This window comes from Methanobacterium sp., assembly GCA_012838205.1.
In the GTDB taxonomy this organism is placed as follows: domain Archaea; phylum Methanobacteriota; class Methanobacteria; order Methanobacteriales; family Methanobacteriaceae; genus Methanobacterium.
Genome location: DUPR01000062.1, coordinates 1 through 57,671 on the forward strand (window position 1 = coordinate 1; position 57,671 = coordinate 57,671).

A 57,671-nucleotide genomic window follows, 5' to 3' on the forward strand; every position below is an offset into this window, starting at 1 on the left:
CTATCCGTACATTACTCCAGCTTCTTTTCGTATTTCATCGTCGCGTTCCATGCCTATTATTTTATCAACAGCATCTAGGAAGTCATTCATATTCACAACGGGTCTTTCTTCCCTTATTGCGAACATACCCGCTTCTGTACAGATTGCTTTTAGATCAGCTCCGGAAGCACCTTCACTTAGGCTGGAAACAAGATCGATGTCGAAATCTTCATCAAGAGTCATATTTTTGGTGTGGATCTTGAGAATCTCTTTTCTACCATCTTCATTAGGAATTGATACTTCGATAAATCGGTCGAATCGTCCAGGTCGCAGTAATGCCGGATCCAAGATATCCGGCCGGTTGGTGGCGGCCACTATTCCCACATTTCCTCTTCCTTCAAACCCATCCATTTCTGCTAATAATTGCATGAGTGTTCTTTGAACTTCACGGTCACCGCTGGTAGAACTTTTCAGCCTCTTGGCGGCAATGGCGTCGATCTCATCGATGAAAATTATACTGGGGGCTTTTTCTTTAGCTAATTCGAAAACTCCTCGAACAAGTCTGGCTCCCTCTCCAATATATTTTTTAACGAATTCAGAGGCTACAATCTTAATAAATGTAGCATTTGTTTCGTGGGCCACTGCTTTGGCCAGTAAGGTTTTACCGGTACCAGGAGGTCCGTAAAGAAGAACTCCCTTTGGTGGTTCGATACCTATATCTGTGAATAAATCTGGTTTTTTAAGTGGGAGCTCGACAGTCTCTTTAATCTCCACTATTTGTTCTTCGAGTCCGCCTATTTGCGCGTAACTTACATCTGGTTTCTCTTCAACTTCCATACCAGTTACAAGGGGGTCCTTTTCGGATGGTAAAACACTGACTATGCTGAATGTCTGCTGGTTTAGAGCCACTCTAGCTCCAGGTTCCAGTGAATTTTCGTCTAAGAAACGGGAATAACCAATTACAAAGTGGGGTCCGGTACTGCTTTTCACCACTACCTTGCCTTCATCTAAAACTTCAGTTACAGTAGCAATTACTAGTGGTGGTGATCTGAACCTTTCAATTTCCCCCCGGAGGGATTTAACTTCACGGTCCAATCTCATCTTCTCATTTTCAATTAGAAGTTTGTCTTTTTCCAGTTTTCTGACCTTCCACATTAAATTCCTTTTGGTTTTGGCATTATCCTCTTTAAGGATTTTAATCTCCTTTTTAAGGTCTTCTATTTTTTTTAAGATATTTTGTGATGTTTTTTCCATCTTCCAAGTTCACTCCTCATAGATTTGTGGAGAAAAATAATATCCGCTTTTTTTGATATTATTTGTTGCATTTATTGTCTTTAATAATATTTAAGTATTGAGGTGTCTAAGTATATACCAACTAAAACTAAAGGGATCAGCATGAGATGCGAGATATGCGGAAAAAAGGTTATTGGAAAACCAGTAAGAACAAAAATTGAAAATTCTATCATGTCAACATGTAATGAATGTTCTAAATTCGGCACAATACAACGAGAACCTCCAAAACCCAATCGAGGCCCAGCTAGCCGGGTTTCTGCGGGCCGAAGACGAACATTCAGATCTCAGGAGCCAACCCACGAAGTTATTGAAGACTATCATAAGGTCATCAGGGATGCTCGGGAAAAAAAAGGTTGGTCCAGGGAAGATCTGGGTGAACATATATACGAAAAAGTTTCGGTTATCAACCGTCTGGAATCAGGAAAAATGGTTCCAGATCTGAAACTAGCAAGGAAGCTCGAAAAAAGTTTAAAGATTACCCTACTGGAAAAAACAGAAGAAGCACAACTCGACGAATCAAATTCTTTAAATAGGCGAAAAGCCACAATTGGTGATATTGTACGGATAAAAAAGGTTAAATAAATCCTATCCTTGGTTTTTTTAAAATAGGGACTTAATTAAATGTTAAGTTATTTTTTTACTATTTTTTAGCAGAGTAATATCCCTTTAGTGATGGTAAATTACTATAAATTTTTTTTAGCTCTCCCCACTGGGGATATTCTTTACTAATAACCATTAAGTGTGCAGGGGGATGTATATTCCTTATTTGGAGAATACTGTGGGTTGTATCCTCTTTAACTGAAACAAGAACAGCATTTTTTGATTTAGATCTCAACTTATCCTTGATGATTTCTTGTGCAAATTCATCGGCTATTCCAGAATCCATAATTCTTGGTTTACCAGTTATCTTAAGTTTTGCGTGCCTTTCGATGTCTGCCAAGCTGTTAAGAATTTTTGCCTGGCTTTCAGCACGAATTAATATTAATGCCATGAGATTGATTACCGCCTGTTTTTATTGAATGAACTAAATAGCGTGCTCCGGAATAATACCAAAATTATTAGTATTAATCCAATAGCAGTTTGAATACTTCCAATAATATCCAATATTGATGAACTAATCGGCAAATTCCATGAAGGAGATGATCGATGGTTAGGGAGTGGGTTGAAATAAATTCCAACTGAACGGGTGCTTTCAACTATGTTTATATCCTTAGGTTCAATGTAATTAACACCAAGGAGATAACTGTTGTCTATAGCTTTGTTAATATCGCTTGCTATTGTGGCAGCATTATATCCTTTTTGCTTAACAGAGTATTGAACAATTTCTTTTGTAGTTCCACTGACGCCTGCATTGTCAGTCCCGTATATGTAAACGTTGGTACTGTTCTTGGTGACAGTAATACTACTTGCCAAGAGATCATATGCGTAAATAGTTTTTAAGGCGGTTCCATCGTAAGGACAAGTATGATAGTTTTCTCCTGAGGGGAATGAAACACTCCAGCCGCATTCAGGGCATGCTTTAGAATATGGCTCGTCCATGGGGTAACCAGTTGTGTTTAATTTTGAAGGTGTAAACATATCACCAGTTGTTAATGATGATACTAAGTTATTTCCTCCTCCTCCATATTTTTCCCCGGCATTTTTGGCTACCATTTCAAAAGATGCTCCCAAAATCTCAGTAGCAGGGTATCCGTCTCGAATCATTTTACCAATCATTATAGCAGTATCCCTTCGCACAGTTGCGGCTGATCCGTATAATGGGTTTCCATGCGTGTTACGCAAGTGTATTATTGCTCCTTTTTTACCAGGAGGTAGCGAAGCTAATCCTCCTGATGCAGGAGTGGCAGTTATAGTGCCATCATCATCAACAGTCACCACGTATACATCGAATGATCCTCCCACAGCTGCGCCGATAGTGGGGCCTCCGCACATAATTCTGATTCCTGGGAAATTACTAGCGGCACTGGCGGCATTTGAGGCGCTCTCACCATTGTTAAGTCTTTTGATTGTTTCAACAATGGCACCTAGTCGGGGGGTTTGGTTACCTTCACCACCGGAAAGAACAGTAAAGTGATGTTCTTTGGACATAATGAATGTGGATTGAAACATGTTTTCTGCAAATGACATGCTACCTCCTGCGGCTCCATTAGGATCTTTCCCTGTAGGGTCAGTTATGATGATTATGTTACAAGTGGCTGCTGAGGTGTTAACCACCAGTATCAGTACCAGTAGAAGCAACCCAATCTTGGGTAAATGTTTTTTTATCATTTGCATCACCAATTCATGTTTATCTATTTGGTTTCACTTCAACTGTAGAAAAGTCTTCTATAACGTTAACGGTTAATATGCCTGTTTCTTTGTTCAATTTAACATCAACAGCTTTAATAGGCATTACACTAGTTCCGGGAATAGTTGAAAGCTTAGCTGCCTCACGTGCGTTGTTCAGTGCTTCATTCATAGGAACGTTTCTTTTGGTAGTAACGAGGGTGTCCCCCTGAATGTAACTACCGGTTCTGAAACCGACATTGTTAATGTTGACCCTTATGGAGTCGGTGGGAACGACGTCGTTTCCTTTAATTATTACACCAGCTATTGGTATTCCATGTTCTGTTTCAGTAGATGAAGCATATGACATGTAAGACATCAGTCTGCCTGATGTTATAAGAATGAAAGCCAGCATTAGAATGATCAGGGTATCTCTTCTTACTTTAATGAACATTTCTCTCACCAAATTTTTATAGCTTTTATAATCAATTTAAATCTGCTAATAATTTAATCTTATCTTTAAATTTGACTGCAGCTTCACCAATACATATCACTGCATCCGAATCACATTCTAATCCTTTTTTAACTCCTTCGATTACTTGTTCTTCAGTGGCGCCTAATGTTCCGTTGCGAAATTTGTCCGGTGCTTTATCAGTTAGTTTGATCTTTCCTGATGAAATATATTTTCCTGCTGCTTGCCTAGAGTCATAGGAGGCAGGTATTATAAAATCAGCATTATATATTGCTTTTTCCATAATATCCAAATTCCCGGTAGTTCCAGATTCTGAAGAGATACTTATAACCACTGTTAATTTTTTATAGGTCTTATTCAGCTCTCTTAACACGGTTTCAACACCTGATGGGTTGTGTGCGTAATCAACGATTAAATCAACCTTTTTGCCACGATGAATATATTCAAGACGTCCTGGAACACCTTTAAAATTTTTAAGATATTTTTTAATATCTTGTAGTGGTATTTTCAATAGTTCATGTGCTGTGGCAATTGCTCCCAGGGCATTATAAACATTATGAAGTCCTTTTATGCCCATTTCCATTTCAATCACTTCATTAGGGGTTTGAAGTAAGAATGTATTTCCTTTGATATTTTTGGCCAAGTAATCCGGGGTGGGTCGTTTCAAACCACACTGACACTCATAGTACCCTACTCCTGAGAGTGTTTCACTTATTTTAATTTCCTTTTTGCACCAACAAAGTTTTTTACTTTCTTCTTGAGGGTCATGGTCCACTCCAAAAGTCACGACTCTACCATCATACTTTAATTCTGTGAAGAGTCCCCAGATAGTCGGATCATCACTATTAACCACTAACATTTTTCTTTGAAGCTCTTCTAAGAGTTCACCTTTTATACAAGCGTAATGCAAGAAATTGTGATCATCATTCAAATGGTCTGGGTTTATGTTGGTTATAACACCACAAGAAGGATGACATCTTTGGAGAGTGAATTTCAAGTCACCTTTTTTTCCTTCAGTGCCTGTTTCCAGCACTGCAACATCTCCACTGAGTCTGCACTGTAATGGGGGAATGTAGTCAACATTACCTTGCAATGAGTTGAATCCATGTTCGGTGGGCTTCAAACCAGCCATATAACAGAAATGTTTCAGAAGGGTGGTTGTAGTTGTTTTGCCATTGGTTCCACTAATGCAGATAACTGGTTTGTCTGGTTTGATTTTTTCTAGGAGATCGTCTACTCCCATTAGCTGAGCATCACTATCAATTATCTTCTGAAACAATTTTGAAGTTTTTGACAAGCTTGGAGGGGGAAGTATGTAATTGGAAGAAGTAAAAAACGATTCAGGGTGTGCTGATAGATATATAGGGGTGTCGTATCCTTCAAGAGTGTAAAGAAAGGGACAGTTATCCGAATCTTGGAGATCAGTGCATATTACATTGAAGTTGTGATCCATAAGAACCCTGGCTGCCAAATTTCCCACCACTCCACAAATTCCGATTACACCATAAGTTTCGGGTTTTTTAGGAATTCTTTCCATTTGCAGTGAATTCTTTTTCATTTGGGCGCTCATTTTATTTGACACCGTTTTTTTTTAAATTAAGTTATTCTTGAAACAGTACTGATAGGGTATAAACTATTTTTAAAGTTCCTGAATCTAATTATGAATTATTAAACGTTATAAATAATTTTTTCTGAAGTTCAAAGATTTTTTTCAACTGATTGTTTAGGATTAGTAGGATAATAATATTTGGTCTTTAGTTTTTTTTAGAATCAATAATCATTTATGCATGTCACAAGATTCGATTTTATATAGTATAATTGATATGGTAATCACAGTAAGTTTTCAAAGTTTAATCTCTCAAGTAGGCATGCCGGATGAAACACATACATTATAACATAGTTATTGGAATGAACAAATTTAAAAAATACCACTTGAAAAATAATATTACTATTTGTGATTAAATCATAAGTCATGCTTGTTTATGGAATCTGATGATTTATAAAGTAGGGTTATTGTTCATTATGAATTATATGCCCTTATTATATGAATTTGATTTGTTTTAAAACATCTAAAGCAGGATCCATGCCTTGTGCACCGATTAATAATATGGTATCATCATTTTTGGCCATTTTCAAAACATTTTGCAGTGCTTTGGTTAGTGTGTTATAATGGGAGTATTTGATCCCTTCCTTTTGAAGTTCCTCTATAAAAATTTTTTTTTCAGACGGTTTTACTCGGTTGGCATTATCCACCACATCTTCGCTACTGGTTAAAATTAAGTTATAATCAATCTTTTTGATTGAATTAGCAACAGCTTGGGCATTTAACTTATTCAGTGAGCTTCCTCTAGATCCTCTAATAGCACATACAATATGAAATTTTCCTGAAACCAGTTCTGTTGTACTTTTTATAGTAGCTGCAATACCTTCTGGATTATGGGCAAAATCATCAATAATGAGCGGGTTATGATTAAGTACAGTGAATCTACGTTTTAATGGTTGATAAGATTCAACAGCTCTTTTAATTATATTCAAATTAATTTTTAATGCAATACTTGTACTAACTGCTGCCAAAGTGTTTTGGATGAAATGAGAGCTTTTAAATGGGAGATCATTTAGGGGGATGATTAGTTTTTCTTTATAGAAAATCCCATTTTTTCTAAATTCAACACTTGTTCCGGACCCATAGAATCTTACCTCGGCATTTGGAACAAGATTTTCCATTTTGCGTATTAATGGATCGTCATGATTCAAAATTACTTGTTTGCCCTGAAATCCTCTAAGAGAACTTGAAATCTCTTTGGAAACATCTTCAATGGTGTTTACCAAGCCAACATGATCTAGTGCCACGTTAGTTAGCACAACTATGTGGGGTTTAATGGCGCTAGTCATAAGGAAGGCATGATCAGCCATATTCCGATCCTCCCACCCTTGAACTTCGGAAACTTCCAAAACCAGGGCGTCCAATTCTCCCTGAAATTCAGCTATTTGCTTGGCTACCATGGGATCAATTAGTGTGTTAAACTCTGATTCAGAATCAGTGTTTGTATGGGCAGTGTATCCTGCTTCTAGGAGGATTTTATGGATCATATGGGTAGTAGTTGATTTTCCATTTGTACCGGTTACCACAATTCTCAATGTGTTTGGAGCAAAATTTTCAATGGCCCAATCAATAGCAAAAGCATTCACTAACTCAATTTTTTCAGCTAAAATTAGGGGTAAACCGAGTTTTCTAGCAAGTTCAACAGAATTTCCACGGGCATCTTGGGTCACTAAACATGAGGCACCTTTATCAGATGCCATTTGCACACCAATCTCATCAATCCAGTGTCTTACCACGACATCGCCTTTTCCTGCATCTTTAAGAATGTTAAAAATTCCAGTAATGATTCTGTCATCACCAATCAATTTTCCTTTAGATTTGTGGGCCAGATAGGAGGTGTTAAGATGTTTCATTATGGTTTTTCCTGGATTATTAGAATACAAATTGGTAAATTAAGATGGCTAACAAACAAATTACTAGAGTGATTGACCAGTAAAGGGCAACTATTTTTTTCTCAGAAAGTCCATTGTAATGTAAAGTATGATGTAATGGTTCAACTGGTAGTTTTATTAAATTAACCCGGTGCATAAGACTAACCACTACTGAAAAAATGGGGATAGAAAGAGCAATTACTGCAAAGTAAATTATGTCTCCCAAAAAACCTGCAGTTATATATCCTGCACCTAAAGCGAAAGCACCCGTGTCTCCCATAATTATACTTGCAGGGTAACGATTAAATACTAAAAAACCGAGTGAAACTGCGGTTAACATTGTAAAGGGGAGGGTTGCATTAAAGTTTCCGTTGATCATTGAAAAAACCGCACACGAAGCAGATGCAATGGTTAATATTCCAGCTGCCAATCCATCCATCCCGTCAATAAGATTCACTGAATTGATAGAACCTATCACTCCAAATATGATCACTGGAATAATTAAAATTCCCGCTTCAAATCCTAAAACATTAGTACTAACTCCTGCTGTGAATACAAGGAATATTCCAAGTACAATCTGAGCTATAATTTTGTCTCGTTCTTTTACTTCACTTTTAATAGGGGTTTCACCAATTATATTAATTTTTCCTTGTTTCAATAATTCTGGTAAATCACTTTTAGCCTTTTCAGTTGCCACTCTAGCTTCTTCCCCTGGTTTCAGAGTTAAACGTCCAATAGATACATGTTCTGAGCTAATGTTACGTGCTACTTTCTGCACTTCTTTGATCTTTAATCCTAACAAATCATCTAGTAAACCCACAAGGCCTGAGCTTAACATAATCAGTACGGTTAGTAACAAGTTTTTTTGGTTGCAATATACTGAAGCAGCCAGTGCTGCTCCCAGTAGAATAGCCAGACCACCCATGGTGGGAGTGCCTGCTTTATGTTTATGTTCAGTTACAATGGGGCTGTCAGTTATATCGGCATCTAGCAATATTTTTCGAACAAAGTATGTGAATAAAATTGTTGCTAAAAAAGTTATAATGAATGCTAAAATCAGATTATTTGTGTTAATCAATTTACCACCTAATAATAAACATTTTGACCTAATAAAACACTTGGGTTAATATAAATAATTAATTCTATAATTTAAATGACCTAGTTCGCTTATTCTTATGTATAATTAGCATAATATTTATAAATTTTACATGGCTTTTTTTTATATATTAGAAGTTTTTATGTGTTTTTCATTAAATTACGTACTTTTATTTTTTCAGATAACTTGTTAAGTGATTGTCCTCTAATTATTTTTATTAATCATGTTTAGTTTTAATTTCTGATTTTTCCCAGATCCAAATTGAGTTGGGCAGCTATTTTATGAGCGTTTTTTTCATTTTTTCCCCTAATGGTTATTCTCTGGTGATTGTCAGGTCCGTGGATAATCCAACTATTATCTCCGTGAAATTCTCGAAAACGGTAATTATTTTTGTCACTGACATAATCACCTACTGGTATTTCAAGTGCATAATATTTTTTTATTCTTTTTGAAACGTTTTTAACATTCCATGATCCAGTGGCCATATCCACCATTTCATGTAATGGATTAATATCCGAAGCAGCGGCTGTCAAATAACGGGTGCCACTAATTCTAGTGTTTATCTCTAACACATAAGTATTTTTGTCATATTTATCAAATATCAAATCCAAATCTGCGGTTCCTTCAATATTCAGGAGATTAGCAATCTTTAAAGCAATGTTTCGAATTTTTTGACTGTAATAATCGATTTTTGATTCTGCAATGGTATTATCAATCTGAAAAGGGGCTTTTTTCAATTTTTTTAGTGGATGAATGCAGTCAAGGGTTGTTTTCCCTTTAGAAACAGGAACCAGGGGCAATGAATTATTTTTCCAGCGTAATATTTCTATTGATATTTCAATGCCGTCTATAAAACGTTCGACAAGAGCAGTATCATATTCTTCCAAATAACAACACAAATCTTCTAGGGATAAGGCTATTTTAATATTTTTACCACCTTGTCCACAAGATTGTTTAAGAACCAGCGGATATTTTTTTGTTCCCATCTTTGTGCAAGAATGTATTAGTTCGTGTTCAGGTGTTTTAATGTTATTTTTTAGGAGGAATTCTTTGGTTTTAACTTTGTCTCCTGCAATTGAAACTGCTTTCAGGGGTGATGCAACAACTGGCAAACCATAATCTGTTTCTAATTCTTCTTTAAGTAAAGCCACTTCCTTTAATGGTTCATCAATCCCGATGAGAGGCACTATTCCATCAACATCTTCTTTAATTGCAATGTCTTTTGGATGTTCCATTCCTCTAGGCACAAGGTGGTAAGAATCTGCTAAATCTAAATTTTGAGCTTGAGGATTTGATTCTGTCAAAACAGTGGTTATGCCCATTTTTTTGGTATAGACAGCAACATCGTCAAATAGACGAGCTCCTATGAATAGTAATTTCATGTTTAATCCTTTAATTTTTTAATAATGGTTTTTTTCTTAGAATAACTGATGAAGGGTAATTAGATTTATTCTCACTTTTTTTAAATAGAAAATTATTAGTAAATTTAGTCTAGGGCTTGCATTTATTATTAATGATTGTTGTATTTGATTATCCTAAATTTTTTATATACTATAATTGTGGATTTTAAAAAATTTGGAGTACATCTAACAAATAGTTCACCTTTAACTGTTTGTACACTGGGTTTATATTAAATTAATTTTAGAAACAGTCAACTAATGATTTTTAAAACTTTCCATTACTCCTATTGTAAAAGGTTTGTAAATAATTTTAAAAGCATTTCTATGCTGTTTTCAATTTCCACTGACATTTTATTCACTAAAATTGTAGTTTTTGGTTGTATTCCCACAATAATCAGTTCTGCAGGGCATGTTGATTTTAAATATTTGATTAAAAAAGAAAGAGGCATGGCATGGGTGGAAATATTGTAGTTTGCTATTTGTTTTCTGGAGATTAACTCAATTTGCCCTGGTTTTTTGTTCATGTCCACGGCATCAACTAAAATTATATGGCTGGGGCGTTCTTTTCTTATAGCTCCTGTAAAGTTTTCAGGCACAGTTTTCCCATCAAAGACTGTTATTTTTTCATTTTCAGTGAATATTTTTGCTAGTTTCTGGGCTAAAACTGTTCCTACAGCATCATCTCCTCTCATATCATTCCCAATGCCAAGTATTACTACTTTTTGATGTTCTTTAAGAAATTCTTTCAACTGATGCTTTAAGAGTATTTAATCCACCGCCCATGGTATATTTTAGGTTTACAAAAATGTTTTCATCCTTTTTCATATTTAACTGGTTGGTTGGAATTAGAAGAGGAGGGTTAAGCATGGGTGTTGTGCCACAGATAAGTTGGGGAGTTAAAAGGGTGAAAGTGGTGATTCTTATGCCGGATACTATCCCATCTTTGTTTATGGGAACATTGATCTTGTATTCAACTTTTTCTTTGATATATTTCTTAAAATCAATTTTATCATATATAAAAAGTTTACTTCTTAATTCTTTCGGCGATATGTTCCCTTCTTGATAAATGGGGTGGCTATTTTTGAGATGAACTGCTTCTAATCCATTAAACACGCCACAAGGAATAATATCTCCACTGTTTTTAAGATATTTTCGGACAGCATTTAAGACCGGAACTTGTTCTTCGTCAATAAGAGCAGTGTCTACCATTTCACAGATTATTAGGTCGGCCTTTTCATTAAAATTAATATTTTTTGCATCGTTTATTTGCAGAAAAACATTTTCAAAGGACTTAAGATTTTTTTGGGCAAATTTAGCTGTACGATGGTCTTTTTCAACTGCATACACAAAACTAGCTAAAGGGGCGGCCCATGAGCTAAAAACTCCGGAACCAGTCCCCAAATCATAGATGATACCTCTTGATTTTTCTTTTATGGCTTCATAAAATGCTGTCAGTCTTTGGGTATCAGATAGCAAGTTTTGATGATAGTACGGGATTTTCATCCTAGTATTTTGTTAAAATACGCATTTTTATTTCATCTCAGTTTGGCTACTGGCAGTGCTGGTTAATTTGACGTGTTCAACGCCTTTAAGCCTCATTATCTTTTCAGTCAGACTTCTGATGTATTTTACGTCCCCTTTAACTACTATTACTTCTAAACAGTATTTTTCTGTCATATGGACGTGCATAACTGCGTTAATGTATTCTCGGAAGTCGTGCTGGATGTCGGTAAGGTCTTCCATGACTCCAGTGTAGTGGTGGTCGTATATTACAGCAATAATTCCTATACGATCACCTTCCATTTCTTTCATCCATTGGTAACGGACAATATAATCTTTAAGTGCGTCTCTAATACCTTTAGACCTTGATTGGTATCCCCTGTCTTTTAATACTTCGTCGAATTCATTTAACAGTTTTTTTGGCAGTGACATGCTTATTCTCATCAAGTTATTCCCTCCATTTGTTCTTTAATATATTATTACAGTTTTATAGTATTTAAATGTTGCAGATAAAATTGAATATTGTTAATGAACAACAATTTTTAAACATAAAATATTAACAATTTTTGAATTAATATAAAAATCTTGATATATAAACCTTGGTATGATCTTTTTTAAGAGTTCTTATGGCGTTTTTATTAGTTTTAAAACATTTTTAGAAGTTTTTGAAAACTATTATAATCATTTATAAAATATTGATAAAAAACCGCCATTCATATCGTTTGCTTGAAAATTAAAAATATGTTTAAAACTAAAATTATACTTATGATGTGATTACATAAATAACAACAATGTACTTTAATTATGATCTTATTAAGGTGAAAAGATGAGAGTTAAAGAGGCCATGAACAATAATGTTATAACCATTACTTCAAATACTCGCCCAGCAGACGCCTTTCAAAAGATGTACAAAGAGGGAGTCAGAAGGCTTTTTGTAATGGACGAGGGGGGAGAACCTTTAGGTGTTGTTTCCTATTCGGATCTCATAGGAGTTCTTGGAACCATTAAACCGTCTGCAAAAGATGCAGTTTCCCTCCAAATAACTGACATAATGTCCAAAGAAGTAATGACTATCTCTGCTGATGATAGGATTGAAGATGCTGCTAATCTTATGTTAAGGGCCGATATTTCTGGTTTATTAGTTTTAGCAGATGATAAACCAGTTGGGGTTATCACAAAGACTGATATATGTCGAATGGTCGCAGCGGAACTATTGGTGCCTGTTTAAAACCTAAACAAGATTAGTTATCCTAAATAGATTATTTTTTTCAACTTTTATAATGACCTAAACCGAATAAAAAGTATTGTTTAGTATTTTTTAACATGTTATTTTTAAGATAAGTAATCTGCACTACTTAATTCCATGTAAAAATAAATATGATGTAGAATTATGCGGCTGCCGGGATTTGAACCCGGGTCGTAGGCTTGGAAGGCCCAAGTCCTAACCAGACTAGACTACAGCCGCGATGCGGCGTCCGGGATTTGAACCCGGGTCACTGACGTGGCAGGCCAGAGTCTTAACCAGGCTGGACTAACGCCGCATACCGTGATTTTTCTGTTCATCTTATTTATATTTTTAGGTTTGATGATTGAAATTAGTTCATTTAAAAAGAGCATTTAAAAAGAAAGGACTTATGGAACTTTTCTCCCACAAACTTTATATTATAGATATTATCAATCAATAAAAATTATGTAAAAAATGCCAAAATATTGGTTATCATTGCTTTAAATTTTATTAAAATGAATGAAAAATAGTTTTATCAAAAATTTGTACTGGTGTGGAAATGCATGTTGTAATAATGGGTGCTGGAAGAGTCGGTTTAACACTGGCTAATTATTTGGTGGTGTCTGGAAATGACGTAACTCTCATCGAGTGCAGCAAAGGGCTATGCGGCACTGCAGCAGCAGATTTAGATGCTTTGGTCATTTGTGGAAATGGTACTGATGTTAAAACCCTAGAAGAGGCTAACATCTCGGATGCTGATGTTTTTGTTGCTGCAACTGGTTGTGATGAGGCTAATTTGCTTTCATGCATCTTGGTAAAGGAATATGATGTGCCTAAGATCATTGCTAGACTTAGCAACCCTGATCATGAAGAAGCTTTTAAAAAAGTTGGGATTCATGATGTTATCAGCCCAGAACTTACAGCTGCCGGGTACCTTGAAAAACTTATAAACAGGCCTAAAATAGCTGATTTAATGGTGGTAGGCAAGGGAAATGCAGAGCTTTTGGATATAACCATCCAGAATTCAAGAGTTGTTGGGAAGTGTGTTGGTGATCTAAGTCCTACTGATGACTACATCATAGCAGCGATATATCAAAACGGTGAAATGCACATCCCCCATGATAATTGGGTTTTGGAAAAAAATGAAAAGATATCAGTTCTGGTTAAAACCAGCGCAGTTAAGAAAGTAACCTCTGTTTTTATTTGATGAACATTTTTAAACAAAAATTCAGTTTAATAAAATCATAATAACCTTAAGTAGAGTTCTCTACTATTTCATTCCAATATTTCCTATTCCAATATTTCCTAAGAAAAAGAGGAATATGCATTATATTGTATATTCTTAGATATCAAAATGAATAACTTCTTCTAGAAGCTGCATATCAAGATTATTTTCCACCAAGTCTGATAATCGTTGAATAGAAAACTTTTTTAACTCTGCAAATTCATCATGGTCATATCCTAATGTTTCAAGACCAGAAGCCTTCCTTAAATAATCAGTGAATGCTCTGCGGAAAACAAAATTATGAAAAATTCCATGGAAATAAGTACCTACAGTTAAACCTTCCTGAGCACCGTCAAAACCTGATTCAGGATAGTTCCCACAACCTTTCATAACTTTCAGAAATGGTTTTGATTTTCCCAATTGGGAAACGCCTTCGTGTAGTTCATAACCCTCCACTAATTCACCTTTAATGTCTTTAAATATTCCATTCCCAATAAGAGTGCCCTGACTCTGGTTAATGACCTTGTCAAATTCTCCAAAGCTGGTTTTCATATCCAAAATTCCCATGCCATCTATACTACCAATATTTGATTCTTTAAGGGATTTGTCAATGATCTTTTTTCCAAGCATTTGATACCCCCCACAAATTCCAATAACTGGTATTTCCTTGGCAAGTTCTTGTATTTCTTCATTAAAACCAACTTTTTCTAGGGCTGCCATGTCACTAATGCTGTTGCGAGTTCCAGGGATTATAAGCGCATCTATATTTCCAATTTCATCCCCGATTTCAATTAGTTTCACACCCACATTTTTTTCAAATTCCAAGGGGTCAATATCTGTGAAATTGGAAATACGTGGCAGCCTCATCACTCCCACCTCAATTTCACCCTTCCCACGATATTTACGTTCGGAAAGTGAAGCTGAATCTTCTTCAGGAAGTTTCAGACCAGGGTCATATGGCAAAACACCTAACACTGGCACCCCAATGATTTCTTCAATCTGTCGGATTCCAGGCATTAAAATATCAAGATTTCCCCGGAATTTGTTTATAATAACACCTTTAATTCTTTGCCTGTCTATTGATGGTAATAACTGAAAAGTGCCTGCAATTGAGGCAAATACTCCACCTTTGTCAATGTCAGCCACTAAAAGCACGTCAGCATCAGCCAAACGTGCGATCTGCATGTTGGCTAGATCCACGTCTAACATGTTTATTTCAGCAGGTGATCCGGCTCCTTCCATTACTATAATGTCATAATCTTTTTTTAGAGAGTCTAAAGATTTTTTTATGGCATTAAGCGCATTTTTCCGGAACTTATGTTGATAATCATAAAAATTCATATCCCCCTCAGGTTTCCCATGTACTATGACTTGTGAAGTGAAGTCTTCTTTAGGTTTGAGGAGAACAGGATTCATATGATGATGGGGTTCAACCCCAGCAGCTTCAGCTTGAAGCACTTGTGCTATGGCGATTTCCCTGTTTTCTTTGGTGGTGAACGAGTTGAGAGACATGTTTTGAGATTTAAAGGGAGCAACTCTAAATCCTCTTTGGGAGAATATCCTGCACAGAGCAGCTACTAATACACTTTTCCCGGCATTGGAAGCAGTTCCCTGGATCATGATACATTTTGTTTTCTCGGAAGGCACCATTTTATTCACATTTTTTTCATATTATTTTTCCTAGAGAGTAAACCATATGGAATTCATCCACAATATTAAACTAAGTTTATTTATATAGGAATTGTACAGCTAGTAATAAACATTTATTAATTAAAAACTATTGTTGATAACAAATATGTCAACACTACTCCTCACATTATTGATTTAGTAATTAATAAATTTGAGAAGCAAATGTTCATATACATGTTTTACCATAGTTATTAGAGTATATCCTATTATAAAAACCCGTTGATTTTTAATAAATCTAAAATTATGGAGGTTAAAAAAGCCTATGGCAAATAATAACCCAAATTCTGAGGTTTCCCCTAGTGAAACACCTAAAATTCACAGTTACAAAACTTCAGGAGATATTGAAGTTCCAGAAAAAATAATTGATCAGATAATTGGTCAAAAAGAAGCAGTGGAAACTGTTAAAAAAGCAGCTAAACAACGCCGTAACGTTCTTTTAATTGGAGAACCTGGTGTTGGAAAATCAATGCTGGCTAAGGGAATGGCTGAATTACTTCCCCCAGAGGAACTCCAAGACATATTAGTGTATCCCAATATGGAAGACAATCACAATCCCCTTATTGGAGTGATGCCTGCTGGAGAAGGGAAAAATGTAGTAACTAATTACAAAATTAAGGCTAAAGGGCAAGAAGAACGTAAAAACATGTTCATGATTGCCATAATCATCTTGATACTGATAATTGGTTTTATGATGAAACAATACTTGGCAGCTATCATTGCAGCAGGAATAGTCTTACTGGTTCTAATGCAAATGAAACCCCGCAGCACGGTAATGGTTCCGAAACTTCTGATTAATAATGACCGGAAGAATATGGCCCCATTTATCGATGCAACCGGTGCTCATGCTGGGGCTCTGTTAGGAGATGTGAGGCACGACCCTTACCAGTCGGGTGGGCTAGGAACTCCAGCACACGAACGAGTGGAACCAGGTATGATACACCGAGCCAACAAGGGAGTCCTTTATATTGACGAAGTTGGGTCTTTGAAGATGAAAACCCAACAAGAACTTTTAACAGCCATGCAAGAGAAGAAATACCAGATAACTGGTCAAAGTGAAACCAGTAGTGGAGCTATGGTTCGTTCTCAGGAAGTTCCTTGTGATTTTGTCTTAGTAGCTTCCGGAAACTTACACGTCCTTGAGGGAATGCACATTGCACTTCGAAGTAGGATTAGAGGTTATGGTTATGAAGTTTACATGAAAGACACCATGAAAGACACTCCCGAAAACAGGGACAAATTGGTACAATTTGTGGCTCAAGAAGTTAAAAAAGACGGCCGCATTCCTCACTTCAGCCGAAAAGCCGTTGGTGAGATCATTCACGAAGCTCAGCGCAGAGCTGGTAAAAAAGAGTCACTTACCCTTAAATTAAGGGACCTCGGTGGTTTGGTAAGAGCAGCTGGTGACATAGCAAAAGGCGAAAAAGCTGATGAAGTTACAGTTGAACATGTCTTAAGTGCTAAAAAACTCGCCAGAACCCTAGAACAACAAATAGCAGACCGTTACATAGTCCAGAAAAAACGTTATCGGGTCTTCAAATCTGAAGGTGGTGAAGTTGGAAAAGTTAATGGACTAGCTATAATTGGTGATCGTAGTGGTATTATAATGCCAATTGCAGCCGAAGCAGCACCAGCCCAGAGTAAAGATGAAGGCAAAATAATTGCAACTGGAAAACTCGGAGAAATTGCCAAAGAAGCAGTTCAGAATGTGAGTGCACTAATTAAAAAACATACTGGAACCGACATATCCAATTACGACATTCACATTCAGTTCATGCAATCATACGAAGGTGTTGAAGGAGACAGTGCCAGTGTATCTGTGGCCACTGCAGTAGTATCTGCTCTGGAAAACATACCTGTTGATCAATCTGTGGCTTTAACTGGTTCTTTGAGTATTCGAGGGGATGTACTCCCTGTAGGCGGAGTCACTGGAAAGATTGAAGCAGCAGCAGAGTCAGGACTGCGCAAAGTCTTAATACCCAAATCAAATATGGATGATGTCTTAATTGAGGATCATTACCGAAAGATGATTGAAATCGTACCGGTAGAAACTCTGAGTGATGTTCTAGAACATGCACTTGTCGGAAAGGGTAAAAAAAGCCTCTTGGATAAGATGCAGAAGATCACAGATATCGTACCAAAGGGAATACTACAAAAACCTGCAACCCATTAATTTTTTTGGGTTATTTTTATTTTTATTTAAATTTTTTCAAGATGACATTCTCACCTTTTTTTAACACACCCCCTAGGTGATTTTTCAATTTTTTAAAAAAAGAATTTAAAATGTTTAAACCATTACTTTAAAAGTCTTGAACTACTTACAATAAATAGAAAATAAGTAAATTTTGGATTTTTGATTATCTCTGCTATTTTTTAGAATTCTATTCTTAGCGTTATAATTGGATTGGGCCTGATTTTACTTACTATTTATCTATGCAAATTAGTGTATAATTCTAATTGAAAATAAGGAAGATACCATGGAAAATTTATTATTTGAAGATTTAAAATTATCCCGTGAAATGAAACATGCCATTAGAGACATGGGATTCGAAGAAGCAACACCAATTCAATCACTTGCCTTACCACATATATTAGAAGGGAAGGATGTTATTGGACAAGCACAAACAGGAACTGGAAAAACAGCTGCATTTGGCATACCTGTTTTAGAAAGACTTGACACATCTAATAGGAGTGTTCAAGCAGTTATTCTCTGCCCCACCCGAGAACTCGCCATTCAAGTAGCAGAAGAAATCAAAAAATTATCTAAGTACCAAAAAACATCAGTGTTACCAGTTTATGGCGGACAACCAATCGAAAGACAGATCAAAGCACTGAAAAGGGGAGTGCAGATAATTATTGGCACTCCTGGACGGGTAATGGATCATATTCACCGACGAACTCTCAAAATGGATCAAGTGAAGATGATAATCTTAGATGAAGCAGATGAAATGTTAGATATGGGTTTCAGAGAAGATATAGAATTTGTCCTGGAAAAAATACCAGACCAAAGGCAGATGCTTTTGTTTTCTGCAACAATGTCTCCAATAATATTGGGGTTAACTCGGAAATACCAAAACAATCCGGAAATGTTGAAAGTAACCCATCAGGAACTTACAGTTCCGGAAATACGTCAAGTATACTTCGAAGTCCGGGAACAAATGAAGTTAGATCTATTAACCCGTCTAATAGACATGCACAATCTAAAGCTTGCACTCGTGTTCTGCAATACAAAACGTAGAGTGGATCGTCTAGTAAGCCACTTACAAACTAGAGGTTATTTTGCAGATGGACTTCATGGTGATATGAGTCAGAATCAACGTGACCGGGTTATGGCTAAGTTCAGAAAGGGACAAATTGAAATTTTGGTTGCTACTGATGTTGCAGCCCGAGGAATAGATGTGGATGATGTAGAAGCAGTGTTTAATTATGATGTGCCAAACAATGAAGAATATTATGTTCATCGGATAGGTAGGACTGGCCGCGCTGGCAAAACCGGACAAGCCTTCACATTTGTGTCTGGAAAGGAAATATATCAGTTAAGGGATATTCAAAGGTATACCAAGGTCAGGATAGAACAAAAGAAAATCCCCTCCCTTCATGAAGTTGAAGAGGTAAAAAGAGATCTTTTCATGGAGCAGTTGAAAAAAGAAATGAATACTAGCGATTTACAAAAGGAAATTCATTTAGTAGAAAGATTAATGGAAGAAGACTACAGTTCATTAGAAATTGCCGCTGCTCTGCTTAAATTATACAATGGTTCTAAAGATGATGCACTGCAAATATCAGGTTCTGACTTCAAAGACACTGGTGCTCAGCCTGGAATGGTTCGATTTTTCATAAATGTAGGTAGAAAACAGAAAATAAAGGCAAAAGATATAGTAAAGGCCATAAGGGAGGTTTCAGGTCTTTCTTCCACCAGTATAGGTCGTATTGATGTTTTGGATAAGTTCTCCTTCGTTGAATTACCTGAAAAAAATGCACTGGAAATAAGTGAAGCTCTTAAAAGAAAAGGAATAAAAGGGTTAAGAGTAAATCTGGAACCTGCCCATAAAAAGATGTAAAATCCAAAAAAAATCTTTTCTTTTAGAAAATTGTGATTATCCGAGGACATATGGTAAAAAATGGGCTTTCATGTATTCACCATTCAAAATAATGTGTTTATTCAGATAATTGCGTTGGTTCATTTTTTTTATTTCGAATAATTTTATTTTTCCTTGGAGAAGTTATTCTTTCATATTTTTTTCATTATCTTGGCGATTACTTTTAGCTAAAACTCCGATTAAACCGCCAATACTTCCTGCTATCCCACTAATGACAAAGCTGATAATAGAATTTTCAACAAGTAGTATAAAATTTCCAGGGGTTGAAATTATTGCTGCTAAAAGAGATCCTAAACCTCCTGCAAGACCTCCATTAATAGCACCATCTTTAAACGTGCCTCCGGCCCAGTATGCTGCGATTAAACCACCTATTATAGGTGCGAAGATACTAATAAATGTGGCCACTGCCATATCTACTGATTTGAAAAGAAGACCAACTATTTCTAAGACAATTGTCACCACAAAACCAATAGCCACTGTAGTCCAGTTTACCATAACATTCCCCCTTTACAAAGTCATTTTTTTTAATTATGATTCCAACACTTCCACCAATAATTCCTAATATAAGGCCAATAATGGACCCTAAGGCAACTCCACCGATAATAGCAGTGAATGCTCCTAACAGAACACCACCCAAGATAGCACCGCCAAACAAGCCTGCCATCCCGCCAGTAACTGCACCATCTTTATAATCCCCACCAGCCATAAATGCTGTGATAAGACCACCAACTATTGGAGCTATAATTCCTAAAAATGGTATAAATATACCTAAAAAACCGATAATAACTGTTATTAAAATTCCAATAATAACTGGATTCCAATCTGACAATTATCTCATTTGAAAAATTTTAATCTAATATTTCTATTTTTTCCATTTTTTATAGAGTATATCAGTCATCCCTCGAAGTTTAAGAACTTTTTTTTAAGGCATCGGCAACTAAATTAGCCACTGAAACAGCACTTATTTCTGATTTAAGGGTATCAGTGCCTACAACATCATCTGCTCCGGCTGTATAAATCTTTAAAAGTGCGTCCTCAACCAACACGGGATGCACACAACTTACCATAATCCTGTTAGCACCAAGCTCTTTTAGAATATTACAAGCATTGACAATGGTTCCTCCAGTGCTGATAATATCATCAATAATAACCACATCCCTACCATCTACATCAAGATTCTTGGTCTTTGTCTGCACATTATCAGGAGATAAACGTATTTTTTCCAGATAATCAGATTCACAGTTCAATATTTTCGATATTTCGTTTGCAAAACTCATAGCACCATTATCTGGGGCTAAAATTAGTGGATTATCAATATTATCACCTATAAAATTAGCAATAGCAGGCATAGCAGACAAATTATATGCGGGGATATTAAAAAGATTACATATGCTTTCTTCATGGAGGTTGATACTGTACACTTCACTAGCTCCTGATTGTTGTATTAAATGAGATACAACCTCAGCAGAAATAGCTTCCCCATGATTAAAACTTTTTTCCTGTCTACCGTAACCAAAATAAGGTATTACGGTTCTGATTTTTTTAACACCCATTCTACGTATTGTTTTCAAGATTAAAAACAGTTCCATTAGATTTTCGTCCTGAGGATAACCTGTGGATTGTACTACCACAACTCCCTCATCAACATCACCATTTATCCTAATGTAGCGTTCTCCATCAGGAAATTTTCTAGTTTCCAGGGGACAAAGTATGTCGTCCATTTCCCTGGCAATGTTGGCTGCGAGTTTCTGGGAAGAAGATCCGCCTATTATCATAAAAATCACCATATAATTATTTAAAATGTTACTAAAGATTTCATTGGCTCAGTTACAACTTCCAAGACAATTAATGGCAGTGGAAGAAGCTGCCAGTTTTTTACTTTCACTTTTTATTATTTGTTAACTTTATTAATAAGCTTCCCATAACATAGGTTAAATACATCTCAAGAGAGGTAGCTTAATGCACGAATTATCCATGGCCCAAGCCATTGTTGACACAATAATGGAGGCTGCAGAAAAAAATAACGCTGAAGAAATTTTGGAAGTGACAATTGAAATCGGTATGCTGACTATGCTAAATTCTGAGCAATTAAAATTCCTATTAGATGTTTTGACAGAGGGCACACTCATGGAGGATGCTAAAATCATTATTGAGGATGTGCCTGTCGAGATAAATTGTCGAAAGTGTCAATACACTGGACTGGCTAATACAGATGGTTCTGATCATTATTTAGCCATAGTTTTATGTCCTAAGTGCGGGGGTCGAGATGTGGAAACCCTAACTGGTAAGGAATGTAGTGTTAAAAATATCAAAATTGAAAAGAGTGATGATGATGCATAAAATTGCAGATGTAGAAGTTCAACATGACATAATGATTGCCAACCGTAAACTGGCCCGTAAAAATCAGAGAATTTTGGATAAAGACAAAGTTTTTTCAGTTGATGTAGTGGGAGCTATAGGTTCTGGGAAAACATCCCTTATTGAAGCCTTAATCGATGCCATGAACTATAAAATTGGCGTTATTGCTGGTGATGTCATCAGCAAATACGATGCTGGAAGATTCGAAAAACATAACGTGCCAGTGGTGGGCTTAAACACAGGTAAAGAATGCCATTTAGACGCACACTTGGTAGAACATGCTTTGCATGACATGCCCTTGGAAGAAATTGATATTCTATTCATTGAAAATGTGGGCAACTTGATCTGTCCAGTGGACTTTGACTTAGGTAGCCATATGCGTATGGTGGTTATCAGTGTCACAGAGGGAGATGACACTGTGGAGAAACATCCACTGATCTTCCAAGACTCTGACTTGGTGGTCATAAATAAGGTAGACCTCGCAAGTGCAGTGGGCGCTGATTCGGATAAGATGGTAAACGATGTTAAACAAATCAATCCTGAAGTTCAAGTCATTAAAACAAGCCTTAAAACTGGATCTGGCTTTGATGAAGTCATAAAAGCCATTGATCGTTATATGCGTGATCATTAATTTTTAACTTATAATTTAATTTAAATAATCATCGAAAGAACTATTCCATAGAGCACTGATATTTATTGTGGATTAAATTGATTATTTTAAAAAAGGATAAAATTATAGTAATCCAATAAATCACTTGGTGATTAGTTGAAGATCTGGATTGACATAGTAAACGCTCCCCATGTAAGGTTTTTTAAGAGCATAATCCACTATCTAGAAAATGAGGGTGAAGAAGTTTTCATCACTGCCCGCAGATTTGGGGATGTTCATCGACTACTAGACCTATTCCAAATCAACTATCACTTGGTTGGATGGCATGGGGTGAGTCTTGAGGAGAAACTAATTCGCAGCACTCAGAGAGCTTATGAACTTTCCCAGATAATCAGCCGTGAAAAACCAGATGTGGCAGTTTCTAAGCATTCAATTGAATTACCTCGAATTTCATATGGTCTTAACATTCCCAGTGTGTATATTCTTGATAATGAACACGCTATAGCTGCAAATAAACTCACACTACCTCTCTGTGATCGCATTATTCTTCCAGAGGTTATTAAACCAGAAAGTGTTGTTAGATGCGGTGCAGAACGTGACTATTTGCTGCCTTACAATGGTACATCAGAGATTACTCATTTAGTGGATTTCAAGTACAATCCTCATATATTTGAGGATCTCAAGTTAGATCTTAAAAAGGAAAAAACTATTCTCATGCGACCCGAACCGTCTTTAGCTTCTTATCTTGATGCTGATTGCCGGACAACTGTACTGTCACCGATTGTCGAGGCTCTGGAAGACCAGGCAAATATTTTGGTGATCCCACGTTTCCGGGAACAGCAACAGATTTTCGAAGATGATGATCAGATCACATTAATCAAACCCCCTGTAGATACATTCAGTCTTATGAAGGCTTGTGACTTAGTTATTGGGGCAGGAGGTACCATGAACCGGGAAGCAGCCCTCTTAGGAACTCCAGTAATATCATGTTATCCTGGTAAGTTACTATCAGTTGACGCTTATTACATTGAAAAAGGGCTAATGAAAAGGTCAACGAATTCTGAAGAAATAATTCAGATGGCTAAAGAACTGCTTAAGGATGATCATCACGTTGAAGAACTCGTAACTGATGATTTGTTCAATATTATTATTGAAAACATCTACAGCGCTGTTAATAGGTAAAAATTTGTTTAAAAAATTTTTAATCTATAACTATATAATGGATTGGTAACGATTTATTGTATTATTATTTTCCAAATATTTATTTTATTTGATTGTCATTATGGAATTGTAGGGGAATTAATTGGAAAAAATAGTAATTTAATAATGGACTGGCCGGGATTTGAACCCGGGGCCTCCGCCATGCCAAGGCGACGCTCTACCAACCTGAGCTACCAGCCCTTTATAGCACTTATATTTTGAGGTATTTAAAGTTAATGATGGTTCAGACTGGGCCAAGTTGCATCTTTTATCAACTTAATTTGGAGATATGATCCAAATTTCACAAAGCTTTTAAAGAGGTATTCTATAAAAATATATAAAACATAGAAATGCCATTACCCCCTTTACTGAACGTATTACTTATTAATTCATCTTAAATCAAATAAAAAGTGAAAAAAAAAATAGCAAACTATTAAAATGCTTTTTATGGATTAAAATGTTCTCATAATTTAAATTTTGCATTAATAGAATCCAAATTGGAGGATCAATATAAATGGCTTTAATTGCTCAGAATCACCTGCAGTACATTATTGAAATTGCAGTAATAATCCAAATAGCGATTTTCTTTTTGTTGAATCTAGGCCCACTATCTTTAAACATTGTTCTTTTAGTGGCTATGATCATTTCTGCAGGATTTGCTTTGATGTTTGGAGTCGATGCAGTCTTTTTATTCATTCCCGGCTTCACACACTCGGAATTCACCCATCCTTACGGACCACTAGCCTTATTAGCCGTTGTAACTATTATGGCGGCTCTGCCAATAATGAAAGATTCAGGAATTAACACCAGGGGTCTAAAAATATTCATGTATGGAGTTATAGTTTTCATAACCATTGTCGGAGGATTAATGCACCGATCATTCCTTTTATTATGGTTCTTGGGACTTTTCATAGGATTTTTCATCATATCCAAGTCATTCCGCCAAAAATCTGTGTTTACAGTTAAAAGGATAGTTCTTGTGGTTGTTGCAGCCATCATAGGTTTCGGATCTTTGGAATTCCTTTCAAGGGTTTTAGATATGAGCATCTTTAGTCCTTTACTCAGGATTTCACGTATTGAAAATTTTTCAGTGCCCAGTATAAAAATGGTCATACAGAATGCAACATTAACTGGACATAAATTTGGGTCCTGTTATTGGCAGGATGCTTGCCATGGGGGTTCAGATGGATACATTTCGCTTCCAATGGCATTGGTAACATTTTTCAGTTTGCCATTTCCCCTTTTTTATGGAATATTAGTAACCAAGAAGGATGTTATTGATTATATGCTACCCGGAATATTCGGCATGGCCTTCGATTTTGGATACCTATTTTTAATCTTCTTACTGTTATGGTGTATCTTTATCATGTATTTTGGGTTTAACCTACTCCGAAAATACCGGAAAAAGAGAGAAAACGGGGAAAAAAGCTGTTTAGGGAGGGAAGCACTGCTAATAGGATCTTTAACTGCTTTTATTACTCAAGCAATCATGGGGCTATTTTTGATGAATCGTTCCATAAATGGTACAGCCCTTCTCACTTTTATTATAATAGGTGCGCTGATATTTGGTCATGTGGTTGTATTAAAAGAATAATGATATATATTGGAATGTTTGGTTGACTAAACTAAATGAGGGATATTTGTGAAAAAAGCTATTATATTATTAGGATGTCCAGAATCACCATCTCAAACACCATTAGCTGTGTATGCTACTAATAAACTGATAGGCATGGGCTATAAGGTGGATGTGGCCAGCACACCATCGGCAAAAAAACTGCTGGAAGTATCAGATCCTGAGGAACATTATATCAAAAATAAGATCGACATAGAAACTTGTCTTGATGGGCTTGAAGAGGGAGATTATGATTTACTTTTAGGATTCGTACACAAAGATGCTGCGGTTAGTTATTTTGTGACATTTTATCACATACTCAATACTAAAAGTCTAGCACTAGTTTTCCACAAGGACTCTGAAAAACTGGAGCACTATGAGAATTCAGTTATGGAAAACACAAATGCTGATATTGTCTCAGCCAGAGCTTACCATAATCCCACACCTTTAAGGGTACGGCTGGACAGAGCACTGGATAAACTCACCAAAAAAGATGATATGGGAAAAAAAATTGAGGGGGATAATTAATGTTTTGTCTTGAAACTTACCTCCGTGAGTCTGAAAACTATGAAATTCACATGACCCGATCAGGATTCAAGGATTGCGCCCTTTTTATTGAAGAAAACGCCCCGGAAGTGGTTCATGTCAAACCTGGAGAAAAAATAGTAGGGGCTCGCATTATTGGGATACCTCCAGTACCAATAGGTATAAACGAAGAAAAGGGCACCATAATGCTACCTTACACTAAACCATGCTATGGATCAGCAACTGTGGAAATACCCGTACCTCCTGAAGAAAGAGAGAAGATTAGGGCTGTAGGGATAGATTAATCAAGTCCTATTTTTTTTATTTTTTTAGTCTAAATAAATACCCGACAAAAAAAATCTCACTTTTTCTAATATTCCTTTTAGTTAAATCAGTCCCTGTCATATCCAAATTTTATAATATCTTTTGGATTTAAATTATTTTCCCAATCCCAAAAATGGGCTTCACCCTTTGAAACACGGAAGATCACTAGTTCTGGACTTTCGGCTGTGAGGCCAAATTCAGATAAGAAGGGTCGGTCAGACAAAACCTTCTTTTTAATTTCAACATCATCCAAAAATTCAATCTCACCAGAAACTCTTAACATAGTTCCAACCATTTCGTCAGGTTTAAAAAAAGCGAACTCCACATTGCCATTTTCCTGAAGTTGCCTTACCAAATCCTTCATGGTAGCTGTTTGGAAGTAAAAACCAGTTTCATCAGCGTACCACATTCCCATACCCCTCACACGGGGTTGGGTCCCGTCAACTGTAGCTAACCAAGCAACAGGATTTTCATTGGCAAATTTCACACAGTCTACAAATTCCATGAACAATCCCTCCCAAAAAATCTTTCACATATCAATATAAACCAATCTCTTAGCTAACTTATTTTATATTATTTTATTAATAAAATGAAGGTAGCCAAAAACTGCCTATCCAATTGATTTTATATATGTTGGAAAACCATATTCAGATAATTACATATTATAATATGAGCACATGAAACAGCCACAAATAAGTACTTCAAAGAGGTGTATCATGTTAACAACTGTAGTTGGAAGCTATCCATCCCCACCCCGGAAACCAGCATCATTTGGTTCAAAAATTTCATCTTTTTTAGGTAATTATGACCCGTACCAAGCTGCAGTAGAATTTGCAGTAGAGCAGCAGATATTAGCAGGAATAAACATAATTTCCACGGGACAAGTTCGAGGGGACATGATTGAAATTTTTTCCAGCCAAATAACAGGAATGGCTTGGGAAGAGGGAACTTCCAAAATAAAGGGGAAAATACTCCCCCTAAATTACTCTATTGGTTCAAATGATCTTAAAATTGCACTTAAAACTGCAAAAAACACATCCAATAATTTCAAGGCCGGTGCAAAGATCATTGATGGTAACATTCTTAAAGACGCCAACGGAGTTAAAGGAGTCATAACTGGTCCCACTACTCTTATTTTATCTTCACGTATGGAAAGTTTCTATGATCTTGACAGTAGAGATAAAGCAATCATGGACATAGCACATGCTTTAAATAAAGAGGCTAAATTTTTAGAAGGGGATGGTGCATCAGTAATACAAATTGACGAACCTTACCTTTCCACAGGAATGGCTGACATTTCCACGGCCCTGAAGGCCATCAAAATCACAGTTAATGGTCTGAAAGTCCCCTTGGCAATGCACGTGTGTGGAGATGTGACCTCAATTTTTGGAAAATTAATGAGATTTCCAGTGGATATAATTGACTGTGAATTTATGGGAATAAAGAGAAATCTTGAAGTTCTGGAAACCACAAATCTTAAAAAGATAGTTGGTTTTGGATCAGTAGATACCAAAACCGAGAAAGTAGAAAGTCCGGAGGAAATTCATGAACACCTCCGAAAAGGAGTAGAACTCATTGGAGTAGAAAACATGATTGTTGATCCAGACTGCGGAATGCGTATGCTGCCTCAGGAGGTGGCTTTTCAAAAACTTAAAAACATGACGGAGGCAGTTAAATGGCTATCCTAATCGAAGCCCCTACAATAAAAAACGGATGGGAAACTCTAGTTAAAAAAATAATTAAGGAAGGTTCTGAAATTACAGATGAAAGGGGTTCAAAAACTATTGAACTTCGCAATACTTTAGTTTCCGTGGAAAACCCACTTAAACTAGATATTCCTCCGGGTTACTTTTGGAGTGGTGAAAAACTCGAGATTTATGCAGAACAATTCTTAAGTAACGATAAGAAGGGGTTTGTCTACACCTATGGAAACCGCCTCCGGAAACATTTTCAAGACATAGACCAGATAGCAGAATCCATAAGACGCCTTGAAAATTGTCATGAATCTAGGAGGGCTACATCTGTTACATGGGATCCTCCAACCGATACCAAAGAGGAAGAAGTACCGTGCATGATATTGGTAGATTTCAAGATCAGAAATGGTGAACTTCACACCACAGGTCTCTGGCGTTCCCATGATATATATGGGGCTTGGTTCCCCAATGCTGTTGGACTAACCCGACTTTCCCAGTACGTTGCTCAGGAGGTGGGAGTGGAAGTTGGCACTCTTACCATACATTCCATAAGCGCCCATATATATGAGGTTAATTTTGAGGAAGCCCGGGGAATAAACCCTATTGAAAACTTATTTGGTATCAACAAATAAAAAAGCTTAAAAATCCCGAGGAATTAAAAGAATTTAATAGAAAACATTTGGTAATGGGTAATACAATTAGTATGATTCCTTGAATGCCAAGTTTACTCACTTTCATTGGAGATGATCAGATGGTAAGTGTCAATTTAGAAGCCAAAAAAACAATAGATTTAATGATTGAGAATGCAGAAGACCTTAATATTGCAGTTCATAAGTTGAAAAATGGGTCCACTGTTATTGATGCGGGAGTTAATGTCACTGGAAGTTTCAAAGCAGGAGAACTCTACACCAAAGTTTGTCTTGGTGGCTTGGCTGAAGTGGGAATATCCATTCCTGGAGATTTATCGGAAAGCTTTGCCCTACCATCCGTGAAGATAAAAACACACCAACCCGCAATTTCAACATTGGGATCACAGAAAGCAGGATGGTCAGTGAGTGTTGGTGACTTTTTCGCCCTTGGTTCTGGCCCTGCCAGGGCTTTAGCCCTAAAACCTGAAGAAACTTATGAAGAAATCGGTTACATGGACGAAGCTGATATAGCAATTTTAACCTTAGAGGCTGATCAGCTCCCTGGCGAAGATGTCACTGATTACATTGCCCAGGAGTGTAAAGTTCAACCAGAAAATGTCTTTGTTCTTGTAGCTCCAACATCTTCTCTGGTAGGTTCTATACAGATAGCTGGCAGAGTTGTTGAAAACGGAACCTACAAAATGTTAGAAGCACTTCACTTTGATGTTAACAAGGTTAAACATGCTGCTGGAATAGCACCCATCGCTCCTGTGGATCCAGATGGGTTAAAAGCAATGGGTAAAACTAACGATGCTGTTTTATTTGGGGGTCGGACTTATTATTACATAGAATCCGAAACTAGGGATGATATAAAATCATTAGCTGAGAAATTACCCTCTTCAGCTGCAGATGGATATGGAAAACCATTTTACGATGTATTTAAAGAAGCGAATTTTGATTTCTATCAGATAGATAAGGGTATGTTTGCACCTGCAGAGGTGGTTATCAATGATTTAACCACTGGTGAATTGTTCCGTGCAGGTTCAGTTAATGTGGAACTTTTAAAGAAATCATTTGGATTGTAGATTTAATTCCACAATCCATAAATCACTTTTTCATCAACTTTTTTTGTAAATTCTTTTGGCAAAACAATCTAATGTCTTTTTTCATTACGCTATTTTCTGGATATTGCCTCCTCCAGTGACTTGTTTATTCACTTTTGGATTGCCGGTATATTCTATGTTCCCTACCCCATTTATGATTGCATTTAGCACATTTGTAACGTTAACTATGCTGTTACTTGCACCATCAATGGTAATAGTTGCAGTTTTGCTTTCCAATTCCTTTGCCTGGTAATCTCCAGCTCCAGATATGGTGACAGTCTGTTCAGTGGCTTTTCCTGCTACAATTAGTTTTCCTGCTCCAGACATATTTACTGTTAGTTTTTTCACATTTAAACCTGCTAAATTCCCTTCTCCAGCCCCACTAAGTATAATATCAAGGGTGTTTGTTTTGAAATTGTTCGATTGTATTTTTCCTGCACCAGAAATACTAATGGAATTTAAATCTTTCACTGTTAGGTAATATGTTACATCTTTAGTGGGTGCGGGGGTGTTGGTGTCATAAGTGATGGTAAGTTTGTCACCTTCCACCTTGCTCTGGATGTGAGGCATAATATTGTCTTCGGCTTCAATACGTAAGGATTCTTGATTTCCCTGTTGCAGTACAATGTTTCCAATGCCTTCCAATGAGACTTGTTTAACTCCATTCACATTTTTTGTTTCGGTTATCACATTTCCAGATCCCCAGCCATTTATGGTACATCCAGAGACTGCTATAATAACGCAAAAAAACAATGCTAAAATCATATATTTTTTCAAATAATTCCTCCTTACTCCTTTAAAAGACCATTTGTCATATTTTACTTTTTAATTATTAATAAATTTTGTTAAAAAAGTTTTTTTCCTATTGTCAGAATCTTATAATATTAATGGTTATTTTTACAAAATATTCATATAAAACCAGAACAGACATAAATATGCAAAGATGATAAATTTATCTTTAAATTCTTCGGTGTGATAACATGAAAATTGGAATCTGCGACACTACCTTTGCCCGTTATGACATGGCCTCTGCTGCCATTGATGAGATTAAACAAAGTGTGGGCAATAACCAAATTATCAGAAGGACAGTTCCTGGAGTTAAGGACCTTCCAGTGGCTTGTAAAAAGCTTATTGAAGAGGAAGGCTGTGAAGTGGTAATGGCTCTGGGAATGCCAGGACCTGAAAAGATTGATAAAACTTGTGCCCATGAAGCATCAACTGGACTTATACAAGCACAACTATTGACCAACACTCATATACTGGAAGTTTTTGTCCATGAAGATGAGGGTGCAGATGAAAAAGACCTAAAATTCTTGGCAGATAACCGTGCAAGGGAACACGCCCAAAATTTGATAAAAATGTTCTTCAAACCAGGATCTCTGGAAAAAGAGGGAGGTATGGGGAGAAGGGAAGGACATCCAGATAAAGGACCCTTATAATCATACAACGCATTAAATATTCGTTTTAACAGATTATAATTTTTTTTTCAAAAAGTATATAGAAATTAATATTAAAGAAATTGTTTTAAGTTTTTATCTTCCCATCAATACCTTCATTTTTGTTATTTAGCCACATATTTTTGCATCAAAATATTTTTTTTTCATTGTTACTTTAGTTTAGTTTATAAAATAGGATTGTATGCTCTTAAAAAGTTTTGTTTAGATTTTTTTTGACAAATTTTCGGAAAGTTAGCAGATTTTTTTCATTTATTAGATCATTTTCGTGTTAAATACCAATGCTCATATATTATATTATATTCGGAAATTATATATGGATTGATTAATATAAAAATAAATAATAACAAATATCGGGTGGTAAAAAGATGAAAGAAGATGTATTCTACGGTAAAGGAATGGTACACGTTAGAAAGGACTATCCTGACATTTTTAAAGCTGTTGTTGAACTAAATGAAGCAGCATATTCTGGGAAGGTATTGGATTACCGGACTCAAAAGTTAATTGCTGTGGGAATAACTGCTGCAGCCTCTGATGATCGGGCAATGAAAAAGCAAATGATGAGTGCATTGAAAGAATTTGATATTACCCGGGATGAAATTGTTGATGTATTAAGAGTTGTTTTTTTAACAGCTGGTAACCCACCGTTTGTCAAGGCCATGAAGATTCTTTATGATCTTACAGAATAATTTTCCCTTTCTTCTTTTTTCAAATAGATTAGTCGCTTAATTTATTATTTAATTTACAATATGGCTTGTTTTTGATTTATTTTCGTTTTAAAAACGACATGGTCATTTTTTTCTGTTTTTCTAGTTCTTTTCTTTTAATTTCCAATTTCATACTATTTTTATAAATATCCACTTTAAACCCTAATGAAAAGAAGAAATTATATGAAAACATAATTAAAATAATAAAATTAGCAGTGAAAGAAGGTGGAAGTTCTAATGAACATGATTTATTTGGCAAAAAGGGTAAATACATTAGAAAAATGGATCAACACAGTAAGGATATGAAATGTGAACGATGTGGGACTAAAATTGTCAAAATTAATGTTTTGGGTTCATCATCGTACCTGTGCCCTGAATGCCAAAAACTATCTTAATTATTAAAATTAATTTGATAATAATGGAGGGGGAAGGTCATGGCTGAAGAAATTGATATAATAACTCTTACTAATGAAAATATAGACTCAGAACACATTTGCTGTGCCATAGGAAATGATAAAAAAAGTCAAAAAAGAGCTGCTACCAAAAAAGCTTGGTTAAAGGAAAGATTCCCAGAAGGTCACACCTTTAAAAAATTCGATCTCAGGGGAAAAGTATTCATAGAATACGTCCCTGCTGAATATGCTTGGTTCCCAATCGAAGCACCAGGATACAACTTCATACAATGCTTATGGGCATCAGGCAGGTATAAAGGTAAGGGATTCGGAAGAAGACTCTTGGAAGAATGTGAAAAAGACTCAAAAGAACATGAAAAAAATGGATTGGTAGCTGTCACAGGTAGTAAAATCCTTCCTTTCACTGTTGATAGGAGATTTTACCTTAAAAAAGGGTTTGAAGTATGTGATGAAGCTCCTCCTTACTTTATAATGATGGTAAAAAAATTTAATGAAGATGCACCCACTCCCCACTTCACAGAAAAAGCAAAAACAGCAAAAATACCTGCAAAAGAAGGATTAACGTTCTTTTACTCTGATATCTGTCCCTTTAATGCCGATTATGTGGATATAATGATGGAAACTGCTGCCAAACATGGCATCAAATCAGAAAAAATTAAGGTGGAAAGTCTCAAGCAAGCTAAGGATCTTCCAACTCCTTTTGGGATTTTCAGTGTTTTTTATAATGGAAAATTCTTAACACACGAAGTAATGGCTGAAAAAAAGTTCGATAAACTTTTAAAAACCATCAGCCAATAAATTCCCCAAAAATATTATTGCTTTTATTTTTTTTATAAGTTGAACTCATCTTAATTCTAATTAGGATATGTCAGTTGAAAATTGAATTTTTTTCTTTTAGAACAACTTTATTTCTAGCCTAACACTTAGATCATAACTACTTAGATCACATATATAGACTTGAATTAACTCAATATTATGTGGGATAACCCATTTTTTCCGGATTTATAATATCTTTAGCTTACCATTTTTCTTGTTTACATATACCATTACTGGTAATTCCCCAGAAAGATGAAAACTGAAAATATTATCTTTCAACTGGTTTTTCCCCATAAAAACGATTTTCAAGATGTAAAAAAAAATGAGATTATTGATAAAAAAATGCTTAAAATCATAAACAGCATTATAGTGAAGAAATTTAAAATTAGATTACATCATCCATAATTTTTATTTTCCCAAGAAATAAGTAAAAATTCGAAAAATCTAGTTTTAGGAGTTAATGAAAGATAAATGAAAGATAATAATTCTTCATCACCTGTTGGATCAGATGGAAAATCGTCTGGTGAGAACTTAGGAGAAAAAACAGAAGGAGTCACCCTCATAACTGGCGACCCTAAAAAAGCTATAATAAAATTATCAGGTCCACTTATTGTAGCCATGATACTGACATCTGCCTACAACTTGGTGGATGCCATTTGGGTCTCTGGATTGGGTGGAAATGCTCTGGCAGCTGTAGGATTTGTAACACCTCTTTACATGATACTAGTTGGCCTATCCAATGGCATAGGTGCAGGTGCAACCTCAGCCATCTCCCGTTGCATAGGTGCTAAAAACCAAGAAGGGGTGAACAATACTGCAATGCACACCCTGGTTATCACTATTATTATTTCATTAATTTTGACGGCTTTACTGGAGATATTCTTAAATCCGGTCATTTTAGCATTGGGAGCAGGAGAAACTATTGGTTTGGCTATTGAATATGGTAGAGTAACCTTTGCCGGTACCATACTAATGCTATTTACTGGTGCAGCCTACGGAATTCTGCGTTCAGAAGGAGATACCATGAGGACCATGCAAGCCATGATCATTTCCTCGCTTGTGAACATTGTTCTGGATCCCATACTCATTTACTTGGCAGGATGGGGAATTGCCGGAGCAGCTTGGGCCACTGTCATCTCCCAAGCACTGGTTATAATGATTATATTATACTGGTTCTTTATAAAGAAGGACACCTTTGTAAATCTATCCTGGAAATACTTCAAACCTGATTTAAACGTAATTAAATCAATCTTGGGAGTGGGATTGCCTGCCAGTGCCGAGTTTCTGGTCATGTCACTGGTCACCGCTATTCTAAATATAATATTGGTCCAAGTTGCTGGAACAGATGCCGTGGCAGTGTATTCTGCAGGATGGAGGGTGGTGATGATGGCTATAATTCCCCTAGTTGCGGTGGGAACTGCAGTGATCACTGTAAGTGGTGTGGCATATGGGGCACGAGAATATCAAAACTTGCGCATTGCCCACACATACTCTATAAAGGTAGGTTTAGCAGTAGCAACCCTTACTAGCATCATGACATTTATATTAGCACCATACATCGCCCAAATATTTGCTTATTCGCCAGAAACAAAGTACTTGGCTTTTACAATAGCTGCCTTTTTACAAGTGATGTGTGTGTTTTATGTATTTGTACCTCCAGGAATTATGTCCAGTTCAGTTTTTCAGGGAGTGGGAAAGGGAGTAACCTCCCTCATTCTCACCATGCTCAGACAACTACTATTTGTAGCCTTGTTCGCCTACATTCTTGCAATATGTTTCAATTTAGGTCAGCAAGGCGTATGGTGGGGTATAGTCACCGGTAACATTTCAGGAGGAGTTGTAGCCTTCATATGGGCGCGTTTATACATAAATAGAATTCAAAAGCTAACTTAAATAAGTGATCATAGTAAAATTCAAAACAGGTGAGGATGGAATATTATGATCAAAATGTATGAGTCATTTTACACTTACCAGAATCCAAACCTTTTTAAAGAGATATAACCAACATTGTGTTACCGCCAATCTGGCGTGTTTTGACCTACTTTTTTTTGGGATCACAGGTCCCATGGATGTGGCGAAAGCTGAACAAAAAGAGGTGTATTAATGTATAATTATATAAAAGAAGCCTGGAAAAATCCAGATGAATCATACGTAAAAGAACTAATGCAAGAAAGAGCTCCCCAATGGAGAGCAGAAAGTGTAATAAAGAGAATAAGCAGACCAACCCGACTTGACAGAGCACGTTCACTGGGTTATAAGGCAAAAAAAGGATATATCGTCGTTCGAACTCGTGTGCGTCGTGGTGGGCGGAGAAAAAGCCGATTCACTGCTGGTCGAAAGCCAAAAAGGATGGGTATTAAGAAAATAACTCCAAAAAAATCCATTCAACGCATAGCTGAAGAAAGGGTTGCCCGCAAATACCCCAACCTACAAGTTTTAAATTCTTACTGGCTTTGGGAAGATGGAAAATTCAAATTCTTCGAGGTTATCTTAGTTGACCCCAACCATCCTGCTATAAAAAACGATCCCAAAATTAACTGGATTTGTGAAAACCACCAAACCGGACGTGCATTCCGCGGTTTGACCAGTGAAGGTAAAAAAAACAGGGGTCTTAGAAATAAAGGTAAAGGAACGGAGAAAATAAGGTAATGATTCATAACCTCTCATACCGGGCCTTCGTTTATGGAACAGAAAGCGAAGATAAGGTTAAGGAGGCTATATATACTCTCATCCCCAGTGCCCAAGCTGAAAAGGAAATTACAGAAGGTTATCATAGCAATCAAGTTATTATTCTACATGGAAAGATAATACGTAAAAGAGAAATAAAAGATTTCTTGAAAAAACTTCAATCACTAAACCCTTCAACCAAGAAAAAGATTTTCAAAGAGCTTGAAAACAGGATGGATGAGAGAGGAAACCTTTTTCTTAGATTTGATAAACAACGTGCCTATCTAGGTGATTTAGTCTTGGTAGAGCATGGTGATGCTCTTCATATCAAACTTAAAATAGCTGCCTACCCTGCCCGGAAGGAAGTGGCACTTAAGGTGGCACAAAAAATATTTAAGACATAATGGCTGGTGCGGAGGATGTTCTATGATCTTCATATCCAAGGAAGCCCGAAAATGGCATTACATGCCCAAAAATTAGGATATAATGGAACAGCTCTGGTTTTAAATTTTAAGGACTATAAAGATAAATCTGCAATTATTAAAGACGTTCAGAATATTAGAAATCATTTTCAGCATGATAGTCCTTTTCAGATCAAGGTTGGTTTGGAGATACAAGCAAGAAACCCTACTGATCTTAAAAAACAAGTTCGTAAGTTTAGGGATAAAGTTGATGTGATACTGGTTCATGGAGGAGACCTTAAAATTAATAGGGCAGCCACTGAAGAACCTCGAATCGATATTTTATGCCATCCCTACCGTAATCGATACGATAGTGGCATCAACCATGTTTTGGCGGTAAAAGCTGCTGAAAATAAGGTTTCAATTGAAATAAATTTAAAATATTTCCTTTTAACTCGTCCAAATCAGCGTTATCGTGTTTTAAATCAGTTTAGGCAAATAGTAAAGTTACAACGTAAATACAAGTTTCCAGTGATAATTACCAGTGATGCAGATTCAGTTTATGATCTTCGTCATCCCCATGATATTATTGCCTTGGCATCATGTTTTGGAATGACCAATGATGAAGCTATTCGTTCTTTATCATCTGTTCCCCTTGATATTATAGATAAAAATGAAATTAGAAGGCAAATTATACTTCCAGGAGTTCGTTTAGTTAATGATGAAGGTCAGGGATCATGAAATTGAAAATTTTACCTACCCATCTTCGCCAAAAGAAGAGATACCTTGCATTTCAAGCAATTTCAGAAATCCCCCTGGAACGAGATGATGTGATATCTCTAATTTTAGGGGCCTCAGGAGATCTATACGGAGCTTATGGAACCAGTAAAATTGGATTATGGGTTGTGAAGTTTTGGAAACACCCATCATCGGAAAATAATATGGTTATTGGAATCATAAGATGTAATCGTGATGAAACAAACTCGGCTAGAGCTGTTATCTCTACAATAACTAGATTTAAAGGAAAAAGAGTTGTTTTTCAAACACTGGGAATTTCCGGAACCATCAAAGGAGCAATAACAAACTTTATTAAATTGAAGACAGCAGATGATTAAAATGTATAAATGGTTTTAAGATAATTAAGCAAATGTTTTGTTTAAATTCATTGTTTTATCAAAAAATTAAAAAGAGGTATAAGATATGCAACCGTTCCCAGCAGCAGGTTATGATAAAGGTATATCCATTTTCAGCCCAGACGGAAGGCTTTTTCAAGTTGAATATGCAAGAGAAGCTGTCAAAAGAGGTACAACTTCGTTAGGTGTTAAATCATCCGAGGGAATTGTGCTAGTGGTAGATAAAAGGCCCAGCAGCAAACTGGTAGAACCCACCTCTATTGAAAAGATATTCCAGATTGATGAACATATTGGAGCTGCCACTTCAGGATTGGTGGCTGATGCCAGAAAGTTAGTTGAACAAGCACGAATGGAATCCCAGATCAATAAGATCACCTACAACGAACCCATACCAGTGGAAATGCTAGCTAAAAAGATTTGTGACTTGAAACAGATGTACACTCAACATGGAGGGGTGCGACCTTTCGGTTCTGCCTTAATAATTGGTGGAGTAAATGATAATGGTAGCCGACTTTTCGAAACAGACCCTAGTGGTGCTTTAATTGAATATAAAGCCACTGCCATTGGTGCTGGAAGGGCGCTAGCCATGGAAGTCTTTGAAAAAAATTTCAGTGAAGATATGAAACTTTCGGAGTCCATGGAACTGGCATTGGATGCAATATACGAGGCTACTGAAGGCAAAACCACCAAAGAAAGTGTTGAAATAGCATTAATAGAGGAAAAAAATCATCAATACCGAAAACTCACCCAAGATGAAATTGACGATCATGTAGAAGAACTCCTCATCCGCAAATCCAAGGAAGGTGAGGACGAAGAGGAATAAATCATGGTATCCCTTGAAGATGCAGTTATAGCCCGTTTAGAATATTATGGGGAAAGATTTGAGATTTTAGTAGATCCAGATCTAGCATCTGACTTAAAAAGGGGAGAAGATATTCAGATTGAAGAGATACTGGCTGTTGAAGAGGTTTTTAAAGATGCTAAGAAGGGGGATAAAGCCTCGGAAGAAGCTATGATTAAGGCTTTTGAGACAACAGACCCCTTAGAAGCTGCTGCCACCATAATACGTAAAGGACAGGTGCAACTCACCGCCCAACAACGAAGGGATATGCAAGAGGATAAAAGAAGGATGATCATCGCAAAAATAGCGCGTGAAGCCATTAATCCTCAAACAAAACTTCCTCACCCTGCAAGAAGGATAGAAATAGCAATGGAAGAAGCTAAAATCAGGGTTGATCCCTTCAAAAGTGTTGATGAACAAGTAAATATCACATTAAAGGCCATCCGTCGATTAATACCAATAAAACTTGAAAAGGTAAAAGTGGCTATCCGCATCCCTGGAGAAGACACTGGGAAAGTTTATGGAATTATATCCGAATTTGGCAAAATAACAAAAGAAGAATGGCAACAAGATGGCTCATGGGTGGCAATTGTGGAAATTCCTGGTGGTATGCAGGAAAATTTCTATCAAAAACTCTCAGAGATCACCCATGGAAAGGTGGAAACCAAACTTTTATAAAAAAACTTCTTTTTTAAGCCTGTAATTAGGAGGCAAAACGTGTTACTAATAGAAGATAAACAAATTGTAGTTCCAGGTGAAATACTGGCAGAAGGGGATTTTCATTCAGGTAGAGGCACTTTTAAAGATGCAGACAAAGTCTGTTCTTCCCTAGTTGGTTTGGTTGCTGTTCGGGACAAAAAAATAAGCGTAATACCCTTACAGAGCAAATACATTCCCAAAAGAGGAGATGTGGTCATTGGTAAAATCAGTGACATCCGATTTTCCATGTGGAACTTGGACATAAACTCACCCTATTCCGGAATATTACCTGCTGCTGAAGTTTTTGGTAAGGAAAAAAGAGAACTAAACAAGGCATTTGATGTAGGGGATGTTTTATTCCTAAGAGTAGTGGATGTTGATGAAGTTAAAAAAGTAAAACTCGGTCTAAAAGGAAGAGGGCTGGGTAAATTCCGTGGCGGAATCCTAATACACATAACCCCCACCAAGGTGCCCCGACTTATAGGTAAAAAAGGGTCAATGATCAACATGATCAAAGACCAGACCAAATGTGAAGTTGTAGTTGGTCAAAATGGTGTTGTCTGGGTTAAAGGAAAACCCGAAATGGAAAGGATGGTTCAAAAAGTTATAAAAACCATCGAAGAAGAAGCACACACCTCCGGCCTTACCGATCGGATAAAAAACATGTTGTTGGAACTTCTCGGGGAAAACACAGAAAAAACTGATAAAACAAGCAAAGAAGAGGATTTTGAAGAAAAACTCATTCAATAGGGGTGATATTATTTTAACCAGTAAATTAATAGGAAACAGTAATAAAGGAAGTTTAATTACTTCTGGAACTAAAAAGAGGCCTGATGGAAGAGCATTCGATGAAATGAGGCCTTTGAAGATAGAAGCTGGTGTGCTAGAAAGGGCGGATGGCTCAGCATATTTGGAAATAGGGGATAATAAGGTTCTAGCAGCTGTTTATGGGCCAAGAGAGTTACATGTACGCCGTCTTTTAAAACCTAACATGGCTATCCTACGATGCAGATATAATATGGCACCATTTTCAGTGGAAGACCGTAAAAGACCTGGACCAGACCGAAGATCTGTGGAAATATCCAAAATCACTACTGAAGCTCTTAACCCCTCTGTTTTCCTTGAAAAATTCCCAAGATCCACCATAGACATTTTTATCGAAGTACTGCAAGCTGAAGGAGGTACCAGATGCGCTGGTATTACAGCAGCATCAGTAGCTTTGGCTGATGCTGGCATACCCATGAAAGACATGGTAGCAGCGTGTGCCGCTGGTAAATCTGACGGACAAGTCATAATGGACCTTTCAGAATGGGAAGATAAAGAAGGAGAAGCTGACCTTCCAATAGCCTTGATGCCTAGAACAGGAGATATAACATTACTACAGATGGATGGACACCTCACATCAGACGAATTCCAAGAAGCACTTGATCTAGCTATAAAAGGATGTCAGATCATCAGTGAAGAACAGAAAAATGCCATCAAGAATAGGTACGGTGATTAAAATGGTGCAGAGTATAGTTCCACAGATAATAAAAGAAAGTGTGGTTAATCTTATACAAAAAGGAGAAAGAGCAGATGGAAGAGGATTGGACCAGTACCGTGAAATAAGTCTGGAAACTGGTATAATAAAAAAAGCAGAAGGCTCGGCACGTGTAAAAATTGGCAATACTCAAATTGTAGTGGGAGCTAAACCACAGATTGGAGAACCCTTCCCAGACACTCCCAACGTCGGTGTTTTGATAACCAACTCTGAACTTCTTCCAATGGCTGCACCAAACTTTGAAGCAGGACCTCCTAATGAAACTTCAGTAGAATTAGCACGTGTCACGGACCGTTGTATAAGGGAAGGAGAAGTACTAGACTTGGAAAAATTGGTAATCATCCCCGGAAAGAAGGCATGGATGATCTTCCTAGACCTCCATATAGTGGACTATGACGGCAACCTTATAGATGCTGCAGTCCTGGGTAGTTTAGCCGCCCTATTAAATACTAAAATCCCAAGTACCACTATTGAAGGAGATGAAGTCGTAATCGATTATGAAAAGATGGTTCCAATTCCAATTAAAGAACAGCCACTCATGTGCACGTTGGCCAAGATCGGTGGAGAATTGGTAGCTGATCCCTCACTGGAAGAAGACGATGTTCTGGATGCGCGAATATCCGTAGGTTTAAGGGCAGATGGCAGCATATGTGCCATGCAAAAAGGAGGATCAGCGCCTTTAACACGTGAAGAAATATTAAAGTCCATTGAAATTGCTCAGGAAAAAACCAAAGAACTGAGAAAGTCAATTCCTAAGGCATAAGGTAAGTGAGTGTTTTTTATAAAGAAACACAACTGGTATTAGAGCGTATAATCATTCTAATTCCACCTGAACCTCGTAGAACAAGTTAACAAAATTAATAAGGTGATAATTATGGCAAGAACAAACAAAGTAGGTGTTACCGGGAGATTTGGTCCCAGATACGGTAGGAAAGCAAAGAGAACCGTGAAAACCATTGAAGAAAACATGAAAAAGAACCACACTTGCCCACAGTGTGATCGACCTGGAGTTAAAAGGGTTGCTGCAGGAATATGGAAATGCCGAAAATGTGGTGCAGTCTTCACTGGCGGAGCATACCTACCAAACACTCCCATGGGCAAAACTGCCTCAAGAAATATAAAAAGGATTGTTGGAGGTTTATAATTGTACAAATGTGCCAAATGTGATACACTTGTAGACATTAGAGGATACACAGAATCTAAATGTCCCAGTTGCCGCTACCGAATACTCTTCAAAGAAGTTCCTGAGGTTCGGCGAGTTGTTAAAGCCCGTTAGACTCGTTGTTCTGATATATTACGGATGTCAAGATATATTTGGTTTTAAATAAATCTTAAATTCCAATAAAATATTAGATTTATGTTAGTAACCACTTCCCGAAAGCCATCCCAAAGAACAAGAACATTTTGCCGCGGATTAGAACGAGTATCAAAAACACGTTGTGTTAACCGGGGAAAAATGAGTCTTCGAGATGTCTTTTTAAAATCCCGTGAATTAGGAACTAATCTGGTTGCGGTGATATCGGAAAAAAATGGAAATCCCAATGGGATGGAAATATATGAGGATGGTGTGCTATTCGCTACACTTAAACTAGCTGCAGATCTCTCCCTTCCTAAAGGAAGGATTAAAAAGGACGAAACACGTCTTCGATGTGAAGTGGATGAATTAAAAGGTCTTGCATCTAAGATATTTGAAATTCCATTGGAAAATTCCGAAGAATCAAAATGCAATTTTTTGTGGATCAAAACTCACCAAAGGAAATCAACTCCAGTGATGGAGTTCTTTGATAGGGATGGTAAGCCCACCATGCCACGCATCCACATATACGAGTGTAAATTACATGATGAAGCAGACGAAAACACTAAAACAAGTCGAAGCTCAGATTGAAATTGAATTTGACTCTAAAAAAGAAGCTGAAATTGTTTTAACTGCTATAAAACCAGAAATTAGTGATTCACCCTCAAGTAGAACCATTACTGAAGTTAAATCTATAGATAAGATTTTAAACATCGATATCAAGGCACAAGATTCTCCTTCCTTTAGAGCAGCACTTAATTCTTACTTCCGGTGGATTATGCTCTCACAGGAAGTTTTCAAATTGAGTAAATAACCATTCACATGAATTTGAATTAAAAAAAATTTACTGACATTACGATTAGAATATGAGGTGACAAATATGGAAATGCCCCAAAACATTCAACATCAACTAGCCCAGTTCCAACAAATGCAACAACAAGCACAAGCAATAACCATGCAGAAACAGAGTGTGGATTTGCAGATAAGAGAAACAGAAAAAGCCCTTGAAGAATTGGAAAAAGTAGAAGAAAATGCCGAAGTTTACAAAACTGCAGGAAATTTACTTATTAAGATGGGTAAAGTTGAACTAACTGAAGAATTGACCGAAAAACTTGAAACCCTGAAACTCCGGGAAAAAACAGTAGCCCGACAAGAAGAAAGGGTCATGTCACGTTTAAAGGAAATGCAGGAATCTTTACAGGAAGCAATGCAAATGCAGCCTGGTATGGGAAACTAAATTTGGTTCCTGTACCCTTAAATTTCCTATAGTTTATTCCTATTTCCCAAGGGTGAAGAGGTTAAAATTTTGAAGAAATTAACTGATTCTGAAATGGAGAGCCTCTCTGAAGCTGCGGCAGTAGCCGCAGAAAACCACATTTTTTCTAAGGTATCCAAGAAAGAAGTACTTGACCTAGAATTAAGAGTCGAATTCAACCAAGACAATGGTCTTGATGTTGATGTAGAAGTTGAACTCTTGCTGGATGAGCTTTGTACTGCAGAAGGAAACTTGGCTGATGAAGCAGCCCAAGTAGCTTTGGATGAAATTGATAAACAGCTCGAATAACTATCTAAATATTTTTAAACTCTCTTTTTTATCAAAACACATCATTGCCCATAATCCAATGTAAACAAGTTAATCTACGATTTTCCATGTTTTCGTTGGTAATAATCACCGAAAAAATTATGAGTGGAACATCAACTGTTTATATAATGGAAAAAAATCTCTCGAAATCACATTTTCTTATGAGTACTAACCTTAACCTCATCATCCATTTTTAAATTATTTTTATATTCTACCAGTTCAATTTTGCAACCTGGTCCAATAGTGACATTGTTTCCTCTTACGGTTTTGGCAATAGTATTTTCAAGGTATACGTTGTCTCCTTCAATTAAATTACATGATAGCTCATTTTTACCTTCTGCAATTATCATGTTTTTTATTCCTAATAAACTCAGTTTACTGTTCCTGGTTATTCTTATTTCGGATCCACCTATTTCATTTACTTCACTGGGCCAGTACAAGTTCATTTTCATCGTGTCTGCGTTGATCATTCCATCAACTATAAAACCTCCTTCTATGTTGAGAATTTCGGCATTTAAGTTGCCACCAGTCATGATACTGCCTTGTATTTCGGCTTCATCGGCACATAACTCATCACCAACTTCGATTTCACCCTGAACTTTCAATTTTCGGGAGTTTAAATAGCCATCAACAATCGTTTCACCCTTTATACTCACATAATTGGTTGTTTTCACATTACCATCCAGATTGCCTTCTCCGTAAATTTTTAGGCTATAACATTTCACATTTCCACGGATTATGCCTTCACCCATTATGCTTATTTTGTCAAATGTTCCACCGTTTGAAATTCCTGAACCGTAGATTTTTAGGTCATTTCTTTCATTATTTCTCATGATAATCCTCCTATTATCTTGAAACTTATTGGATTATACTTATGTCCTGTTAAAAGCATTTTTTTTTAATCCTCTTTCCAGTTGAATGTAGCTGCTCCTAAACCAAAGAGTACCATCCCAATAACGGCAATTATGGCCAAGTCAGTTGCTGCATCCCCACTATTTCCAGTTATCATGGAACTCCTAAGACCATCACAAAGGTAGGTTAAAGGGGATATTTTGGCAAGGTACTGCAGGAACCAAGGCATGTTTTCCACGGGTATAAAGGTTCCTGAGACAAACATCAATGGGAAAGTGATGACACCTACAGCGTTCATGGCTGATTCCTCATTTTTTACAAAATTGGCAACAAGAATTCCAAATCCTGCAAAAAGTGCAGTTCCAATGATTACTAGTAGTAAACTCACCACATTAATTTGGGGGTTTATATTAAATGCTAAAGATGCTAAAAATAGGGACACAGCCAGTGATAAAATCACCAGGACCGTCCAAGTGATAATTCTGGATGCAATCCATTCTTTACTGGTTAAAGGTGTTGTTGAAAGTTTCTTGAACACTCCAATACTACGTAACCTGGCAACAGTCCCCACAGACATATTTGCCGCAGCAGACATGATGGTAATGGCTAATATTCCTGGAAGCAGAAAGTTAAAATAATTCATACCAGATGTGACAGCTTCTTGAGAGTTCACAGTGATAACTTCAGAGGCACCTGACCTTTTCATGTTGAAACCATTGGCTACTTGTTGAATAACTGAAACAACTGCCATGGATGCTGGTTTGGACTTATCATAAAACACGTTAACCTCTGCATTGGAGCTTCCACTTGATTGTTGGATAACTTGCCCAAAATTTCCAGGTATAACTAAGTAAGTAGAGATTTTCCCCTCTTTTAACATCTTTTCCAGATCCATATTTGAACCATCTTTAAGATGTAAGGCACCGGTAGATCCCAAGGATTGGATAAAAGTATTTGATATGGTTGAACCATCGTTATCCTGATAATATAAGGTAATTGAATCAGATTGACCACCGAATATGTATCCAAATAAAAGGAAAAGCACTATTGGAAAGATGAACATCCAGAAAATATTTATCCTGTCCCTAAAGGTCTCTTTTAAACTGTATTTGATATCTGTAGTAATCTTTGACATCTATTTTCCTCCATTTGAGAGTTTATTTCCAGTTAAATTCAAAAACACATCTTCAAGAGTTGCTTTTTTAACATAAAGTTCTTCGCACGCAAGTTCATCACGATTAACAATTGATAATGCTTGGGACATATATTTCATACCATCTTCTACAGCTAATTTTATCAAAATATCATCCCCCTCAATTTCACAATGGGAAACAGCTTCAATAATTTCATTTTTAGCATTTTCGCTGCATTTTCTAATTATGAGGGTGTTACCACCTCCATGGTGGTTGATTAAGTCTTCAGGTGTTCCTTCTGCAATTATCTGCCCATTATGTAGTACGCTCACTCGGTCTGCCAGGAAATGGGCCTCATCCATGTAATGGGTTGTAAGAAAGACAGTTTTACCATTTCTTTTTAATTCTTTAATGGCTTTCCACACATCTCGTCTGGCTTTGGGGTCAAGACCAGTGGTGGGCTCATCAAGAAAAACTATTTCAGGATGGTTAACTAGTGCAATGGCGATCCCCACCCTTTGTTTCAGACCTCCGGAAAGATCTTTAAACAGTGTATCTTTTTTTTTAGTTAAACTCAACATTTCAATGAGTGTATCTATATCCACATGGGTGGGGTACATTTTAGCAAAATAATCGATGTTCTCATAGACAGTCAACCATTCAAAAGCATTAAAATCCTGTGGAAGCACACCAATCTTCTTTTTAACTTCCTTTTCTTTCTTTTTTATATCTAATCCCAGAATTTTAATGGTTCCTGTTGTCAAGTTTTTAAGACATTCCATTATTTCAACGGTTGTGGTTTTCCCTGCACCATTAGGACCTAAAAAGGCAAATATCTCTCCTTTCTTGATGTTGAAAGATATATCATTTACTGCAATAAAATCTCCATATTTTTTCAGCAATGATTTAACTTCAATCACATTGTCTGTCATCTTTTTCACCATTATCAAATTTTCTTGTGTTCTGTAACTGCAGAGTCATCATTCATTTTAAAACTGTTTTTATATTCTACTAGATCTATTCCGCATCCTGGACCCAATTCAATTGAATCTCCTCTGACAATTTTGGCCTTGGTATTTTCTAAATAAATTTCGTCTCCTTCAATGGTTTGTGTAATCAGTTCTTTCCCCCCTTCAAATGCAAAGATGATGCTTTTAAGGCTGAATAAATCATATTTTCCTTTTCTTTTAATTGTGATCTTTGATCCGCCGATTTCATCTGCTTGGGAAGAGCCATATAAGATGAGTTCTAGTTCATCGGCATTTAAAAGCCCTTCAATTTTAAAACTTCCTCCTATCTTCAAAGATTCAGCATTGCAATCCTCTTCAATACTGATACTCCCGTAAATTTCAGCATTTTCTGCGGATAAACTCCCTTTAATATCTGTAGCACCATTAATTTCCATTTTTTTTGATTCAACAGTTCCGTCAATGGAGCTATTCCCATTGATTTTCATGTGATTTGCGTTAACATTTCCTTTTAAGTTACATTGTCCATTTATTTTCAGATCTATACAATCCAGATCACCGTCTATCCTTCCACTTCCATTGATATTTACTGAATCGTATTTTCCACCATTAGCACTTCCATGACCATTTATTCTTAAATCACTCATGTTTTTCATAATAATGCCCCTTTATATTATCTTGATTTTCAATTCCTCGATTAAGTCGGTTATATTTATTTTTGCAATGATCTTTGTATCATTTTCAAAGTAGATCTCAGCCACATTAGAATGTAAACAGCAGCTTGAAATTCCCAGTTTGCGTAAAAAAAGTAACACACAGCTTTTCGCCTTAAATTTGGAATAATATTTTTCTAATATTTCCAATATCATATTTCCTTCTTCATAATTGATTTTTCCTTCTTCAAAGAGTTTATCTAAGATGTAAAGGAATAATATGGTTTCAAACTCATGCTTTTTACTATCGCCCTTTTTGTTTGCGTAAAAATCCAAGGTTGTTTTTGAAACAATGTTATGCTTAATAAGATCTTCTTTTCCCAGTGAAATTTCCATCAAATTAGGGGATAACATATTTGCTAAGTTGTCTAAGGAAATATCTCCTTTCATATTCTTTATTTTCTCTATACGATCGATTATTTTCTCCTTTGGAAAAAATGTTTCCTGGCCGGTGTAAGTAGATTTCCGGATAAACCATTCCTCAGGAATTAAATTTTTCCTTTTCCAACGATAAAGCTGGCCATAGGAAATTTGGGTTAATTCTAGTAATTCTTTTTTGGAAATCAACTCGTTTTCCATGTTTACCACCATATTTTTTATCGTAACAAAACACTGTTACGTACTTAATATTACTTATATTTAAATCTATCTATAAATGACCCGCAAAGCAAAAGTATATAAGTATATTCTTATATACTTATAATCCATGCGGAGGATAAATTCCAAATCAACATTTGAGGCTACAGATGAACTTGAAGAAGTATTAAAAGCCTTGGCCAATGTCAACCGCTTACTCCTGATCTATTCACTGGCTTCTGGTGAAGTTGAAAAGATCAGTGTAACTGAATTGTCGCAGAAAATGGGCATAACACAACCTGCAGCATCCCAGCACCTCAAAATCTTGAAAAATGCTGAAATACTCGTTGCAAAAAAAGAGGGAAACTACATTTACTATCGATTTAACAGACGCTCCATGGAAAAACACAAAAAACGAATTGATTTTTTATTTACCTGCGCACTCAGTAAATGTAAACAACTTGAAAAACAAGAAAAATAGGCTCACAGAGTTGCCTAATTTTTTATAAAAACTCTATTTTTCATCTGATAATTAAGTTTCAGAAAGATAACCATCAAAATAAAATATAATACTTGAAAACCTTCCAGAAAAAAATATATTCCTTTTTAAAAAAAATTGAACCACCCAAAGTGATAATATGGACGAAATTAAAGAAAAACAAGAATTACCAGTGTTAGTTTTACCAGACATGGTTTTATTGCACGAAACAAATATGAACCTTAAAATTACTAAAAAGATGGGGAAAGAAATACACAAACGGGTTAAAGACTATGATTACTTCGGCATAGCCGTCGCATCCAAAGAAGGAGTACCTGCCCGATTTTATGCTGAATCAGACATATACCATACAGGAACATTAATAAAAATCGAAAATGCCGCAGAAATGAGGGATTTTTACCATTTAAAAATAGAAATCATAGAAAGAGCCAAAATAGACGAACTAATAAAGGATGGTATAAATTACCGAGCCAAATACCATTTAATACCTGACATCAATGATTTAGATCAGGAAAACCAGGAAGAAATCCTTAAACACGTAGGATATTTGGTTAGTGAAATAAGTGAAAACTTCAAAGAATCCAAAGCTTATGCAGACCAAATAAAACAGATGACTGACGTCAATAAAGTAATAGCCAATGTATTCCCTTACATGCGATTATCCTTAGAAGAAAAACAAGACTTTCTGGAAACACGATCCCTTAAAAAGAAGAGTCTAAAATTCCTAGACATCCTAATTGAACAGAAAGAATCAATTCAGTTTCAGATGGAGATGGCTGCCAAACTCAATGAAGAAATGAATAAAAAACACCGTGAAAACCTCTTAAAAGAACAACTTCGAGTCATACAAGACGAACTCTCAGAATCTGAAGGTACGCGTAAAAAAGATTACCGTGAACTTATTGATGAATCTGACATGCCAGATGATGTCCGAGAAATTGCCCTGGAAGAAGTAAACAAATTGGAACGACAGGGTCCTCACAGTTCTGAAGAAAACGTCATCAGAAATTATTTGGACTTGTTAGTCGCCTTACCATGGGGTGAAAGTCAGATCAAAGATATTGACATTGAAGCTGCACGAAAAGTTCTAAACGAAGAACATTACGGTCTGGATAAGGTTAAGGACCGCATCATCCAACATTTAACAGTGATGAAACTCAAGCAAAACAAGCAGGGATCCATCCTCCTACTGGTGGGTCCTCCTGGAACCGGAAAAACCAGCTTGGGTAAGAGCATAGCTGAAGCACTAGAACGAAAATATGTAAGAATCAGCTTAGGTGGTGTTAAAGATGAATCTGAAATTAGAGGACACCGAAGAACATATGTTGGAGCATTACCTGGGCGTATAATAAATGGAATGAAACGTGCTGGTACAAAAAATCCGGTGTTCATCTTAGACGAGGTAGATAAGTTAATGGCATCATACAGTGGAGATCCAGCCAGTGCCTTACTGGAAGTACTGGACCCAGAACAAAACAACACATTCTCTGATCACTACTTGGAAGTTCCCTACGACCTATCAGATGTGTTCTTCATTGCCACAGCCAATTCCCTTAAAGGCATTCCAAGCCCACTAAAGGACCGTATGGAAATTATCCAAATCGGAAGTTACACCAGCCATGAAAAATTCCATATTGCCAAAAATCACCTCCTAGCAGAAGTTCTAGAAGACAATGGCTTGGATGAAAGTAAGATATTATTGGAAGATGACGCAATAAAAACCATAATCGAAAAATACACTCGAGAAGCAGGGGTAAGAGGACTTAAACGTCAATTGGAAACTGTTGCCAGAGTCGCCTCTGAAAAAATCGTGTTGGAAAAAGTAAGCCTTCCTTATGTGGTCAAAACTAACATGCTATATGATCTACTGGGCCATGAACTTATTCAAGTACATATTGCCGGTAAAAAGAACCCTCCAGGTGTAGTTACCGGACTAGCCTGGACACCTGTCGGTGGGGATATACTCTTCATTGAAGGGGCTTTTATGCCGGGAACAGGAAAACTCATGCTCACCGGACAATTAGGTGATGTGATGAAGGAATCTGCAAAGATTTCCCAGAGTTTAATCCGTTCACGACTGGCATTCAATTTAAAGAAAGCAGAATTTGAAAAAAAAGACCTGCACATACATGTTCCATCTGGAGCCATTCCTAAGGATGGTCCATCGGCAGGTGTGGCATTATTAACCACCATTGCATCTCTGGTAACCGGTCGTGAGGTGGATCCTAAATTGGCCATGACTGGAGAAATCTCCCTGAGAGGGGCAGTATTACCTGTAGGTGGAATTAAAGAAAAAGTACTCGCTGCCCACCGAGCAGGTATAAAAAAGGTTATATTACCTCAAGAAAACTTTAATGACTTGGATGAAGTACCAGATGATGTTAAAAAAGAAATTGAATTCATTACAGTTGAAACTGTTGAGGATGTAATTAACCAAACAATTGGCTTGGAACTTCCCAAACCCTTAATGATGGAGATGTCCCCAGACTCCCTCAGTGGAGGGGCTGGAACATAAGTCCAACTATGTAGTATAGGGTAAAACTAGAATTTTTTTATTCCCCAATACTTTATTATTTATGGGGATATTTTTTTTATTTTGAAATAAATAGTTATTCTCTTTTTTTTTAAAAAAACCATTTTCATGGTTTTATTTGTCACGAATAAAACTTTCTGTGAGCTTTTTTAACATTTTTTTCGTTTCACGATCATTATAGTATGGTTTTGTTTTTTCTTGTATGGATTGTTCTATTATCAGCATTTCGTTTAGCTTTTTTTGCAGTTCTTCATCCATGTTGGCGAATGATAAAACAGTGGACAAGTTATCAAAGTGTTCTGAGTAGACTAATTCTCCTCCGCACCGGCAACTTTCAAAATCATCAAGATGTTCTCCATCTTCTAACTGATAGTAACCCTTACATTCCCTGCAAATCACATAACCAATATTAACACTACCATTTTTGTCTAAAAAAAATTATTGTTTATTGATGACAATATTGTTATAATATTTAATTGTCAGTTCATTAATAATAAATCTTTCTTGTCAAAATCTGAATGAAATAGAAATAATCAAGAAATTTTTATATTCGCATTAAATATTACCAAAATTTATATTTTATAATAAAGATATAATACATCACTTGGGGGGTCATAATGCAAGTTAAAGGTGCTCACTATTACATTGAAAAGGGTATAGAAACTTGGTTAGATCGAAAAAACTATTTTGAGGCGATTAAACTATTTTCCCAAGCATTAGAACTTGAACCTCACAACCCTGATGCTCACCTCTTGAGAGGCGCAGTTTATGTTGATGTGGGTGACTTACAACTTGCTTTGAAGGATTACAATAAAGCTTTAAAATACAACCCTGAAAATATTGGTCTTTTTTTTGATAAAGGCACTGTCTTGTTCTATTTAGGCGAATACCCTAAGGCTATACATTCTTATGAAATATTTCTTAAAGATGAACCTCACGATGTTGATGCCTTGTATTTTAATGGCTTAGCCTACCATTTTCTGGGGAAAAATAAGACTGCTCAAAAATTAATTGATAAAGCACTGGGTTTAATTGAAAGATCTGATGATTTGTATCCCGATTTATGTAATGCGAAAGGAGAGATACTTTTTGACCTCAAAAAATACTCTAATTCCATCTCTTATTTCAATAAAGCTGTTGAATCGGATCCCACTTCTTTTATTGCTCTATATAATATAGGACGTGCATATTATGAAATGGGAAAACTTGATGAAGCCCTGAAATACATTGATGATGCTTTAATAATTGAGCCTAAAGAATGGGATCTACTCAATTATAAAGGTCTAATATTAATGGATATGGGTCGTAAGGATGAAGCAATAGATATCTTTGATAAGATAATCCAATTACATCCCATGTACTTCCCAGCATGGTACAATAAAGGGGTGACCCTGAAACAACTTAAAAGAACAAAAGAAGCTCTGGAACATTTTGAAGAAGCCATCAGATTGCTTTTAGATAAAAAACCCAATATAACCAAAGGAATGTGTTTGAAGAATTTATAGAATTGAAAACCGAGAAGAATTAATTCATAAGTGTTTGTTTAACAGAAACTTTTTTTTGAAGAATTTTTAACCACATTTTTTCTAATCATGTCTTTTTTTAACAAAAACATTAATTCAAGCTTTTTTTCAATGTGGTCACGATGATCTGAGGCCGTGCAAAGAATCGCACTGGCAATATAGTTGTTCCAATACCATTACTCACAATTAAGGTGGTGCCGTCTTCTTCTATGACTCCGGTCCTATATTTATCCCCATAAACCGAATGGGTGGTTGGTGCCCACATACCGAAAAAGGTAACTTGCCCACCATGGGTGTGTCCTGAAAAAACCAGATCAACCTTGGATTTATCCACAAGTGGAAAGTAGTCTGGGTTATGGGTTAGCAAAATAACAAAATCCTGGGATGACACCACAGAAGTGGTGTAACTTGGAAGTTGAACTCCATTGTTATAGTCTCCCACTCCACCAAGCCGGATCCTGGAACCATATTTTTTAATCCAAGTTCCCTTGTTACCAATATAGGTTATTCCATGCTGTGGAATTGCTTCAAGGGTGTTATATTGTGGGTCTTTATTCCCTAAAACAGCATAAACACCTAGAGGGGCTTTTAATTTTGACAGAGATTTAAAGGTAGGTTGCACATATTCTGAATCCCCATCTACATAATCTCCACCCAAAAGTATGAGATCTGGTTTAAGGGCATTAACCTGGTTAACCAGGCTATCAACACGATTCTGGTCGAAGGAAGTACCGGCATGAATGTCTGAAACAAAAACGATCCGTTTCCCATCAAACTCTGAGGGGATCTGATCTGATTCAATGGTTATTTCTTTGGTTTCAATCCAGTAAGGTTCGATTAACATGTAAGCAAGCAACACAGACGCGACTATAATAAGTAAACAACGTTTTTTAAGCAAATTGGCACCAACTATAAGTTTATTTTAAATTCATTGCATATAAGCTCTGTTTTCTATGAAAATTGGTTTTTAAATATAATACTGGCTTATGAACTAGAAACTTTGAATAAAATAGATTTTTCAAACATAATACATAATAATATTGATATTCAGCAAGTTATTTTTTTAACATTTCTAGATTATATATTTCAAAATTGAGGGGGTTTAAGAGTTTTAAATCAGATACTTGCAACACCTAAAACTTCACAACCTCAAGAACATAAGATAGTTGTTTATCTATCATGTTTAAAATATTAATACAAATTTTTAAGGGAGACGCAACGCCTAAGTCATTGATAAAAGAAAAAGTTAAGAAAAACCAAAATATTATACAATATACTTTGCATAAATACAATATGTAAAAGAAGAAACCAATGGAAAGATGCAGATTTATCTGGAAAAGGGATCTTGAAAAGATTTAAATCCCTTATTAGTTTTTTTTGGGGGGGGGTAGTATTTAGCTGTACTTCAACCACCTCTACAGGGAACATATTCAGTTTTCCAACTCTTCAGGTTAATGCTTCATCTTCTAAAGATATTAGTATTGTTGCAGAGTTTTGAGTAGATAGGCATTTGATGTACATGACCCATTCAAATATCGCTTACTTTCAGTTGTGGGATAAAACAACAAATTATAATTGCTGTAACTAGTAATGTAAGTGCCTCTACACGGAAAACAGATAGTAAAATTCATACTATAACAATAATATTTAAAAAGGCGATGAGTTCCTAACATCTAAGTACCAATGCACTTATGAAGGGCAGTGCGACTACTGTAGGCTTCTAAATAAACCATCTCCTTTCTAGTGTTGGACAAAATATCAAATCATATTGAAATTGATTATCACTTCAATTAGGGAGTTGAAAAGCTTGGCAAAAAGGAGATCGTACAGACCATATGCAGTTATTTTTCTTATTTTACCTTTGTTTTTAAGTTTAGGCAATGTTTCAGCAGCTCAATGGAATGTTGGAATTGGACAGGATTACAACAACATTCAAGAGGCAATATATAATGTAAATACTGCTGACGGAGATATTATAAACGTTTTCAATGGCACATACGAAGAAGATGTTGTGGTGAATAAAAACCTGATCATCAAGGCCAACAATAACGATACAGTTACATTAAAACCAGTAGATGTTGGTTTTAACATAGTAAACGACACCACAGGCAATGGTGGCGGAACAAAAATAACCGGATTTATCATCAACCTGATAAACGGCAGATTAGGTATGAACATCTCTGCAGACCATTGTATGATTGAAAATAATACCATAAATGGTGGGGAAAAAGGAATAATAACTATTGGAAACAACACGCTTATTAAAAGAAACAAAATATTTGGTGTATCAAATATCAGCATCCAGGCAGGTTATTCTTCAATTATAAACGAAGCTGGCAGCACTAAAATCATAATCCAAACTGCAAACAATACATTAGTGGACCGTAACCAGATTACCGGTGGATTAACCGGCATAGCTATTATGGGAAATAACAACATTGTCAGCAAAAACACCATATTCAACGTTTCAGACTCAGGTATAGCCCTTGTAGGGAGTTATCCTATCATTTCTGATAACAAATTATCCAATATGGTGGGTCCAGGATCAAAGATAGGAATAACAGTAGCAGCTTTAAACTTAGAGGGCACCACAGGCCTTACTATGAATAATAACATCCTCAATAACATTAGAAGTGCTGATAATAAAACCACTGGGATAGATATATATGCCATGAGCATGGACGCACAACTGGACGATATTATAGTTAAGGGAAATAAAATATCAGACATTTCTGGGTTTGGTGAAAACACTGGAATATCAGTTGTAACCCTAGCATTAAAGGGAGCCATGTCCAGTTTTAAAGTGTCAGATAACATAATCACCAATATTGTAAGTCAGGGTATAAATAGTACTTGTAAAGGCATATACTGTCTGCCAATGGGATTTGATGGAAATAACACCACTGAATCAGAAACTTTGTTAATCTCTAAAAATAAAATTACCAAACTAAAGTGTGAAGATGAAGGCGGGCAATGTCAAGGCTTATCCTACTTGCAATTAATTCAGGGAAATTCTTCTATTTCAGAAAATTACATATCTGAAATTGTAGGAAATACTATGGCAGCCGGAATTTTCGCTCTGGGAATAGACTACACCACATTCAAGTCTCAAATGACCATTAATCGAAACCAGATCACCGATATCATAGCAAACAATGCGACATCTGGAATCATGTCAGTGAACATGGGAGACATGTTCATCCTGCACAACAATATTTTCCATCTGTACAGTAATAATTCCAGGTTTATAACAACCCAACCTATTTTAAGCAACGCCACCATTATGGGGAATAATCTGGAAGGTACCGGTAAAGAAATAGGTATCTCGGTAAATGGTAATTCAACCATAAGCTACAACCGGATGGTGAACTTCCAGTATTACATTAAAAACATGGTTTTTCTTGAATTAGTTATGGAAATGTATCCATTCACAGATGAACAATTAAGGGATTACATCAAGTCTCAATATGAAGACATCACTGATGAACAGTTGGATGAAATAATAGCTGCCTTCCACAAATTGGTGGACTATATGAACAGTTTTCCAAGCTACACCACCGCACCCTACAACTGGTACGGAACTAACACCGACCCGGGAAATAGTAAATTTTCACCAAGCAACGGAACCATCAACTTCAAACCATGGCTTATTCTGAATATAAATGCTAATCCACCTACTATACAAGTTGGTCAAACTTCTAAGATCACTACCAATGTTTATAAAGATTCTATTGGTGGAGATCACAGTGCAAACGCAGTTCAGTTCTTCAGCGGGCCCTGGGTGACATTCACCACCAATCTGGGCAACATAGGGAGTAAATCAATCATAGTTAACTGGATTAACGGGTTGGCTACCGCTATTTTAAGGGGTGATGAAGGACCAGGACTAGCCAGGGTAACTGCCACAGATTATCAGACAGTCCAAACTTTTGTCACCATACTGGGAGTGCCTGTGCCACATGGTTTCATAGATCCTAACGTCATTAAAATGCAGGACACCGGGATGCCAATAACATACATATTAATGGCTTTAACACTACTTTTAGGGGGATTAGTATTGTCAACTAAGAAATAACCCCATATCCCTTTTAAAAAAAACAGAAGAAGATGAAAACATGACTGAATTGGATTATTTTAAAGAAAAGATTTGTATAGTTACCGGGGCCAATTCTGGTATCGGGTATGCGTTAAGTGAAGAACTCCTAAAAAGAGGGGCAGTTGTTTACATGGCAGGGCGCAACCCTGAAAAAATTCAAAAAGCCACTGAAAAGCTTTCCAAGTACAGTGACAGAATTCATGAAGTTATCGTGGATGTTACAATCCAAAAACAAGTGCAAAAGGCCATTGAAGATGTGGCAGAGGAAGCAGGTAGACTTGACTTTTTATTCAACAATGCAGGAGTTGGAGGAACTCTACAGTATGAAAAAGCCACTTTGGATGACTGGAAAACCATCATTGATGTAAACCTCTGGAGCGTCATTTACGGAGTCCACGCGGCCGTCCCTATCATGCTAAAACAGGGAAGTGGACATATAGTTAACACCAGCTCCGTGGCAGGAATAGTCCCCATGCCCTTCCAGGCACTATATTCCCTTACAAAATTCGGTGTTACCGGGCTCACTGAAAGTTTGAGGTATGAATATGCAGAAAAAGGTCTTCATTTTTCCACAGTCTGTCCCGCGAATATAGCAACACCTATTTTTAAAAAATCAATTGATGGCACAGTGCATGATCATGTAAAGATACCAGACGATGCAATTCCTCCAAAAATTGCTTCAAAACTGATTTTGAACAAATTAGTGGAAAAACAGGGGATTATATTCGTGCCTGAAGAACTTGAACAATTTTGGCATGGTTATGTCTTCAAAAAATTAGAAGATCACCTGTTAACAATGGCCCATGAACGTAGAGAATCATATGCGGAAAAAGGAAATTACATGTAAATGGGGTGGATTTTTTCATGTTTAAATTAGAAGATGGCTTCACCTATTTAATGCCAGCCCATTTTGGGGGAAATAAATTTGACCCAGAGGTCAAAATTACACAAAAAGCAACAACCATAGTGATAAGCTATGAAACTGAGGAAAAACTTCTTGAAAATTACATTCCTGAAGGATTTGAATTACGATCCCCTGAAGTTCAAGTCATGTTCAGCAAATTCACTGAGATCAACTGGATGCTTGGGGGAAACTACAATCTCATCGATGTTTCTGCACCTGTCAGATTCAATGGAAAAAAAGATCAACTGGAAGGAAACTACTCACTGGTGGTCTGGGAGAATAAAACTGCACCTATCCTTGGGGGGCGGGAACAAACTGGAATTCCCAAAATCTTTGCAGACATTGAAGAATTGCATATTTTAAAGCCCCATTACACCACAAACGCCAGTTATGATGGAAACAACTTTTTAAACATGTATTTCGAAGCCACAGATGAGTTGACTGGAGACGACTTAGATTATATTAAGACAATGTCATCATCTTCAAACACCATTGGATGGAGATATATTCCAAAAGTCGGTGCTCCTGGGGCTGAACTGAGTCAGTTCATACTTTAT

General features: G+C 36.5%; 64 protein-coding genes and 3 tRNA genes (1 of these 67 running past the window's edge). 40 read left to right on the top strand and 27 right to left on the bottom strand.

The features are described from left to right. Complete coding sequence (locus GXZ72_08575; protein ID HHT19598.1) at positions 1-1,233, bottom strand: proteasome-activating nucleotidase; 1,233 nt, start codon at positions 1,231-1,233, stop codon at positions 1-3. 141 nt (positions 1,234-1,374) lie between these two features. Here GXZ72_08575 and GXZ72_08580 point away from each other — a divergent pair, with 141 nt between their 5' ends. Beyond that, positions 1,375-1,854 (top strand): TIGR00270 family protein, encoded by a 480-nt coding sequence (locus tag GXZ72_08580; GenBank protein ID HHT19599.1) that lies wholly within the window; start codon positions 1,375-1,377, stop codon positions 1,852-1,854. A gap of 58 nt (positions 1,855-1,912) precedes the next feature. On the opposite strand, the gene GXZ72_08585 is transcribed toward GXZ72_08580, so the two are convergent. The 10 genes from GXZ72_08585 to nikR form a co-directional block, all read right to left on the bottom strand. Continuing rightward, positions 1,913-2,263: a DUF356 domain-containing protein gene (locus GXZ72_08585; GenBank protein ID HHT19600.1), complete on the bottom strand. Its 351-nt coding sequence runs from the start codon at positions 2,261-2,263 to the stop codon at positions 1,913-1,915. Between the two features lie 8 nt (positions 2,264-2,271). Then, positions 2,272-3,540, bottom strand: a complete 1,269-nt coding sequence (locus GXZ72_08590) for a hypothetical protein (GenBank protein HHT19601.1) — start codon at positions 3,538-3,540, stop codon at positions 2,272-2,274. Positions 3,541-3,559: 19 nt separating this feature from the next. Next, the gene (locus GXZ72_08595) at positions 3,560-3,991 is read right to left on the bottom strand and encodes a hypothetical protein (GenBank protein HHT19602.1); all 432 of its coding nucleotides are present in this window, start codon (positions 3,989-3,991) and stop codon (positions 3,560-3,562) included. A gap of 31 nt (positions 3,992-4,022) precedes the next feature. Further along, positions 4,023-5,567 (bottom strand): Mur ligase, encoded by a 1,545-nt coding sequence (locus GXZ72_08600; GenBank protein HHT19603.1) that lies wholly within the window; start codon positions 5,565-5,567, stop codon positions 4,023-4,025. 482 nt (positions 5,568-6,049) lie between these two features. Next, a complete protein-coding gene (locus tag GXZ72_08605; protein ID HHT19604.1) occupies positions 6,050-7,465 on the bottom strand; it encodes a Mur ligase family protein in 1,416 nt (471 codons plus the stop codon). Between the two features lie 19 nt (positions 7,466-7,484). Further along, positions 7,485-8,561 (bottom strand): phospho-N-acetylmuramoyl-pentapeptide-transferase, encoded by a 1,077-nt coding sequence (locus GXZ72_08610; protein HHT19605.1) that lies wholly within the window; start codon positions 8,559-8,561, stop codon positions 7,485-7,487. Between the two features lie 251 nt (positions 8,562-8,812). After that, a complete protein-coding gene (locus GXZ72_08615; protein HHT19606.1) occupies positions 8,813-9,961 on the bottom strand; it encodes an ATP-grasp domain-containing protein in 1,149 nt (382 codons plus the stop codon). Positions 9,962-10,263: 302 nt separating this feature from the next. After that, complete coding sequence (gene hycI / locus GXZ72_08620) at positions 10,264-10,728, bottom strand: hydrogenase maturation peptidase HycI (GenBank protein ID HHT19607.1); 465 nt, start codon at positions 10,726-10,728, stop codon at positions 10,264-10,266. Then, positions 10,712-11,482 (bottom strand): methyltransferase domain-containing protein, encoded by a 771-nt coding sequence (locus tag GXZ72_08625; protein ID HHT19608.1) that lies wholly within the window; start codon positions 11,480-11,482, stop codon positions 10,712-10,714. Before GXZ72_08625 ends, hycI begins: the two co-directional genes overlap by 17 nt. 27 nt (positions 11,483-11,509) lie before the next feature. Further along, positions 11,510-11,926 carry a nickel-responsive transcriptional regulator NikR gene (gene nikR / locus GXZ72_08630; protein HHT19609.1) on the bottom strand — a complete coding sequence of 139 codons (417 nt, stop codon included), beginning with the start codon at positions 11,924-11,926 and terminating at the stop codon, positions 11,510-11,512. Positions 11,927-12,305: 379 nt separating this feature from the next. Here nikR and GXZ72_08635 point away from each other — a divergent pair, with 379 nt between their 5' ends. Beyond that, positions 12,306-12,707, top strand: a complete 402-nt coding sequence (locus tag GXZ72_08635) for a CBS domain-containing protein (protein HHT19610.1) — start codon at positions 12,306-12,308, stop codon at positions 12,705-12,707. Positions 12,708-12,870: 163 nt separating this feature from the next. Here GXZ72_08635 and GXZ72_08640 read toward each other — a convergent pair. Then, positions 12,871-12,944 (bottom strand) — tRNA-Gly (locus GXZ72_08640). 2 nt (positions 12,945-12,946) lie between these two features. After that, a tRNA-Gly gene (locus tag GXZ72_08645) sits at positions 12,947-13,020 on the bottom strand. Positions 13,021-13,263: 243 nt separating this feature from the next. Between GXZ72_08645 and GXZ72_08650 the strand changes: the two genes are divergently transcribed. Beyond that, on the top strand, positions 13,264-13,911 hold the full coding sequence (locus GXZ72_08650; GenBank protein HHT19611.1) for a TrkA family potassium uptake protein: 648 nt from the start codon (positions 13,264-13,266) through the stop codon (positions 13,909-13,911). Between the two features lie 135 nt (positions 13,912-14,046). Here the strand turns inward: GXZ72_08650 and cobQ are convergent, their stop codons facing one another. After that, complete coding sequence (gene cobQ, locus GXZ72_08655) at positions 14,047-15,579, bottom strand: cobyric acid synthase CobQ (protein ID HHT19612.1); 1,533 nt, start codon at positions 15,577-15,579, stop codon at positions 14,047-14,049. Positions 15,580-15,880: 301 nt separating this feature from the next. On the opposite strand from cobQ, the gene lonB reads away from it, so the two are divergent. Both lonB and GXZ72_08665 read left to right on the top strand, forming a co-directional pair. Further along, the gene (gene lonB / locus GXZ72_08660) at positions 15,881-17,788 is read left to right on the top strand and encodes an ATP-dependent protease LonB (protein ID HHT19613.1); all 1,908 of its coding nucleotides are present in this window, start codon (positions 15,881-15,883) and stop codon (positions 17,786-17,788) included. Positions 17,789-18,092: 304 nt separating this feature from the next. Beyond that, positions 18,093-19,676, top strand: coding sequence for a DEAD/DEAH box helicase (locus tag GXZ72_08665; GenBank protein HHT19614.1), 1,584 nt, complete (start codon positions 18,093-18,095; stop codon positions 19,674-19,676). 162 nt (positions 19,677-19,838) lie between these two features. Here the strand turns inward: GXZ72_08665 and GXZ72_08670 are convergent, their stop codons facing one another. The 3 genes from GXZ72_08670 to GXZ72_08680 form a co-directional block, all read right to left on the bottom strand. Then, positions 19,839-20,210, bottom strand: a complete 372-nt coding sequence (locus tag GXZ72_08670) for a DUF5518 domain-containing protein (protein HHT19615.1) — start codon at positions 20,208-20,210, stop codon at positions 19,839-19,841. Further along, a complete protein-coding gene (locus tag GXZ72_08675) occupies positions 20,104-20,544 on the bottom strand; it encodes a DUF5518 domain-containing protein (GenBank protein HHT19616.1) in 441 nt (146 codons plus the stop codon). The genes GXZ72_08670 and GXZ72_08675 overlap by 107 nt, the downstream gene beginning before the upstream one ends. 79 nt (positions 20,545-20,623) lie before the next feature. Beyond that, positions 20,624-21,490, bottom strand: a complete 867-nt coding sequence (locus tag GXZ72_08680; protein HHT19617.1) for a ribose-phosphate diphosphokinase — start codon at positions 21,488-21,490, stop codon at positions 20,624-20,626. 184 nt (positions 21,491-21,674) lie between these two features. Between GXZ72_08680 and hypA the strand changes: the two genes are divergently transcribed. The 3 genes from hypA (at position 21,675) to GXZ72_08695 (ending at position 23,865) form a co-directional block, all read left to right on the top strand. Further along, positions 21,675-22,055 carry a hydrogenase maturation nickel metallochaperone HypA gene (hypA, locus tag GXZ72_08685; GenBank protein ID HHT19618.1) on the top strand — a complete coding sequence of 127 codons (381 nt, stop codon included), beginning with the start codon at positions 21,675-21,677 and terminating at the stop codon, positions 22,053-22,055. Next, positions 22,048-22,704: a hydrogenase nickel incorporation protein HypB gene (gene hypB, locus GXZ72_08690; GenBank protein HHT19619.1), complete on the top strand. Its 657-nt coding sequence runs from the start codon at positions 22,048-22,050 to the stop codon at positions 22,702-22,704. Before hypA ends, hypB begins: the two co-directional genes overlap by 8 nt. A gap of 135 nt (positions 22,705-22,839) precedes the next feature. After that, positions 22,840-23,865: a DUF354 domain-containing protein gene (locus GXZ72_08695; GenBank protein ID HHT19620.1), complete on the top strand. Its 1,026-nt coding sequence runs from the start codon at positions 22,840-22,842 to the stop codon at positions 23,863-23,865. Positions 23,866-24,010: 145 nt separating this feature from the next. Here GXZ72_08695 and GXZ72_08700 read toward each other — a convergent pair. Continuing rightward, positions 24,011-24,084, bottom strand: a tRNA-Ala gene (locus tag GXZ72_08700). A 313-nt stretch (positions 24,085-24,397) separates the two neighbouring features. Here GXZ72_08700 and GXZ72_08705 point away from each other — a divergent pair. The 3 genes from GXZ72_08705 to GXZ72_08715 are packed head-to-tail and all read left to right on the top strand — an operon-like array spanning position 24,398 to position 26,325. Continuing rightward, complete coding sequence (locus tag GXZ72_08705) at positions 24,398-25,477, top strand: hypothetical protein (protein ID HHT19621.1); 1,080 nt, start codon at positions 24,398-24,400, stop codon at positions 25,475-25,477. A gap of 48 nt (positions 25,478-25,525) precedes the next feature. Further along, positions 25,526-26,023, top strand: coding sequence for a DUF1890 domain-containing protein (locus GXZ72_08710; protein HHT19622.1), 498 nt, complete (start codon positions 25,526-25,528; stop codon positions 26,021-26,023). Continuing rightward, positions 26,023-26,325 carry a DUF1894 domain-containing protein gene (locus GXZ72_08715; GenBank protein ID HHT19623.1) on the top strand — a complete coding sequence of 101 codons (303 nt, stop codon included), beginning with the start codon at positions 26,023-26,025 and terminating at the stop codon, positions 26,323-26,325. Before GXZ72_08710 ends, GXZ72_08715 begins: the two co-directional genes overlap by 1 nt. Positions 26,326-26,411: 86 nt before the next feature. On the opposite strand, the gene GXZ72_08720 is transcribed toward GXZ72_08715, so the two are convergent. Further along, positions 26,412-26,849, bottom strand: coding sequence for a pyridoxamine 5'-phosphate oxidase family protein (locus tag GXZ72_08720; GenBank protein ID HHT19624.1), 438 nt, complete (start codon positions 26,847-26,849; stop codon positions 26,412-26,414). Between the two features lie 211 nt (positions 26,850-27,060). Between GXZ72_08720 and GXZ72_08725 the strand changes: the two genes are divergently transcribed. The 3 genes from GXZ72_08725 (at position 27,061) to mch (ending at position 29,752) form a co-directional block, all read left to right on the top strand. Beyond that, positions 27,061-28,032: a methionine synthase gene (locus tag GXZ72_08725; protein ID HHT19625.1), complete on the top strand. Its 972-nt coding sequence runs from the start codon at positions 27,061-27,063 to the stop codon at positions 28,030-28,032. Then, on the top strand, positions 28,020-28,670 hold the full coding sequence (locus GXZ72_08730) for a thymidylate synthase (GenBank protein ID HHT19626.1): 651 nt from the start codon (positions 28,020-28,022) through the stop codon (positions 28,668-28,670). The genes GXZ72_08725 and GXZ72_08730 overlap by 13 nt, the downstream gene beginning before the upstream one ends. 119 nt (positions 28,671-28,789) lie before the next feature. After that, positions 28,790-29,752 (top strand): methenyltetrahydromethanopterin cyclohydrolase, encoded by a 963-nt coding sequence (gene mch / locus GXZ72_08735; protein HHT19627.1) that lies wholly within the window; start codon positions 28,790-28,792, stop codon positions 29,750-29,752. Positions 29,753-29,836: 84 nt separating this feature from the next. Here the strand turns inward: mch and GXZ72_08740 are convergent, their stop codons facing one another. Beyond that, positions 29,837-30,547, bottom strand: a complete 711-nt coding sequence (locus GXZ72_08740; GenBank protein ID HHT19628.1) for a DUF2807 domain-containing protein — start codon at positions 30,545-30,547, stop codon at positions 29,837-29,839. Between the two features lie 203 nt (positions 30,548-30,750). Here GXZ72_08740 and GXZ72_08745 point away from each other — a divergent pair, with 203 nt between their 5' ends. The 20 genes from GXZ72_08745 to GXZ72_08840 all read left to right on the top strand — a co-directional run bounded on the left by GXZ72_08745 (position 30,751) and on the right by GXZ72_08840 (position 43,299). Continuing rightward, positions 30,751-31,209, top strand: a complete 459-nt coding sequence (locus GXZ72_08745) for a riboflavin synthase (protein HHT19629.1) — start codon at positions 30,751-30,753, stop codon at positions 31,207-31,209. Between the two features lie 383 nt (positions 31,210-31,592). Next, a complete protein-coding gene (locus tag GXZ72_08750) occupies positions 31,593-31,913 on the top strand; it encodes a carboxymuconolactone decarboxylase family protein (protein HHT19630.1) in 321 nt (106 codons plus the stop codon). A 299-nt stretch (positions 31,914-32,212) separates the two neighbouring features. Further along, the gene (locus tag GXZ72_08755) at positions 32,213-32,326 is read left to right on the top strand and encodes a hypothetical protein (GenBank protein HHT19631.1); all 114 of its coding nucleotides are present in this window, start codon (positions 32,213-32,215) and stop codon (positions 32,324-32,326) included. A 39-nt stretch (positions 32,327-32,365) separates the two neighbouring features. Next, positions 32,366-33,142 (top strand): GNAT family N-acetyltransferase, encoded by a 777-nt coding sequence (locus GXZ72_08760; GenBank protein HHT19632.1) that lies wholly within the window; start codon positions 32,366-32,368, stop codon positions 33,140-33,142. A 489-nt stretch (positions 33,143-33,631) separates the two neighbouring features. Next, positions 33,632-35,053, top strand: a complete 1,422-nt coding sequence (locus GXZ72_08765) for an MATE family efflux transporter (protein ID HHT19633.1) — start codon at positions 33,632-33,634, stop codon at positions 35,051-35,053. 210 nt (positions 35,054-35,263) lie between these two features. Next, positions 35,264-35,809, top strand: coding sequence for a 50S ribosomal protein L15e (locus GXZ72_08770; GenBank protein ID HHT19634.1), 546 nt, complete (start codon positions 35,264-35,266; stop codon positions 35,807-35,809). Continuing rightward, on the top strand, positions 35,809-36,231 hold the full coding sequence (locus tag GXZ72_08775; GenBank protein HHT19635.1) for an RNA-binding protein: 423 nt from the start codon (positions 35,809-35,811) through the stop codon (positions 36,229-36,231). Before GXZ72_08770 ends, GXZ72_08775 begins: the two co-directional genes overlap by 1 nt. A 15-nt stretch (positions 36,232-36,246) precedes the next feature. After that, a complete protein-coding gene (locus GXZ72_08780) occupies positions 36,247-36,969 on the top strand; it encodes a ribonuclease P (GenBank protein ID HHT19636.1) in 723 nt (240 codons plus the stop codon). After that, positions 36,966-37,343 (top strand): ribonuclease P, encoded by a 378-nt coding sequence (locus GXZ72_08785; protein ID HHT19637.1) that lies wholly within the window; start codon positions 36,966-36,968, stop codon positions 37,341-37,343. Before GXZ72_08780 ends, GXZ72_08785 begins: the two co-directional genes overlap by 4 nt. Positions 37,344-37,428: 85 nt before the next feature. Beyond that, positions 37,429-38,184 (top strand): archaeal proteasome endopeptidase complex subunit alpha, encoded by a 756-nt coding sequence (psmA, locus tag GXZ72_08790; protein ID HHT19638.1) that lies wholly within the window; start codon positions 37,429-37,431, stop codon positions 38,182-38,184. A 3-nt stretch (positions 38,185-38,187) separates the two neighbouring features. Next, positions 38,188-38,880 (top strand): ribosome assembly factor SBDS, encoded by a 693-nt coding sequence (locus tag GXZ72_08795; protein ID HHT19639.1) that lies wholly within the window; start codon positions 38,188-38,190, stop codon positions 38,878-38,880. Positions 38,881-38,919: 39 nt separating this feature from the next. Next, positions 38,920-39,651: an RNA-binding protein gene (locus GXZ72_08800; protein HHT19640.1), complete on the top strand. Its 732-nt coding sequence runs from the start codon at positions 38,920-38,922 to the stop codon at positions 39,649-39,651. 7 nt (positions 39,652-39,658) lie between these two features. Beyond that, on the top strand, positions 39,659-40,402 hold the full coding sequence (locus GXZ72_08805; GenBank protein ID HHT19641.1) for an exosome complex exonuclease Rrp41: 744 nt from the start codon (positions 39,659-39,661) through the stop codon (positions 40,400-40,402). 1 nt (position 40,403) lies between these two features. Further along, the gene (locus GXZ72_08810; GenBank protein ID HHT19642.1) at positions 40,404-41,204 is read left to right on the top strand and encodes an exosome complex protein Rrp42; all 801 of its coding nucleotides are present in this window, start codon (positions 40,404-40,406) and stop codon (positions 41,202-41,204) included. A 111-nt stretch (positions 41,205-41,315) separates the two neighbouring features. Beyond that, the gene (gene rpl37A, locus GXZ72_08815) at positions 41,316-41,585 is read left to right on the top strand and encodes a 50S ribosomal protein L37Ae (protein HHT19643.1); all 270 of its coding nucleotides are present in this window, start codon (positions 41,316-41,318) and stop codon (positions 41,583-41,585) included. After that, positions 41,586-41,717 carry a DNA-directed RNA polymerase subunit P gene (locus tag GXZ72_08820; protein HHT19644.1) on the top strand — a complete coding sequence of 44 codons (132 nt, stop codon included), beginning with the start codon at positions 41,586-41,588 and terminating at the stop codon, positions 41,715-41,717. 81 nt (positions 41,718-41,798) lie between these two features. After that, complete coding sequence (locus tag GXZ72_08825) at positions 41,799-42,326, top strand: Brix domain-containing protein (protein HHT19645.1); 528 nt, start codon at positions 41,799-41,801, stop codon at positions 42,324-42,326. Then, positions 42,283-42,549 (top strand): hypothetical protein, encoded by a 267-nt coding sequence (locus GXZ72_08830; protein HHT19646.1) that lies wholly within the window; start codon positions 42,283-42,285, stop codon positions 42,547-42,549. The genes GXZ72_08825 and GXZ72_08830 overlap by 44 nt, the downstream gene beginning before the upstream one ends. A 66-nt stretch (positions 42,550-42,615) precedes the next feature. Further along, positions 42,616-42,972, top strand: a complete 357-nt coding sequence (locus tag GXZ72_08835; protein HHT19647.1) for a prefoldin subunit beta — start codon at positions 42,616-42,618, stop codon at positions 42,970-42,972. Between the two features lie 69 nt (positions 42,973-43,041). Further along, positions 43,042-43,299 (top strand): DUF3194 domain-containing protein, encoded by a 258-nt coding sequence (locus GXZ72_08840; GenBank protein HHT19648.1) that lies wholly within the window; start codon positions 43,042-43,044, stop codon positions 43,297-43,299. 167 nt (positions 43,300-43,466) lie between these two features. Here the strand turns inward: GXZ72_08840 and GXZ72_08845 are convergent, their stop codons facing one another. The 5 genes from GXZ72_08845 to GXZ72_08865 form a co-directional block, all read right to left on the bottom strand. Then, positions 43,467-44,150 (bottom strand): polymer-forming cytoskeletal protein, encoded by a 684-nt coding sequence (locus GXZ72_08845; GenBank protein ID HHT19649.1) that lies wholly within the window; start codon positions 44,148-44,150, stop codon positions 43,467-43,469. A 65-nt stretch (positions 44,151-44,215) separates the two neighbouring features. Beyond that, complete coding sequence (locus tag GXZ72_08850) at positions 44,216-45,304, bottom strand: ABC transporter permease (GenBank protein ID HHT19650.1); 1,089 nt, start codon at positions 45,302-45,304, stop codon at positions 44,216-44,218. Continuing rightward, a complete protein-coding gene (locus GXZ72_08855; protein HHT19651.1) occupies positions 45,305-46,234 on the bottom strand; it encodes an ABC transporter ATP-binding protein in 930 nt (309 codons plus the stop codon). A 14-nt stretch (positions 46,235-46,248) separates the two neighbouring features. Further along, a complete protein-coding gene (locus GXZ72_08860; protein ID HHT19652.1) occupies positions 46,249-46,926 on the bottom strand; it encodes a hypothetical protein in 678 nt (225 codons plus the stop codon). Between the two features lie 12 nt (positions 46,927-46,938). Further along, on the bottom strand, positions 46,939-47,562 hold the full coding sequence (locus GXZ72_08865) for a YhbD family protein (protein HHT19653.1): 624 nt from the start codon (positions 47,560-47,562) through the stop codon (positions 46,939-46,941). A gap of 127 nt (positions 47,563-47,689) precedes the next feature. On the opposite strand from GXZ72_08865, the gene GXZ72_08870 reads away from it, so the two are divergent. Both GXZ72_08870 and lon read left to right on the top strand, forming a co-directional pair. Next, positions 47,690-48,040 carry a winged helix-turn-helix transcriptional regulator gene (locus GXZ72_08870; protein HHT19654.1) on the top strand — a complete coding sequence of 117 codons (351 nt, stop codon included), beginning with the start codon at positions 47,690-47,692 and terminating at the stop codon, positions 48,038-48,040. 157 nt (positions 48,041-48,197) lie between these two features. Further along, positions 48,198-50,573 (top strand): endopeptidase La, encoded by a 2,376-nt coding sequence (gene lon / locus GXZ72_08875; protein ID HHT19655.1) that lies wholly within the window; start codon positions 48,198-48,200, stop codon positions 50,571-50,573. Positions 50,574-50,705: 132 nt separating this feature from the next. Here lon and GXZ72_08880 read toward each other — a convergent pair whose 3' ends face one another. Continuing rightward, a complete protein-coding gene (locus GXZ72_08880; protein HHT19656.1) occupies positions 50,706-50,990 on the bottom strand; it encodes a hypothetical protein in 285 nt (94 codons plus the stop codon). A 218-nt stretch (positions 50,991-51,208) separates the two neighbouring features. On the opposite strand from GXZ72_08880, the gene GXZ72_08885 reads away from it, so the two are divergent. Continuing rightward, positions 51,209-52,096, top strand: coding sequence for a tetratricopeptide repeat protein (locus GXZ72_08885; protein ID HHT19657.1), 888 nt, complete (start codon positions 51,209-51,211; stop codon positions 52,094-52,096). A 109-nt stretch (positions 52,097-52,205) separates the two neighbouring features. Here the strand turns inward: GXZ72_08885 and GXZ72_08890 are convergent, their stop codons facing one another. Continuing rightward, positions 52,206-52,958: a metallophosphoesterase gene (locus tag GXZ72_08890; GenBank protein HHT19658.1), complete on the bottom strand. Its 753-nt coding sequence runs from the start codon at positions 52,956-52,958 to the stop codon at positions 52,206-52,208. A 963-nt stretch (positions 52,959-53,921) separates the two neighbouring features. Between GXZ72_08890 and GXZ72_08895 the strand changes: the two genes are divergently transcribed. The 3 genes from GXZ72_08895 to GXZ72_08905 all read left to right on the top strand — a co-directional run. Further along, the gene (locus tag GXZ72_08895; protein HHT19659.1) at positions 53,922-56,189 is read left to right on the top strand and encodes a hypothetical protein; all 2,268 of its coding nucleotides are present in this window, start codon (positions 53,922-53,924) and stop codon (positions 56,187-56,189) included. Between the two features lie 70 nt (positions 56,190-56,259). After that, positions 56,260-57,057: an SDR family oxidoreductase gene (locus GXZ72_08900; protein ID HHT19660.1), complete on the top strand. Its 798-nt coding sequence runs from the start codon at positions 56,260-56,262 to the stop codon at positions 57,055-57,057. Positions 57,058-57,074: 17 nt separating this feature from the next. Further along, a protein-coding gene (locus tag GXZ72_08905) for an acetoacetate decarboxylase family protein (protein HHT19661.1) crosses the window boundary here: on the top strand, positions 57,075-57,671 show its 5' portion. 198 nt of this gene lie beyond the right edge of the window; only the first 597 of its 795 coding nucleotides appear in the window; its start codon is at positions 57,075-57,077; the stop codon falls past the right edge of the window.

What these genes read in the sequence shown, in the direction of transcription:
- GXZ72_08575 (HHT19598.1), bottom strand. Translation starts at nt 1,233, where the DNA reads ATGGAAAAAACATCACAAAATATCTTAAAAAAAATAGAAGACCTTAAA.
- GXZ72_08580 (HHT19599.1), top strand. Translation starts at nt 1,375, where the DNA reads ATGAGATGCGAGATATGCGGAAAAAAGGTTATTGGAAAACCAGTAAGA.
- GXZ72_08585 (HHT19600.1), bottom strand. Translation starts at nt 2,263, where the DNA reads ATGGCATTAATATTAATTCGTGCTGAAAGCCAGGCAAAAATTCTTAAC.
- GXZ72_08590 (HHT19601.1), bottom strand. Translation starts at nt 3,540, where the DNA reads ATGATAAAAAAACATTTACCCAAGATTGGGTTGCTTCTACTGGTACTG.
- GXZ72_08595 (HHT19602.1), bottom strand. Translation starts at nt 3,991, where the DNA reads ATGTTCATTAAAGTAAGAAGAGATACCCTGATCATTCTAATGCTGGCT.
- GXZ72_08600 (HHT19603.1), bottom strand. Translation starts at nt 5,567, where the DNA reads ATGAAAAAGAATTCACTGCAAATGGAAAGAATTCCTAAAAAACCCGAA.
- GXZ72_08605 (HHT19604.1), bottom strand. Translation starts at nt 7,465, where the DNA reads ATGAAACATCTTAACACCTCCTATCTGGCCCACAAATCTAAAGGAAAA.
- GXZ72_08615 (HHT19606.1), bottom strand. Translation starts at nt 9,961, where the DNA reads ATGAAATTACTATTCATAGGAGCTCGTCTATTTGACGATGTTGCTGTC.
- GXZ72_08625 (HHT19608.1), bottom strand. Translation starts at nt 11,482, where the DNA reads ATGAAAATCCCGTACTATCATCAAAACTTGCTATCTGATACCCAAAGA.
- GXZ72_08635 (HHT19610.1), top strand. Translation starts at nt 12,306, where the DNA reads ATGAGAGTTAAAGAGGCCATGAACAATAATGTTATAACCATTACTTCA.
- GXZ72_08650 (HHT19611.1), top strand. Translation starts at nt 13,264, where the DNA reads ATGCATGTTGTAATAATGGGTGCTGGAAGAGTCGGTTTAACACTGGCT.
- cobQ (HHT19612.1), bottom strand. Translation starts at nt 15,579, where the DNA reads ATGGTGCCTTCCGAGAAAACAAAATGTATCATGATCCAGGGAACTGCT.
- lonB (HHT19613.1), top strand. Translation starts at nt 15,881, where the DNA reads ATGGCAAATAATAACCCAAATTCTGAGGTTTCCCCTAGTGAAACACCT.
- GXZ72_08665 (HHT19614.1), top strand. Translation starts at nt 18,093, where the DNA reads ATGGAAAATTTATTATTTGAAGATTTAAAATTATCCCGTGAAATGAAA.
- GXZ72_08670 (HHT19615.1), bottom strand. Translation starts at nt 20,210, where the DNA reads ATGGTAAACTGGACTACAGTGGCTATTGGTTTTGTGGTGACAATTGTC.
- GXZ72_08680 (HHT19617.1), bottom strand. Translation starts at nt 21,490, where the DNA reads ATGATAATAGGCGGATCTTCTTCCCAGAAACTCGCAGCCAACATTGCC.
- hypA (HHT19618.1), top strand. Translation starts at nt 21,675, where the DNA reads ATGCACGAATTATCCATGGCCCAAGCCATTGTTGACACAATAATGGAG.
- hypB (HHT19619.1), top strand. Translation starts at nt 22,048, where the DNA reads ATGCATAAAATTGCAGATGTAGAAGTTCAACATGACATAATGATTGCC.
- GXZ72_08705 (HHT19621.1), top strand. Translation starts at nt 24,398, where the DNA reads ATGGCTTTAATTGCTCAGAATCACCTGCAGTACATTATTGAAATTGCA.
- GXZ72_08715 (HHT19623.1), top strand. Translation starts at nt 26,023, where the DNA reads ATGTTTTGTCTTGAAACTTACCTCCGTGAGTCTGAAAACTATGAAATT.
- GXZ72_08720 (HHT19624.1), bottom strand. Translation starts at nt 26,849, where the DNA reads ATGGAATTTGTAGACTGTGTGAAATTTGCCAATGAAAATCCTGTTGCT.
- GXZ72_08725 (HHT19625.1), top strand. Translation starts at nt 27,061, where the DNA reads ATGTTAACAACTGTAGTTGGAAGCTATCCATCCCCACCCCGGAAACCA.
- GXZ72_08730 (HHT19626.1), top strand. Translation starts at nt 28,020, where the DNA reads ATGGCTATCCTAATCGAAGCCCCTACAATAAAAAACGGATGGGAAACT.
- mch (HHT19627.1), top strand. Translation starts at nt 28,790, where the DNA reads ATGGTAAGTGTCAATTTAGAAGCCAAAAAAACAATAGATTTAATGATT.
- GXZ72_08745 (HHT19629.1), top strand. Translation starts at nt 30,751, where the DNA reads ATGAAAATTGGAATCTGCGACACTACCTTTGCCCGTTATGACATGGCC.
- GXZ72_08750 (HHT19630.1), top strand. Translation starts at nt 31,593, where the DNA reads ATGAAAGAAGATGTATTCTACGGTAAAGGAATGGTACACGTTAGAAAG.
- GXZ72_08755 (HHT19631.1), top strand. Translation starts at nt 32,213, where the DNA reads ATGGATCAACACAGTAAGGATATGAAATGTGAACGATGTGGGACTAAA.
- GXZ72_08760 (HHT19632.1), top strand. Translation starts at nt 32,366, where the DNA reads ATGGCTGAAGAAATTGATATAATAACTCTTACTAATGAAAATATAGAC.
- GXZ72_08765 (HHT19633.1), top strand. Translation starts at nt 33,632, where the DNA reads ATGAAAGATAATAATTCTTCATCACCTGTTGGATCAGATGGAAAATCG.
- GXZ72_08770 (HHT19634.1), top strand. Translation starts at nt 35,264, where the DNA reads ATGTATAATTATATAAAAGAAGCCTGGAAAAATCCAGATGAATCATAC.
- GXZ72_08775 (HHT19635.1), top strand. Translation starts at nt 35,809, where the DNA reads ATGATTCATAACCTCTCATACCGGGCCTTCGTTTATGGAACAGAAAGC.
- GXZ72_08780 (HHT19636.1), top strand. Translation starts at nt 36,247, where the DNA reads ATGTTCTATGATCTTCATATCCAAGGAAGCCCGAAAATGGCATTACAT.
- GXZ72_08785 (HHT19637.1), top strand. Translation starts at nt 36,966, where the DNA reads ATGAAATTGAAAATTTTACCTACCCATCTTCGCCAAAAGAAGAGATAC.
- psmA (HHT19638.1), top strand. Translation starts at nt 37,429, where the DNA reads ATGCAACCGTTCCCAGCAGCAGGTTATGATAAAGGTATATCCATTTTC.
- GXZ72_08795 (HHT19639.1), top strand. Translation starts at nt 38,188, where the DNA reads ATGGTATCCCTTGAAGATGCAGTTATAGCCCGTTTAGAATATTATGGG.
- GXZ72_08810 (HHT19642.1), top strand. Translation starts at nt 40,404, where the DNA reads ATGGTGCAGAGTATAGTTCCACAGATAATAAAAGAAAGTGTGGTTAAT.
- rpl37A (HHT19643.1), top strand. Translation starts at nt 41,316, where the DNA reads ATGGCAAGAACAAACAAAGTAGGTGTTACCGGGAGATTTGGTCCCAGA.
- GXZ72_08825 (HHT19645.1), top strand. Translation starts at nt 41,799, where the DNA reads ATGTTAGTAACCACTTCCCGAAAGCCATCCCAAAGAACAAGAACATTT.
- GXZ72_08830 (HHT19646.1), top strand. Translation starts at nt 42,283, where the DNA reads ATGAAGCAGACGAAAACACTAAAACAAGTCGAAGCTCAGATTGAAATT.
- GXZ72_08835 (HHT19647.1), top strand. Translation starts at nt 42,616, where the DNA reads ATGGAAATGCCCCAAAACATTCAACATCAACTAGCCCAGTTCCAACAA.
- GXZ72_08845 (HHT19649.1), bottom strand. Translation starts at nt 44,150, where the DNA reads ATGAGAAATAATGAAAGAAATGACCTAAAAATCTACGGTTCAGGAATT.
- GXZ72_08850 (HHT19650.1), bottom strand. Translation starts at nt 45,304, where the DNA reads ATGTCAAAGATTACTACAGATATCAAATACAGTTTAAAAGAGACCTTT.
- GXZ72_08855 (HHT19651.1), bottom strand. Translation starts at nt 46,234, where the DNA reads ATGACAGACAATGTGATTGAAGTTAAATCATTGCTGAAAAAATATGGA.
- GXZ72_08860 (HHT19652.1), bottom strand. Translation starts at nt 46,926, where the DNA reads ATGAAAAACATGAGTGATTTAAGAATAAATGGTCATGGAAGTGCTAAT.
- GXZ72_08865 (HHT19653.1), bottom strand. Translation starts at nt 47,562, where the DNA reads ATGGAAAACGAGTTGATTTCCAAAAAAGAATTACTAGAATTAACCCAA.
- GXZ72_08870 (HHT19654.1), top strand. Translation starts at nt 47,690, where the DNA reads ATGCGGAGGATAAATTCCAAATCAACATTTGAGGCTACAGATGAACTT.
- lon (HHT19655.1), top strand. Translation starts at nt 48,198, where the DNA reads ATGGACGAAATTAAAGAAAAACAAGAATTACCAGTGTTAGTTTTACCA.
- GXZ72_08885 (HHT19657.1), top strand. Translation starts at nt 51,209, where the DNA reads ATGCAAGTTAAAGGTGCTCACTATTACATTGAAAAGGGTATAGAAACT.
- GXZ72_08890 (HHT19658.1), bottom strand. Translation starts at nt 52,958, where the DNA reads ATGTTAATCGAACCTTACTGGATTGAAACCAAAGAAATAACCATTGAA.